A 50,124-nucleotide genomic window follows, 5' to 3' on the forward strand; every position below is an offset into this window, starting at 1 on the left:
GCGACCCGCCCGGCCCGCGGCCGGCGCGGGTCGACCGCCGCGACGGGCGTCGGCACGGCCGCGTCGGTGCCGGGCCGGCGCGGGTGGGTCGCCGTACGATCGTGCGCAACGGCCGGGGGGCGAACCCCACCCGGTTCGCCGCCGCCGGTCTCCGCCGGGTCCGGCCACCTCCGGACCGCACGGAAGGACGTTCCCATGTCCGTCACGCGCACGTTGCCCACCGACGAGTCCCGTGCCCTGCTCGATCTCACCCGGGAGATCACCGCTCGCGAGATCGCCCCCCGGGCCGCCGCCGACGAGGCCGCCGGGCGCTTCCCGCGCGAGTTGTTCGAACTCCTGGGCGCCGCCGGACTGCTGTCGCTGCCCTACGCCGAGGAATACGGCGGCGGCGCGCAGCCGTACGAGGTCTATCTGCAGGTGTTGGAGGAACTGGCCGCCGGGTGGCTGGCGATCGGCCTCGGGGTCTCGGTACACACCCTCGCCTGCCATCCGCTCGCCACGTTCGGCACGGCCGAACAGCGGGCCGAGCACCTGCCCGCGATGTTGTCCGGCGACCTGCTCGGCGCGTACTGCCTGTCCGAGCCGCACTCGGGCTCGGACGCGGCGGCACTGAGCACCAAGGCGGTGGCCGACGCCGACGGGTACACCCTCACCGGCACCAAGGCGTGGATCACCCACGGCGGCGTGGCCGACTTCTACACCGTGCTGGCCCGTACCTCGGCGGAGGGTTCGCGCGGGATCAGCGCGTTCCTGGTCGACGCCGGGACGGCGGGCCTGGCCGCCGCCGCGCCCGAGCACAAGATGGGGATGCGCTCCTCGCCCACCGCGCAGATCCACCTGGACGGCGCCCGGGTGTCGGAGCGCCGCCGGATCGGCGCGGAGGGCCAGGGCTTCCCGATCGCGCTCGCCGCGCTCGACTGCGGCCGGCTGGGCATTGCCGCCTGTGCCACCGGAGTGGCCCAGGCCGCGCTGGAGTTGGCGAGCGACTACGCCAAGAACCGCTCGCAGTTCGGTGGCCCGATCGCCGACAAGCAGGGCATCCGCTTCATGCTCGCGGACATGGCCACCGCGATCGAGGCGGGCCGGGCGCTCTACCTGTCCGCGGCCCGACTGCGCGACGCGGGCCTGCCGTTCGGCCGCCAGGCGGCGATGGCCAAGCTGTTCTGCACCGACGCCGCGATGCGGGTGACCATCGACGCGGTGCAGATCCTCGGCGGCTACGGCTACACCACCGACTTCCCGGCGGAGCGCTACCTGCGCGAGGCCAAATGCCTCCAGATCGTCGAGGGCACCAACCAGATCCAACGCATGGTCATCGCTCGGGACCTGCTCCGCAACGGCTGAGCACGATCAGCGCCGCGCGGCCGCTGAACCGGCCGCGCCGGCCAGGGCCCAGGCGAGGGTGAACGCGGCCAGGCCGATCCGGAACACCCGCAGGCGGCCCGGCCGATCGCCCGGACGCGCGCCGGTGAGCAGGCCCGCCGCGAAGGTGAGCGGGTAGCCGACGATCGCCCATTCGAGCCGGGTGCTCGACGCGGGCAACTCCGCGCGCGGCGCGGGCAGCGCGACGTTGAGCACGCTCGCGTCGACCGGGTCCACGAGGGGCGCGGACAGGGTCGGCGCGAACGCGGCCCAGCGGTGCGGAGAGTACGCGGTCGGCGGGGGAGCGGGGGTGGGCATGGCGGTTTGTGCCTTTCGGGGGCCGGTGGCGGGGTCGGGTACGGTTGCGGGATTCGGGGAGTCGCGCTGCGTACCCGAAGCGCGAACGGGTCGAGGGCGAGGAGGCGGCGGGCATGACGACGGAGCGCGTCGCGGGCGCCGATGCCGAGGACGGGCTGAGCACGGACGAGGCGATCCGGGCGATGTTGTTGCTGATGCCGAGGGTGGCCGCGCGGCTCAAGCGCACCCGGATCCCCGAGCGATTGCGCTCGATGAACCTGGCCCCGCGGCACCTGTCGTTGCTGGCCTATCTGCTCTTCGACGGCCCGCTGTCGGTCAATCAACTGGCCGCGCGGCTGGAGGTGGCGCCGACCACGGTCAGCCTCATGGTCAGCGACCTGGGTCGGCAGGGCGTCCTGGAGCGGCACACCGATCCCGTCGACCGGCGCCGGTCGATCGTGGCGATCACCGAGGATCCGCAGACCCGGACGGCGATCGAGAACTGGCTCGCCAACGGCGCCGACGCCTGGCGCCGAGCCTTCGACCCGCTCTCGCCGGAGCAGCGGGCGATCTTCGTGCGGACGATGGGCGCCTACGAGAACGGGGCCGTGCGCGAGCCGGAGTGACTCGCGCCCGTGGGCGAACCGCCGGCCGCTACCCGCCCAGTGCGGGCAGCAGGTGGGCCTCCTCGTACGCGAAGTGCTCCTCCAGGCCCGCCAGCACCCGTTCGAACTCGGCGCGCAGCCGCCGCGCCGTCGCCCGGGTGCCGGCCTCCGGCGCGGCGGCCCGGTCCAGGATGGCCTCGAAGTCGACCAGGGCGCGTTCGACCAGGGCGTGCTCCGCACGCAGCCGCTCGATCGCCGGGACCAGGTGCGGGAATTCGCGCTCGAAGGCCGAGAACGCGCCGTCCTCGCGGGTGTGGTGCAGGCGCAGCGACCAGCAGAAGGTCAGGCAGTGCCGGCGCAGTTGCTCGGCCGGGTCGGTGTCCGGCCGGTCGGGGTCGGCCGGCTGTGCGGTGCCGGCGAGGACCTGTTCGAGCCGCTCCCGGACCCGCTCGATCTCGGCCCGCAGGTCCGCGTGGTGGCGCACCAGTTGCTCGCCGATCAGCCGGCCGCGCGTCGGGTCGCCGGACAGGTCGAGGGGGTGCAGCGCGACCACCGGGATGGTGCGGGCGGTCGCGGCGGCGTAGCCGCGAAACGCCGGGTCCCGGGTGCACTGGAGGTCCCACAGGTGCGCGCGCTCGTCACCGGTGAGCGGGACGGCTCGGGTGGCGAACGGCTTGACCCGGCCGTCCTCGGTGCCGATCTCCATCGTCACCTGGGGGTTGGCGAGCAGATTGAGGTACCACTGCGGATCCCGGGGCGCGCCCCCGTTCGAGCCGAAGATCACCTGCCGCGCGCCGTCGCGCAGCGCGACCACCGGGTGGGTGTGCGGGCGGCCGGTGCGCCGCCCGGCGGTGGTGATCAGCACCAGGGGCACACCTTCGAACATGCCGCCCACACGACCGTTGTGGGCCCGGAAGTCGGCGATGACCCGGGCGTTCGTGTCGTTCTTCACGGGAGTCGGCCCTTTGCAGTCGAGAACACATATATCTTTGCTTTGAAAGCAAATCTATTTGCAGGCTAGTCATCGCCCCGAAGCACTGTCAACGCCCGTGCGGGATCCCGCCGCACACCGAACACGCCTGCCGGCCGGGCCACTTCAGCGCATGGGCGGACCCCACGCGGCGGCCTCGCGCGCGGAACCGTCCGAGCCCGGCGCACGTCTCGTCAGCCATGACGCCATCCCAGCCGGCCGCCCGCCTGCGCCCCGCGCGGCCCGACGACCTGGACGCGATCGTCGACCTGCACACCCGCGCCCGCGCCGCCTACTACCGGACGGGGGGAGCGGCCGAGCACGAGATCGAGGACCCGACCCACCCGGACCCGCTCGCGAGCCGCCGGGACGCGTGGCGGCGGGCGGTGGACACCGACGCCCGCACGGTGGTGTGCGCGATCGCCGGCGACCGGGTGGTGGGCGTCGCGGCGATGGGCCGGGTAACCGGGCCGGCCGGCGAGCTGTACCAGATCCACGTGTCGCCGCAATGCTGGGGACAGGGCATCGGCACCGCGCTACATGCCGAGTTCGTGCGCTTCCTGGACCGGGAGCGGCTGTCCGAGGGACGCGTGGAGGCGTGGCGGCGCAACGAGCGGGCGATGGCCTTCTACGCCCGCCACGGCTGGTCCCCGAGCGGCGAACACCGGCCGGGGCCCGCCGGGGGCGACTATGTCCGGATGCGGTTGACCGCGACCGGGTGACGGGACGGGCGCACCCGCCGGCTCACCCGGTGTGCGAGAACGGCTGGGCCCGCCAGTCCAGGCCCGCCGGGAGCACCGCGACCACGGGCGGAGGCGACACCGCCGGCGGCGGCGGGACGGCGGCCCGATCGGCCGGGTCCGCGAACACCGCGCCCGACCCCGGACAGGCACGAATCCCGAACGGGTCCCGCGCACTGGGGCACACCGCGTGGTCCGGCACCACCGACGCGTCGTCGGCGCCGACCACGACCAGCACCACGCCGCACTGCGGGCACGCCCGGCGGACGCCGGCGCCGGCGGTCGGGTCCACCTCCAGGCCGAACTCGAACGCGTCGTCGAAGTCCTCGACGAGAACCCGCGGTCGACCGCCCGCGGGCGCGTCTACGGCGATACTCATGGGGCTCCCCCTGTCGCCACAGCGCCGTGATGACGGCGCGCTCCGCCGACGATAGTGCGCCCGACCGGAACGTTGCAGTACCCATCCGAGCCCAATCGACACGATGCGGGAATCGTCCCCAATCCTCCCGCCGTTCGGGGCTTCCGCGCCCTCCCGTCGCGTCGCGTCGGGCCGGGACCGGCGCTACTCCTGCGGCGCGGCGTCCACCGCCCGGCGCAGCTGCTCCAGCCGATAGGGCACCGGCTCCCAACCCGGCCGCCCGGCCATGTCCACGTTCAACTGCACCACCGTGCGCGTGTACGCCCGCGCGAGGCCACGCGGCATCAGCGGCATCCCGGCGGGCCGGCGCCGGGAGTTGCCCTCCCGATCCGGCACCCCGGAGTGGTTGCCCCGGACCGACACCCACACGGCCTCGACCGATCCCTGCACGTGTCGCACCAGTTCCTCGCGAGCGTCCAACCAGCGGCCCAGCGCGGCCCGGGTGGGGCCGGACAGCGGCAGCACCTCGACGATCGCCGGATTGACCGAGCGCGCCTGCGGGCGCCGCACGATCCGCACCGTGCGTTCGTCCGGATCCAGGTCGGTGAGCCGCAGCGCGCACAACTCGCCGACCCGCGCGCCGGTGTCCAGGACCACCCCGATCAGCGCGAACAGCCGGATTCGACCCGGGTCGCCACCGCCGCGCTCGGCGTGCGCGGTCAGCCAGTCCAGCATCAGCGACCGCTGCCGGGCGCCCACCGGCGGCTTGAGCTCGGGCATCGCCGGTCGCTCCGGAAGCACGACCGGCACCGAACCCGCCCGGGCCAGGATCTCCAGGCAGTCCATCCGCACCCGCATGCTCGCGGTGGTGGAGACGCCGGTCCCCGCGGCCGCACGAGTACGCAGTCGACCGCTCTGCGCGAGGTCCAGATAGCGCCGCATCGGATCGGCCGACAACAGCTGCGCGAGCGAGCCGCGGGCCTCGGCCGGGAACCCCTCCTGGACCAGCGCGCGGCGCAACTCGCCTACCACCCAACGCAGTTGCCGAGCCCGCGCGGCCGAAGTGTCGGCCCGCGCGGTGACCCGAAGCAGGGCACGGTCGAGCTGGTCGAGCGCTGGGGCACGGTCCTGGGCGGCCATGGGGGCACTGTAACGACGGCCACCGACGCGGCACCGGGACGCCACACCCCACCCCGATGCCCTAGGTTCATCGTGTGGAGGACCTCGACCGACAGATCGTCAAACTGCTCCTGCAAGACGGGCGGATGAGCTACACCGACCTGGGCAGGGCCACCGGCCTGTCCACCTCGGCCGCACACCAACGGGTGCGCCGACTCGAACAGCGCGGCATCATCCGCGGCTACGCCGCCGTGGTCGACACCGAGGCCATCGGCCTGCCGTTGACCGCGTTCATCTCCGTCAAACCCATCGACCCCAGTGCGCCCGACGACGCGCCGGAGCGATTGGCGGACCTGGAGGAACTGGAGGCGTGTCACAGCGTGGCCGGGGACGAGAGCTACATCCTCAAGGTCCGGGTGCCGACGCCGGGGGACCTGGAGACGTTGTTGGCCCGGATCCGGCTCCAGGCGGGCGTGTCCACCCGCACGACGGTGGTGCTGTCCACCCCGTACGAGGCGCGCGCGCCCCGGTTCTGAACCGCCGACGCCGCGGCACGGGTGCGACGTCGGTCGCACCGTGCCGCCCCGCGCCCGATCCCCGGAGTGGGCGCGGCGCGCGTCACACCCCCGAAGGGGTGACCTCCGGCCGGGGGTTCGCTCGGGGCGGGCCACACTGGAGTCATGACCACGCTCCTCCTGCGCAACGGCGCCGTGCACAGTCCGGCCGATCCCTTCGCGACCGCCATGGTCGTCGAGAACGACACCATCGCCTGGATCGGCGCCGAGGGGGCCGCCGCGGCCCACGTCGACGCGGTCGACGCGGTGCTCGACCTCGCGGGCGCGCTGGTGACGCCCGCGTTCGTGGACGCGCACGTGCACGCCACCGCCACCGGCCTGGCACTGACCGGGCTCGACCTGACCGGCGCGCCGTCGTTGGCCTACGCGCTCGCCGCGCTGGAGGACCACGCCAAACGGCGCGGACTGTACGGCACGGGCCACGTGTTGCTCGGCCACGGCTGGGACGACACAGGCTGGCCGGAGGGACGCCCGCCCACCCCGGCCGAATTGGACCGGGCCACCGGTGGTGCCACCGTCTACCTCTCCCGCACCGACGTGCACTCCGCCGCGTGTTCGCCCGCGTTGCTCGCGCTGGTCCCGGGCGAGCACGGCGACGCGCCGTTGATCGGCGCCGTGCACCACGCGGCGCGGGCCGCCGCCAACGCCGCGCTGACCCCGGCCGACCGGCTCGACGCACAGCGGGTCGCGCGGGCCCGGGCGGCGGCGCTGGGCATCGGCACGGTGCACGAGTGCGGCGGGCCGGAGATCGCCGGCGAGGCCGACTTCCGGGCGCTGCTGGGGCTGGCCCGGGACGAGGCCGGCCCGGATGTGGTCGGCTACTGGGGCGCGCTCGCCGACGACCCCGAGCACGCCCGCGCGCTGCGCGCCGACCTGGGCGCGCACGGCCTCGGCGGCGACCTGTTCGTCGACGGCTCGCTCGGCTCGCACACCGCGTGCCTGCACGCGCCCTACCTCGACGACCCGGGCGCCGGCACCGGCCTGACCCACCTCGTGGTCGAGCAGGTCGCCGCGCACCTGTCCGCGTGCACCCGGGCCGGCGTCCAGGCCGGCTTCCACGCCATCGGCGACGCCGCGATCGGCGCGGTCACCGACGCCGCCCGGGAGCTGATCCAGGGCCCGCACGGCGCGGCCTTCCGAGCGCTGCGGCACCGGGTCGAACACGCCGAACTGCTCGACGCCCAAGCCGTCGCGGCCTTCGCCGAACTGGGCCTGACCGCCTCCGTACAGCCCGCCTTCGACGCCGCGTGGGGCGGCCCGGACGGCATGTACGCCCGCCGCCTGGGCGCCGAACGCGCCGCCTGGATGAACCCGTTGGCCGCGCTCAGCGCCGCCGGCGTACCGCTCGCGTTCGGCTCGGACGCGCCGGTGACCCCGCTCGACCCGTGGGGCACCGTGCGGGCCGCCGCGTTCCACCGCACGCCCGAGCAACGCATCAGCGTGCGCGCCGCGTTCGCCGCGCACACCCGAGGCGGGCACCGGGCGGCCGGCCGGGACGACGTCGGCGTGCTGGTTCCGGGCGCACCCGCCACCTACGCGGTGTGGGACACCACGGAGTTGGTCGTTCAGGCGCCGGACGGTCGGCTGTCCGGGTGGTCCACCGACCCGCGGTCGGGCACTCCCGGACTGCCGGACCTGGGTCCGGATCTGCCGCTGCCGCAGTGTCTGCGGACCGCGGTGCGGGGCACGACGGTGTTTGCCGCGGAGGGGAGCCTCGGGCAGGAGTGAACCGGGGCGGGCCGGGGGCGCCGACGGGCCGGGGTCAGCCGAAGTGGGGCTGCTCCGCCACCGGGGCGGCCCCGCCCGCCCGGCCCGGTTCCCCGGCGGCGACCGGCGAGTGCACCGACCGTTGTTCGGGGACGGTCAGCAGGGGGAGGAAGACCTGGACCAGGGGACCGATGGTCAGGGCGTACAGCACGGTGCCCAGACCCAGTGACCCGCCCAGGAGGAAGCCGACCGCCAGGACGGTCACCTCGATGGCGGTGCGGATCAGGCGGACCGAGCGGCCGGTGATGCGGACCAGGCCGGTCATCAGGCCGTCGCGGGGGCCCGGACCCAGCCGGGCACCGATGTAGGCGCCGCCGGCTATCGCGTTCAGCACCACTCCGGAGACCAGGAAGGCCAATTGCCAAGCCAGGGCGTCCGGGGCGGGCAGCCAGTGCAGGGAGGCGTCCACGGCGAGGCCGATGACGAACACGTTGCTCACCGTGCCCAGGCCCGGGCGTTGTCGCATCGGCCACCACAGGAGCAACACCGCGGCGCCGACCACGATCGTCACCGCGCCGAAGCTCCAGCCGGTGCGCTCCGCGAGGCCCTGGTGGAAGACGTCCCACGGGTCCAGGCCCAACTCGGCCCGGATCATCAACGCCATGCTGAACCCGTACAACGTGAGCCCCGCGTACAACTGGAGCAATCGCCGGACCCACGACCAAGCCACCGTGCACCTCGTTCTTCACCTGACTGCCAATAAAGAGCCAACGGTGAAACAATCGCTCACACCGGATCACGGATCCATAGCCAATTCGACAGGAGTGGACTGATGAGCGCGCCTCACCTGACCGTCAGCAGCACCCGCCTCGCCGACCTCCTGCACCCCTGGACCACCACCACCCAGTCCGCGGCGCGCACCGGCCCGGCGTACCGCACGCTCGCCGAGCGCATCCGCGCGCTGCTCCTGGACGGCCGGATCCCGCTGACCGCCCGCCTGCCCGCCGAACGCGGCCTCGCCGACCGATTGGGCATCAGCCGCACCACGGTCGCCGCCGCCTACGAACTCCTGCGCACCGACGGCTACCTGACCAGCCGCCGCGGCTCCGGCAGTTGGACCACCCTGCCCGGCACGCACACCGAGATCCCCACCCGAGGGCTGAGCCCGAGCACCACCACCGGCGTGATCGACCTCGGCGTCGCGGCCCTGCCCGGCCCCGGCCGAGCCCTGCACCAAGCCGTCGCCGACGCCACCGACTCGCTGCCCACCTACACCACCGGCCACGGCTACCTGCCCGGCGGCCTGCCGGTCCTGCGCGACACACTGGCCCAGCGCTACACCCGCCGCGGCGTGCCCACCACGCCGGACCAGATCCTGGTCACCCCCGGCGCGCTGGCCGCGGTCACCCTGGTGCTGCGCACCCTGGCCGGCCCCGGCGACCGGGTCGCGGTGGAATCGCCCACCTACGCCAACGTGCTCGACGCCATCCGGCAGGCCGGGAACCGGCTGGTCCCGGTGCCGATGACGGACACCGGCTGGGACGTGCAGACCTGGCGCGACACGCTGCGCACGGCCGCGCCCCGGCTGGCCTACCTGATCCCGGACTACCAGAACCCGACCGGCCACCTCGCCGACGCCGGTGTCCGCCGCACCCTGGTGGACCTGGCCCGCAACACCGGGACCACGCTGATCGTCGACGAGACGTGCTTCGACCTGGCCCTGGACATCGACCCGGTGGACCGACCGCTGCCGATGGCCGGCTTCGACCGGACCAACAACGTGGTCACCATCGGGTCCACCTCGAAGACCTTCTGGGGCGGCCTGCGCATCGGCTGGATCCGGGCCACCCCGGACCTGGTCCGGCGGATCGCGGCCACCCGCGCGTCCTTCGACGTCGGCGCGCCCGTGCTGGACCAACTGGTCACCCACCACCTGATCACCGACCACGAGGACGCCATCCTGGAGAGCCGGCTGCCCGCGCTGCGCGCCGCCCGGGGCGCCCTCGCCGACGCGCTCGCCGACCGGTTGCCCGACTGGACGTTCGCGATGCCGGTCGGCGGCCTGTCCCTGTGGGTGCGCACCGACGGCACCTCCAGCCTGACCCTGGCCGAGGCCGCGGCCCGGCACGGCGTACGGATCGCGGCGGGCACCCACTTCGGCACGGACGGCACCTTCGAGCACCACGTGCGGCTGCCCTACGCGCACGACCCGGCGACGCTGACCGAGGCGATCCGCCGATTGGCGGCCGCCGTGGGCGAGACCGAACGCAGTCGGCCGAGCGCCTACACGGGCCTGTCCGGAGCCGCCTGCCTGGCCTGAGTCGGCGGCCGATCCCGGCCGCACTGACCGATGTGGGTGAACGCACCCCGGGTGCTCGCTCGCGCGGTGGGCCCCGAGCCGTGTACAACACCATGGGAGCCCGCAACGCGCGCGACACGCCGACATCGCCGCCGCCCCGCCCCGGGCCCGATCGCCGCGCGAGCGATTCGACCCAGGGGTACGGAAGCCTCGACAAGACCCATTAGGGGAGCGATTGCGCCACCCGGCGGGCGCATACCACCCACACCAGTGCCGCACCACCCTGGCCGCTGACCTGCGCCGATACCGTATCCGTGCAGGTCAGTGCGATGTTGACACCGCGCCCGTATCGACCAGTACGTTCGACCCGGTCCACCGTAGGACGACCGGCAGGAGAACACCCTCCCCGAGCACGCGCACGCCTCCGGGCCACAGGTGGCACAGCCACCGGGCGCCAGGTCCGGAACCGACGTGACACGCGCCCGGGAGGCCGCCCCACGCGGCCACGAACGGCAGAGCGGCACCCGTGCAGCCGCCCCGCCGGACGCGAGCACACCCCGTGCCGGAAGGTGAGACCGCGGCAGAGCCCGGTCGCCCAGTAGACAACGACCACCGCGACCGACAGCCAGCCGGTCCGGGGCCGGCCCGAAGGGCGACCGAGCTCCCGCCGCCACCACCCCACCGCCGAGCACGAGCCGAAACCGAATTCCCACCTCGAACGTTGTAACGTCACTGCATCACCCGACCGGCGCAACTCCGTGCCGCGCGCGGCAGCAGCGATCGCAACGACCCGACGAGGGGGCCCCACGGTGCCGCAGCTCGACAGCACCACAGCGCCCGCGGGCAGCCCGCCCACGGCGCCGGCACCCGCTCGCAAACAGCGGCTGCGCCGCACCCGCGCGACCGCCGTGAGCATCTACCGGCGCCCCGCCCGCCCGGTCACCGCACTCGTCAGCGGCCTGCTGCTCGCCCTCGCGTTCCCGCCGTACGACCTGTGGCCGCTGAGCATCCTGGCGGTGAGCGCGCTCAGCGTCGCGGTGCACGGACAACGCACCCGCACCGGCTTCGGCTACGGCCTGCTGTTCGGCCTGCCGTTCATGTTGTGGCTGCTCAAGTGGCTGCGCGTGGTGGGGCCGGACGCGTGGATCGTGTTGTCCGTGGTGCAGGCGCTGTACATCGGCGCGTTGGCCGCCGCGCTGACCCTGATCGGCCGACTGCGACTGTGGCCGCTGTGGACCGCGTGCCTGTGGGTCGCCGAGGAACTGGTGCGCGACCGCGTCCCGTTCGGCGGCTTCCCGTGGGGCCGGCTGGCGTTCGCCAACACCGCGACGCCGTTCACCCCGATCGCCGCGCTCGCCGGCGCCCCCGGGGTGACCTTCGCCGTCGCCCTCTCCGGCGCGCTGCTCGGCTGGGCCGCGCTGCGCCTGTACGGGCTCTACGCGGGTCGTAGCGACGCCTCGGCCGCCGAGCCCGCGCAGAGCGCCGGTACGCCGCGCAACGCCCTCCCGCTGGCCCTGGGCGCCATCGGCCTGGCGATCGCCGTCCCCGCGAGCGCCTACGCCGTCCCGATACCCACCGGGGGCGACGCCGCCGGCCCCGACAGCGCGACCATCGCGGTCGTCCAGGGCAACGTCCCGCGCACCGGCCTGGACTTCCTCGGCCAACGGCGCGCCGTCCTGGACAACCACGTCCGGCAGACCCACAAGCTGGCCGCCGACGTGCGCGCCGGCAAGGTCAAGAAGCCCGAACTGGTGATCTGGCCGGAGAACTCCTCCGACCTCAACCCGTTCGAGGAACGCGACGCGTACGCGCTCATCGACGGCGCGGTCAAGGACATCGGCGTGCCCGTGCTCACCGGCGTCCTGGTCGCCGGCCCCGACGCCACGCACATCCAGAACCAGGGCATCGTGTGGGACCCGGTCACCGGCCCCGGCGCCTCCTACACCAAGCGCCACCCGGTGCCGTTCGGCGAATACATCCCGATGCGCGAACTGCTCACCAAGTTCATCAGCCGGCTCGAACGCGTCCCGCGAGACTTCTACCCCGGCAAGACCGTCGGCGTCATGCAACTGGGCCCGGCCCGGATCGGCGACGTGATCTGCTTCGAGATCGCCTACGACAACGTCACCCGCGAAGCGGTCACGCACGGCGGCCGAGTCCTGGTCGTGCAGACCAACAACGCCACCTACGGCCGCAGCGGACAGCCCGAGCAACAACTCGCGATGTCCAGGCTGCGCGCGGTCGAGCACGGCCGCGCGGTGCTGATCGCGGCCACCTCCGGGATCAGCGCGATCGTCATGCCGGACGGAAAAGTGGTCGAACGCACCCGCGAATTCACCGCCGACACCCTGGTCATGGACGTTCCGCTGCGCGACGACCGCACCCTGGCCACGCGACTCGGTTCGGCTCCCGAGTGGATCCTGGCTATCGTCGGTCTTCTCGCCTGCGCGTACGGCATTCTCCGCCGTCGGCGCAAGCCCCCGATCACCACCCCCGGCATCCCGCCGACCCCCGCCGACGCCGGCGTCGACAGCCTCGCCGACGCCAACGCCATCAAGGAGATGATGTGACCGACAGCGAGCAGACCAGCTTCGCCGACCTCGGCAAGGTGCTCGTCATCATCCCCACCTACAACGAATCGGAGAACATCGAGCCGATCGTCGCCCGGCTGCGCGCCGCCGTGCCCGACGTCGACGTGCTCATCGCCGACGACAACAGCCCCGACGGCACCGGCGACATCGCCGACACGCTCGCCGAGCACGACCCGCACATCCAGGTGATGCACCGGGCCGGCAAGGAGGGCCTGGGCGCCGCCTACATCGCGGGCTTCCGCTGGGGCATCGACCGCGGCTACGACATCCTGGTGGAGATGGACGCCGACGGCTCGCACCAGCCCGAGCAACTGCCGCGCCTGCTCGAAGCGGTGCGCGACGCGGACCTGGTGCTCGGCTCGCGCTGGGTCCCCGGCGGCGGCGCGGTCAACTGGCCCGGACACCGCAAGCTCATCTCCAAGGGCGGCAGCACCTACTCGCGGCTGATGCTCGGCGTCGACATCCACGACGTCACCGGCGGCTTCCGCGCCTTCCGCCGGGACACCCTGCTCGGCATCGGCCTGGACGAGGTCGCCTCGCAGGGCTACTGCTTCCAGGTGGACCTGGCCTGGCGGGCGATCCGCAAGGGCTACCGCGTCCTGGAGGTGCCGATCACCTTCATCGAGCGCGAGCGCGGCAACAGCAAGATGAGCAACTCGATCGTCGCCGAGGCGCTGTGGCGGGTCACCGCGTGGGGTGTGGGCCGCAAGGTCGGCAAGTACCCGAACGAGAGCACCCCCGAGACCGCCGCCGCCCACCCCGAGGGCGCCGGCGACACCGGGAGCGCCGGCGGCACCGGTACCACCCCGCCGAGGACGTGATCGCGTGAGCACCTCGCTGCGCCGAGCCGCCAAGCTGCTGCCGATCGTCGCGCTGCCACTGGCCGAGATCTACGTGATCAGCCGGGTCGGCGCCGCGATCGGGGCGGGCCGGACCTTCCTGCTGATCCTGGCCGGCGTCGCGCTGGGCTCGTTGGTGATCCGCTACGAGGGCCGCCGGGTGTTGACCCGACTGCGCGCGCTCGGCGAACAGGCGCAGCGCGAGGGCCAGAACGACCCGACCGTGCTCGCGGCGCAGGGCAAGGAGGCGACCAAGGCCGCCGCCGACGCCGGCGTGGTCATCCTGGGCGGCATCCTGCTGATCATCCCCGGGTTCATCACCGACGTGCTGGGCCTGCTGTGTGTGTTGCCGTTCACCCGGCCGCTGATTCGGCGACTGATCGGCACGGTGGTGGCCGCGAAGGTGGCGAACAGCCCACGGTTCTCCGGCGCGGTGCGGGAGGCCCGGATCCATCGCCCGGACGGCAAGATCGTGCCCGGCGAGGTGATCGACCCCAAGGACGTGCGCCGGGACGACGACCCGCCGCAGCCGCCGCGCGAGCTGCCCTGACGGCGCCGTTCGCACACGGCACGACGCCCGGGGCGCCGCGATCGTGAGATCGTCGGCGCCCCGGGCGTCGGTGCCACCTGTCGACGGGATCCGCACGCGCCCCGAGCGGGCTCGTGCGGTGCTCGCTCAGGCGCTCTTGCGGTTGTTGCGCGGATCGTGGTGGAGGTTGATCCCACCCGACCGCAGTACGGCGAGGCGCTCGGCGAGCACCTCTTCCAGCTCTTCCCGGGTACGCCGCTCCATGAGCATGTCCCAGTGTGTGCGCGTAGCCTTGTTCTTCTTTTCCTCCGGCGGCGCGCCGTCCACCAACTGCGCGACGGCACCGCAGCTACGGCACTCCCAGGTGGAGGGGATCTCCGCCTCGACGGAGAACGGCATCTCGAAGCGGTGCCCTCTGGGGCAGTCGTATTCCACGGTGCGACGCGGCGCCAGATCGATACCGCGATCGGTCTCGTAGCTGGTGGCGCCAAGGCGTGTGCCGCGGAGAGCTCGCTCACTCATGAATCGTGCCTCCTGGCTTGTCTACCCACATCGACAGGTCTTGCTGTCTCGTCCGATTGCAGAACGCGTGACGGGCCCCGAAGATTCCCGACCGAGGGGTCGGTGGGCAGGAGACGGGGTCCGTGACGGTGGGTGGCTACCCGAAAACGGATGATTCATCACATCGACGGGAGAAAGTGACATAAAACTCGCCTGATCGGCCCGGGGCGGTGCGGATGATGCCGGTGTTACGGGGTGGTGGGCGATTCCGACGGCCGGGGGCGGGGCGTCAACGGTCACGGATCTCCGCCCAGACGATCTTCCCGGTGTCGGTGGGGCGCACGCCCCAATCGGCGGTCAGACCGGCCACGATGCACAACCCCCGGTGTCGCTCGTCGTGGCCGGGCGAGGCGATCTCCTTGGGCAGTCGGCCGTCGTGGTCGACCACCTCGACGATCAGTCGGCCGGGGTGGTGGCGCAGCCGTAGCTCCATCGGGGTGCGGGCGTGCTCGGCCGCGTTGGAGACGAGTTCGGTGACCACCGAGCAGGTGGTGTCGTTGTGGTCGGTCAACTCCCAGCGACCCAGTGTGGCGCGCACGAAGTCGCGGGCCTCGCGGGCCGAGCGCGGCGTCGGCGGCAGATCCAGGCCCGCGGTGCGCTCGATGCTGTGCCGCGCGCGGACCAGGAGCAGTGCGACGTCGTCGGGTTCCTGGCCGGTGAGCATGGTCTTGGTGACCAGATCGGCGACGTCGGCGACGTTGTAGGCGCCGCCGGTGGTGCTGTCGATCTGCTTGGTGAGTTCCTGGAGTCGGTCGGTGAGCGAGGCGTCGTGCGACTCGACCAGGCCGTCGGTGTACAGGAGGAGTTGGTCGCCGGTGTCGAAGCCGACCACCGCGTCGTCGAAGGTGGTGCCGTCCAGGCCGAGCGGGACCCCGAGGTCGTCCTCCAGGAGTTCGACCTTGCCGTCGGCGCCGATCAGGGCGGGCGGCAGATGGCCGGCGTTGGACCAGTGCACGGTGGCGTCGCCGGGGTCGTAGACCGCGTAGACGCAGGTGATGATCTGGTCCTCGCCGCCGAGCCCGGTGACCAGCCGGTTGAGGTGCCGCATCACCTGCCCCGGCGGCAGGTCCATCACCGCGTACGCCCGTACCGCGGCGCGGAGTTGGCCCATCACGGCGGCGGCCTGCAGACCTCGGCCCATCACGTCGCCGACCACCAGGGCGATCCGGCCGGCGGACAGCGGGATCACGTCGAACCAGTCGCCGCCGACCTGTTGGCCCTTGGCGCCGGGGAGGTAGCGGAAGGCGATGTTGAGTTCGTCCAGGTCGGGCGGGACCTGGGGGAGCAGGCTGCGTTGGAGTTCGACGGCGGTGTCGCGGACGCTGCGGAACAGTCGGGCGTTCTCGATCGCGGTGGCGGCCTGCGCGGCGATGCCCAGGGCCAGTTGTTCGTCGCGTTCGGTGAACACGTCGGCCCGGGTGTGGCAGAAGGAGAACGCGCCCAGGTCCTCGCCGGTGGCGGTGGTCACCGGGATGGTCAGCAGGCTGCGTACCGGCGGTTGCCCGTCGGTGCTGATCCGATAGGGCAGCAGTCGACCGGCGGCGGGGTCCTCGGTGAGATCGCCGCGGCGCACGGTGACCGGTTGCGCGGTGGTGGTCTGCGGTCGGCTGCGCGCGGCCAGGGTGGGCCGCGGCCGGGGCAACCGGTCGATCAGCGTGGGATCGGGGCTGGTGACCGCGTAGCGGGTGTCCGCGACGCCGCCGGTGTCGTAGTCGACGTAGCGGAAGATGCCGTGCTCGGCGGCGATCACCGAGGTGGCGGCGTCGGTGGCGGCCTGGACCAGGCGTTCGAGGTTGAGTTCGCGGGTGAGCTTTTGGCCGACGCTGTACAGGGTCTCGACGATGCGGGTTTCCTGGTCGAGTCGGCGCTGTTTGTGGGCGAGTTGCTCCTGTTGCGAGCGGACCCGGTCGCGGGCGTCCTCGGCGACCAGGGCCTGTTGCGCGGTGGTGCCCTCGTGTGCGGCGAGGAGTTGTTCGAGGGCGTCCAGGCGCGCGGCGGCCACGTGGGTGGTGGGGGTGTGTTGGGAGGGGCCGCCGGCGAACGTCGGCGCGGTGTCGAGCGGGAGCAGGGCCAGCCGGGTGGACACCGCGACGGTGCGGAAGAGTTCGGCGATCCGGGCCGGGACGTGTACGCGGGTGAACATCAGCACGGTGAACAGTTCGCCGTCGGGGAGTTTGCCGGCGTAGCCGATCACCGACTTTATGCCGCTCGCCCGGATGAACTCCTTGTCCGGGACCGCGGCACTGGTCAGCGCGTCCGGGATGTGGTGGATGTCGTGCCGGTCCCATTCGTTGTCGGTGGGCAGCGGGCCGGCCACGATGTCCTCGGGGGTGACTCCGAGTTGGTCGAGCATGGCGCTGATCATCGGGGCCCGGCGGACCGCGTTCGCGTTCGGGAAGGCGACCACCTGGTGCTGGCGCGATCGGGTGCGGTCGCACCACTCGGGCTGATCGCCGATGGTGGCCAACAGGGTGAGGCAGCGCAGGTCGGGATGCGGGACGAGGTCGGGTTGCCGGCGCAGCGCGCGCTGCTCCAGGTCGGGGGTGAGGTTGCGCCAGGCCATGGTCTGGAACAGGCGGACGAGGACGAGTTGGGGCTGCCCGGTGTGCGGGTCGCGGAAGGTGGTGCGCAGGTGCTGCACGATCGCGCGGGCGGCGTCCTCGGTGGTGGCCGAGTCGGCGGTGACCTGGCGCAGTTCGGAGCTGCACACGACCATGTCGCTGACGGTGAAGTTGGCGAGGTCGAACACTGGGCGTCCACGTCCTCCGTGGGGGTGCGGGCCCCCATCATGGCGCGCGAGGGGGGACGGAGTGGTGCGTTTTGGGTATTTGCCGGCGGGTCGGGCGTACGCCGAGGCCCCCCGGGCGGGCTTGCTCGGGGGGCCTTCGTGGGAGGCGTGGTGGGCTTTGCGGGGGCATCACCGGGGTCGTCGCGAGGGGCCGGCCGGGTGCGGGTGCGGGGCCTCGTGGGGGCGGTACCGGGCCTCGCGAGAGGGCGGCGCGCGGGGTGGGTGCCGGGGGTCAGCCGGTGGGCTCGGGCTCGCGTTCGGGTGCCTTGGCGAGCGAGATCGAGGGCAGGTCGACGGGGAGGTCGTCGATGTGTCGCGGGAGCAGCGCGAGCAGGCGTTGGCGGTCGGCCTCCGGGGTGTCCTCCTCCAGCGGGTCGGGGGTGTGCGGGATCTGGATGCGCACCACCGGACCGTTGCCGATCCGGATGTAGCCGCGGCCGGGGGGCATGCCCTCGCCGCCGGAGATGCCGGGGCCGGAGCCCAGCACGGTGAGTGTGGTCTCCGGGTCGAGCGGGCCCAGTACGACCCGGGTGTGCGTGTCGGCGATCAGTGCGGGGCGCAGCCGCTCCAGGTGGGTGGGGCGGGCGCTGGTGATCACGCCGATGTGCGCGGCGCGACCCAGGCGCAGCGGGAGGTCGAGCAGTTCCTGGGGGTCGGTGGTGCCCTGGCCGGCGGCGAGGTCGGAGAGTTCGGTGATCTCGTCGAGGATCACCCACAGGGGGCGGCGGGCGTTGTCCGGGACCGGGGTGCCGTGTTGCTTGGCGTAGGTGACGGCGGCGATGCGGCGTTCGGTCTCGTGCCGCAGCCAGGTCAGGGTCTCCAGGGCGCCGTGGTAACCGGTCTCGATCCGCAGGATGTTCCGCCGGCCGGCCAGGCACGCGTAGTCGCCGGAGCCGCTGCCGTCGATGACCACGATGTCGCCGTCCCGGGCGGCCTGGAGGGCGATGGTGCGCAGCAGGTTGGACTTGCCCGCGCCCGGGGCGGCGACGGCGAGCAGGTGCGGGTCGGTGCTGCGGTTGCCGGTGCGCCAGATGACGGGCGGGAGTTGGCGGGTGGTGTCGCCCACGTGCACGGGGATGCGGCGGTTGGTGCTGCCGGCGTCGGTGATGCCGAGCAGGATCTCGCGCGGCGCGGTGACGAACTGCTGGGCCGGCACGGCCGCGGGCAGCGGGGGCAGCGCGGCCAGGGTGAGGTGGTTGGTCTCGGTGTCCCACTCGTAGAGGTATTCGCGGCCGCGGCCGGTCTTGGCCTGGAGCACTCGTTCGATCCGGGCCCGGGCGGCGGGGTCTTCGTCGGTGAAGTAGGGGCTGTAGGTCAGTTCCAGGCGGACGATCCGGTCGTCGTCGAGTTCCCAGTGCCGAAAGGCGTTCTGGTACGGGCCGCCGGGATGGAACAGTCGGGCGGGGTCGTGGTCGTCGGCGAAGTAGGGCACCAGGCCGTTGTAGACGGCCTGGAGTTTGACGTCGGTGGGGTCGGGGCCGGGCTCGGGGGCGGGGGGTTTGTCCTTGTGGCCGAGCCAGGCGGCGCCGGCCAGGATCAGGAGCAGCGTGATCAGCGGGGCGTAGGGCACGAAGTAGAGGGCGAGCAGGGCCGCGGCGGCGCCGGCGGCGCCGGCCTTGCGCTTGTCCGCCGAGGCGCCCTTCCACCAGTTGCGCGCCCACGCGAATTGCCGGTTCAGACCTCGGCTGAGGGTGAACACGGGCGACAGGGTGTCCCGCGAGAGGTGGGTGAAGCGGTGGGCGCGGGTGCGGGTGTTGCCGATGCCGTCCTTGGCGCGCCGGGCGATGGCGGCGAGGGATTTGGGGCCGGGGGACATGCGGTCTCCGTGAGGGATTGGTGCGGGTAGGCGACAGGCCCCGGTTCGGGGGATGAGCCGGGGCCAGGGCGTGTCTTCGAACGCCCGCCGGGGACGCGGCCGTTCGGCGGGGGATCGAGGACACGCCCTGGCGGCGGTGAAGACGGGGAGCCGATCAGAAGTTGAGGCCGCTGAGCAGGTTGGCGATGCTGTTGCCGCTCGCGGTGATGTGCGGGGCGATCGAGCTGCCGGCGAGGTAGAACCCGAAGAGGGCACAGACGAGTGCGTGCGGGAGTCTCAGCCCGTCCTTGCGGAAGAAGATGTAGGCGATGACGCCGAGCAGCAGGACGCCGGAGATGGACAGAACCATGGGTGCTCCTTCGGGCGGCGCACTCAGTGCGTTGGGTGCGCGGTGAGGATCCCGCTGCGGCCGAGGCCGTACAGGACCAGGAGGGTGGCGCCGAGGCGCCCGGGGGTGGACAACGCCCAGAGGGCGGCATGGAGGGCGATCACCAGCGGGAGCGTGGCGAGCGCGTACACGGTGTGGAAGGTGCGGGACTGGACGGTGCCGGCGCGGGTGGCGGGGGCCAGGGTGCGGCGGACCACCGAGACGAGGGAGGGCGGCGCGGGGGCGGAGGCGGGAGTGAGGGTGGGAGTGGGGGGAGCGGGCGGCGCCTCGGCGAGGGGGAACGGGTCGGGGCCCGGGGCGGTGGGGGACTTGGCGCGGGGATAGGGCAGCAGTCGCATGTGGGTGAGGCGCATGTGGGTGGTTCTCCCCGAGGTGCCGGCCGGTTGGCCTATCAACGTATTACCTAAAGTTCTCTTATCGTCACAAATGGTGCACACGTGGCAAAGCATCAAACGGGTGGAATCGCCATCTCTTTTCCGGCGGTCCACTCGTACGGGTGATCCGGTTGGTCCGTACGCACAAGCGGGAGGCGGGAGTTGCGGCAGCTCGGGCGGAGACTGCGGACTCCGTCGCGGCGGGGCGTATTCGAGGTCGATTTCCCGGCAAACTCACCCATTGGAGTGGCTGCGAGCGGGCGGGGCGTTTCGACTCCGGCCTCGGTTCTGGCAGCGTGAGGCCATGGCCATCCTGCTCGTCGTGCACCACACGCCCTCGCCCACGCTCGCCGAGATGCTGGAGGCAACCCTCGCCGGCGCCCGCGACCCGGAAATCGAGGGCGTCGAGGTCCGCGTCCGGGCGGCACTCACCTGCTCGCCGGTCGAGGTCCTGGAGGCCGACGGCTACCTACTGGGCACACCCGCGAACCTGGGCTACATGTCCGGGGCGTTGAAGCACTTCTTCGACACGGCCTACTACCCGTGCCTGCACGAGACGGTCCGCCGCCCGTACGGCCTGTACGTACACGGCGGCAGCGACACCACCGGCGCGGTCCGCTCGGTCGAATCGGCGACAACCGGCCTGCAATGGCGCCGAGTCCGCCCACCGGTGGAAGTAGCGGGCCCGCCCACCCGGGAAACCCTCGCGTCCTGCACCGAACTGGGCGCAATCGTGGCGGCCGAGCTGATGCCGCAGGACTAGGGCGCGTCTTGGTGGCCCGGCGCGGCGCCGGATGGGGTCGGGCCGGGCTTCGGCGGTGTGCAACGGTCGGTCGACGTCGAGTCGCGGGCGGCAAAGGTCGCCGGGCTGCGTCGAAGGGGCGATGATCACCTGCCGATGGGCGTGGCTACGCCGGCGGTGCGTATGTCGCGGCGAAGTCGGCCGGCGTGAATCGCCGGAACGCGTTCGGCGAGTGGAAGACGATCCAGTCGCCGTGCGCGAAGGCGACCCGCTCGCGGTGGACGGTGAGGGCCGAGAACGCGATGTAGTCCGGCCCGAGGTCGCCGCAGGTGTCGGTCGCCTCGGCTGCGGTGATGGTGCGGATGTCGGCGTCCGACACGGTGATGACACTGCGGATCTCGGCCCAGGTCGCCACGCGGAGCTGGATCGCGTCGACCTGCGGCGGGCGAAGCGTGAAGCGAAGCACGGTGCCTCCCGGGATCGGGTTGCGGATGTCCCTGGGATAGACCACCGGCACGGTTGCGAGGTTGTACGGCGGTACGCGATCCACTTCGTGCCGTCCTCCGGGCAGGCCGATCGATGCCCGTCGGGCGCGCGAGGACGGCACCATCTCGGTCACCTCGCGCACCGCCCGTATGTCCCTGTGCGCTGCACTCGTGGCAACTCGCGGCACTCTTGGTCGAGTTGCCCGCACCTGCCAGGCAACGCGACTACGGCGCATCCCACTCGAACGGACGTCGCGAGCCCGCCGGGCTGCTAGTCGAGAGGGACCGCTCCGTGACCATGTGCGGCAGCCTCGATGCGGCGGGCAAGCTCGATGTCGTGCTCGGCGACGTGGCCGCCGAGGTCGCTGGAACTGATGCTGATGTGGACTGTGCGATACCCCAAAGTCGCGTCGGAGTGGTGGCCCCAATCGTCTTGGATTGCCGCGATGTGTACGACGAACGCGGCACCGGCGACGTGGGCGATCGAGTACGTACGCTCGATCCGGCGCCCGTCGGTGGTCCAGCCCGGCAGGTCGGCGGACAAAATCTTCTCGATCTGCGTATGGGTCAACGCTTCAGCCATCAGGTCTCCAGGGTCAGAGGAGCGAGCAGCGCAGCCAAGTCGCGGCCGATCGAGTGATCGTGCCATGCCTGCATGTCTGCCTTCAGCGATGCCAGTTCACGGACGGTCCGAATACTGCCGGTCCCCAGGGCCGCATCGACCGCCACGTGTGCCAGGTCAAGCGCGGCCTCGGGCTCGCCGAGTGCCGCCTTGGCGCGCGCCCGGCGTGCACTCCACACACCGACATCCCGCCGGGCGGGTCCGGCCGAAGAGGGAATGATGTGTTGCCACAGTTGATCGGCCTCCGCGTGTAGGCCGAGCCGGCCGTAGCACGTCGCGCGCTGTACCTGGAGGTAGTGGGGAGTGCGGAGGCATGCGGTGCCCCATTGTTCGACGTCGACGGTCCGAATGATCCGTTCGGCGTGGTCGAGCAGTCGGTCCGTCTCGGGGCGATTGCCAAGGAGGGAAGCGCCGTGCGCCTGCTGCTGCAATGCGAAGACACGCAGTTCCGGGGGCAATTGCCGCTCGACGCCGAGTACGTTCGCACACAGGTCGACTGCGGCGCCGCCCGCGCCTGCGTCGGTGTGTGCCATGGCCCGATCCACGAGGGAGCAAGCCACGGCTTGCGCGTTGCCGGAGCGGTGCGCCAACTCCGTGGCGACGCCATGCCAGTGCGCTGCGAGCGCGATGTCGCCGGCGTCGAGATACAACCAACCGGCGAACGCGGCGAACGCGCTGCCCGCTGCGGACAGTCGATGTCGGACGCCGGCCTCGGCGTCGTCGATCAGCCGCGTGATCAGGTTCAACTGTGCGGTCACTGTCCCTATCAGCGCGCGGGGGCCGAGCATCATGTCGGCGGTGTAATGCCCGGCAAGCTGACGCTCGAAGTAGTCGATGAGGGCCGGATCCACCCGGGTTCGCTTCGTGCGCATGGTGCTCGGGACGGCGACACCGGAGATGGCGAGCGCGGTACCGCTGACGAACTGCCTTCGATCCACGGGTTCAACGGTAGGCATCGGCGGCGGGTACGTCACCGGCTGCGAGGGAGGATTCGGTCCAATGCCAAGTTCCGCCTCGGTCATTCCCGTGAGCGCGACGAGGATGCGCCGGTAGATGGCGCGCGGGCGGCGAGTGTCGCCGTCTTCCCACCGAGCAACCAGGCGCGCGTCGACCGAGACCTGGCGCTCACCCAGTCGAGCGGCTGTGGCTTGGAGGTCGTTTGCGAACTCGCTGCGTGACTGTTGCCTCCGCGCTTCTCGAACAGCGCGCAGTCGAGTGTTTGGCGTGCGGTCGATGGCCATGGTTCCAACCTCGCGTGCCGACGGTGTCATCACCGTAGCGACGACGTGGTCTCGAATATGGCGAAACAGGTGCGGAATGCCATCGCTTCGCCATCGACAACGCCATCGGAGTGCTCCGCGCACCTCGTGATCATCGTCATGAGGGCGGGTCCGGTAGGGGAGTCGGTCATCCTCCGGATCCTGTGCCGTGCCGTGCGGCAGTCGGGCTCGGCCTCACCGAGCGACCTCTTCCGGCGCAGTTGTTCGCACACCATGGAGCGCACGTGAGCGATATCGAGGCAACCGGCGAAACCGTCACGTTGCCCGCCTGGAGCATCCATCTCGTGCCCGTCAATCCGCCGCGACCGTGGAGACTGGCCGTCGTCTCCGCCGGGTTGCACGCTTCGGCGATGCAACTCGACCGCGCTGCGGTTCACTTGGCCGATGACGAGGTGGCATCGTTGGCCGAGACGCTGCTTCGGCCCCGGTGCTCGGATGAGGCACGGCCAGGGCGGGCGCGCCTTGTTCGCGACGGGTACGGGCTGTTGTTGCGCATCCTGGTCGAGGCGGCCGACGGCGAGCCGGGCCTGGTCGTGCATGTCGAGGAGCACCATCGTGTGGTCCTCCTGGACGACATCGGCCGGCATCGGCCGGACCTGATCCCCACCGCTCTGGCGCCCGAGCCGAGGTTGTGCCTCGATCCGACGCCGGTGACCGGGCTGAGCATCGATCAGGTCGCCGAGTTGCACCGGCGCCTCGGGTGGTGGCTCGACAGCGAGGGCATCCGCGCGGCGATCGCCGATCGCACCATCGCCCGGCGCGTGGCGGCCGGTGAGGGAGCGGACCGTGGGCGGCTCGACCGGCGACCCCGGCGACTCCGGCGCCGACGCGTTGCGGGTCGATGCCCTCGACCGCCTGGCCCAGGCCCTGTGCATGCGCCGGGCCTACCGGCACGTGCAGCAGCAGTTCGATCCGCGATCGCCCGTGCACGCCATCGCAGGCGAGCTGCACGACCGTGCCGACGCCCGCGTGGATCGGGCGGTGCGCGACGCGTCCGACGCGGGTGCGAGCACGGCCGACCTTGCCCGGGTGGTCGGGGTGAGCGGCTGGGCCGTCCGGGGGACGAATCCGTGAACTGATCGGCGGGGACGACGGCTTGGCGGCTACGGTCCCTCGGGTACACACCTCTGGGGGGAACATGCGCACCATCACAGCCATCGCCGGTGCGACGGCCGTGCTCGCACTCGTCGCGGGCTGCAGCGACAGCAGCAGCGACGACGGAAAGAAGGCCACCGCCGCACCCGTGGCCGGTACCGCCGCCGGTCCGGCCGGCACAGCGGAGCAGACCGACCGGCAGGCACTCGACGCGGCCGTCCGCAAGTACACCGTCGCGTTGTTCTCCGGGGACGGCGGCACCGGCTACGCGATCCTGTCCGGGCGCTGCCGAGAGAAGATCAGCCGCGCGGAGTTCGACACGCTCAGCAAGCAGGCCGCACACGACTACGGTCCGCAGGCCATCAAGACGCTGACGATCGACCAACTGGCGGGTGACCTCGCTCGTGTGTCGTACGGCATCGGCGTCCCGCAGTTCGAGCGCAAGGCTCAGCCGTGGGCCCGCGAGGCCGGCACGTGGCGATGGGACGCGTGCTGAGTCCGAGTACGGCCGGCGCGGCGGCCGAGTCCCACGCGGGACCGTGAAGGAGTAGTCGACCGGAACCATCGCGGCTTGCATCCAACGGCGTTCGGTCGCCGCCACCGAACCGATGCCGGACGAAAGCGCGGCTCGGCCCCCACGGGAGGCCGAGCCGCACCCGCCCGCCACCCTGCGGCGGGCCCGGCCGGTCGCAGCAACGACGGCCACGCACAGCATGCCGGGCCGGACCGACACGGAAAAGCCCCATGCGCGATTCGCGACCCGAGCACGCGGCCGCATGGCGTGCCCGGTCGATCGATACCGCGCCGGGTACCGGGGCAACGGCCGTGATTCGGCGGGCGAGTTCGATGCCGGGCTCGGCCGCCGCCCCTTCTCGGCCGCGTCTCCATGGGCGGAACATTCCTACCTGCATGGGGACTTCGCCCCGTACGGCGCCGGCCCGGTCCGCGTGACCGGTTCACCCCACCCACGTGGGGACTTCGGGCCGCGGATTCATCGACCGGATCAACCCGTGCGAAGTTTGGTGCCCCCGTCGCCGATCAGTTTTCCGTCCCGTCCGTAGGCCAGGAGCAGGGCGTGGTCGGTGTTGGTGGCGGCTATGGAGAAACCTCGGGCGCCGGGGAGGCGACGGTCCTCGATCGGTCCGGACACGATCGTGCCGGGGGGTACCTGTTCGGGAGGGCGCACGGGGCCGCTGTCGGGACCTTCGGGCCGGAGAGGGACGTCGAGAGCCCTGGTGCCCTCGACGGGGATGAAGACCAGGCGTGCCACCTCCGGGCCGACCTGACCATGAATCGTCACCATCCCGGACGGACCGCCCCATCCGCCACCGAAGTTGAGTTGCCGTCCGCCCACCGGATCCACCATGCTCTGGCACACGAAGGCGGCCGTGCCGTCCGCCCGCGGCACCGACCCGTACCCCGAGCATCCGTCCGTCGGTGGCCCCCACAACGCCTCGTCACGATGGTCGGGCGTCTCGAACCGCACGGTGATGGGCGATTCCCGGACCAGGAGCACCACCGCGCCGGCGGCCACCGCGACGACCCCCGCGTAGGCCATGGCCGTGCGCGGGCGGACCACCAACCGCACGCCCGGCAGGAGCCCCACCGTCGCCGGGGCCCGGTCCCGCAGCGGCGCGAGCCCCCACGTGCACACCGCGAGCGCCGCGAGCAGTCGCACGTTCTCGCGCGCGAAGCCGCCCGGAAGCCACCCGCCCACGCTGACCGTCATGGTCACGAGCAGCACGACGCCCCATGCCACCCGCGCCTTGCGCGGGCCCGCGATCAACAGGAGGCCCGCCAGGACCAGCCACACCTGGTGGTGGGTCCACGACACGGGCGAGGCCACCACCGTCGCGCAGCCCACGACGACCACACCCCGCGCGGGGTGGCCCTCGCGGTGGCATTGGCGCGCACCGACCAGCGCCACCGCGCACACCAGGGCGGACAGGGCCAGCCATGCCGCGGCGCGTTCGGGCGGGACCACCCCGACCCGGATCAGCGCGCCGTTGAGGGACTGGTTGCCGGCCGCGGCCAGGTTCCCGATGCGCGAGGTGCTGAAGATCGCGTCGGTCCAGAACGTCGTCGAGGCGGCCGGCCACAACGCGTGGGCCAGACCCGTACACGCCACGAACGACGCGCCCGCGCGCATCGCGTCGCGGCGCCGACCGGTGACCCACAGGTAGGGCACGAACAGCAGCGGGGTCAGCTTGATCGCGGACGCCACCCCGATCAGCACCCCGCGCACCGGACGCGGCATCAGATCGAGCGCGTCGACGAAGGCCAACACCACCAGGAACACGCTGACCTGACCGAACCGCAGATTGCTCTGGATCGGCGCCGACACCAGCAGGACCGCGGCCGCCACGAGCGTCAACGCGACCTGGCGACGTCGCCCCGCGATCCCCCGCCGCGCGGTGAGCGCGGCCGCGATCGAGACCACCGCGACCAGGGTGGCGGCCAGCCACACCACCCGCGCGACCGGCTCGGACACCCACCCCAGCGGTTGGAAAGCCACGAGTGCGAACGGCGGATACGTGAAGGGATCACCGTTCTCCGCCACGTACTGGTACAGCGGCACCCCGTTCCCCACCGCGCGCACCGCACCGATGTACACATGCAGGTCCATCTGCCGATCCCACGACGGCAGATGCCATGCCGACCACAACGACCACACCGCCGCGAGCACGAAGCACAACGCGGCCCCGGATAACGCGAGAACCCGCGTCGACCACGACCCGCGCGCATCCACGACACTCGGTGAATCCACCCTGTCACCATTCATGACACCGGATTGTGTCGTCTCCGCAGCCCACCGCCCACGCGGGGTGACGGGTAGTCAGGTCCGGTGCCCACAGGGGCGGGCAAACGACGTGCACCCGTCGAGTCCACCCGCGGAAGCACCCTCGACGGTCGTCCCCGTTCTCGGCGCCGGGACTGCGACGGGTGGTGCACGTGATGTCCCCTGTTGCATTGCCGGCCACGCAGGGTGGTCGACGGGCGGCCCGGGGTGACACGATCGGCGGTCATGGACTATCGGGAGTGCGCCGAGGTGGTCGGCGAATTGCAGCGGGCGCGGGCGGATGGCCGGTATCTGCCGGAGTTGTTGACCGCGCTGGGGGAGCCGGCGCGGGGGCTGCGCGGGATGCAGGTGGTGGGTACCAACGGCAAGGGGTCCACGTGCGCGTTCGCGGTCGCGGCGCTGACCGGGATGGGGCTGCGGGTGGGCAGCCTGCCGAGTCCGCACCTGCAGGAGCCGCGTGAGCGGATCCGGGTCGGCGGCGTGCCGGTCTCGGAGGCCGAGTACGTCGCGGTCCTGGAGGAGGTGCTTGCCGCCATGCGGGCGACCGGGCGCACGTTCAACGCCTCGTCCCTGCACGCCGCCGCCGCCGCGCTGCACTTCCGGCGGGCGGATGTGCGGTTCGTCGCGGCGGAGGCCAACATCGGCGGGCGGACCACCGCGGTGGGGTCGTTCGGCCTGGACGTCAAGGTCGTCACCGGCGTCGGCTTGGACCACACCGACCGGTTGGGCGCGACCGAGGCGGAGATCGCCCGGGTCAAGGTCGGGGTGGCCCGGGACGGCGACCACGTACTGCTCGGCCGATTGTCGGCGCAGGCGCGCGAGGCGGCCGACGAGGTGCTGGCCGGCCATACGGGGCTGACCGTGTGGCGGCTGGGCCACGAGATCCGGGTCGAGGCGCGTACGGCCGCCGACGGCGGCACGTTGCTGGAGGTCCGGACACCACAAGGGGTGCACCGCGACCTGGTGTGCACGCTGCCCGGCGCGCACCAGTACGACAACCTGGCGCTCGCGGTGGCCGGGGTGGACGCGCTCGTGGCGCGGGGCCACGTCGCCGCCGACCGGGGCGGGCGGTTGCGGGCCGGGCTGGCGCGGACCCGCTGGCCCGGGAGGCTGGAACTGGTCCCCGGTGCCCGGGTGCGGGGGTGGTCGGGGCGGGTGCTGCTGGACGGGGCGACCAACGAACAGGGGGTGGCCACGGTCGCGCCCGAGATCGCCCGGCACGTGCGCGCGTCGGATCGGGTGCCCGCGGCGGTCGTGTTCGGCGTCATGCGCGGCAAGCCCGCCGCGCGGATGTTGGCGGCGCTGCCGTCGGGTTGGCCGGTGGTGCTCACGAGGACCTCGTCCTCGGACGCGGCGGATCCGGACGTGCTGGCCGCTTTGCCGCGCGAGCACGGGGACGACCGACCCACCTGTGTCGAGCCGGACGTGCGGACGGCACTCGGTCGAGCCGGGGAACTGGTGGGCCCGGGCGGGCTGGTGGTCGTACTGGGCTCACACAAACTGGTGGGCGAGGCCCGGACGGCCCTCGGCCTGCCACCGGCCTGAAGAGCCCTCCGACGCCCGTGCGGCCCGCCTCCCGCCGCCCTGGGTCACTGTGGCGGGGCCCAATGCGGGGGGTGGGTTCGGGCGGATTGCAGGGCGGCGGGGGTGGGGCGTTCCACCGTGTCGGGGACGGCTTCCAGGGGGATGGCCAGGGCTCTGGCCCAGGTGCGACGCCAGCCGAGGCGGCGTTGGGCACGGGCGGTTTCGCGGCGGGCACGGGCGGCGGCGCGGCGGGTGATCTCGGCGCGGGCGAGCGTTTGGCTGCGCAGCCACAGGGGGCGGGTGTGCAGGAGTTCCTCGACGTACGCGGTGGTCCACTTGTTGCTGCGCGGGCGCAGGTCCGGGATCAGTTCCATCGGCAGTCCGAAGAGTTCGGCCACGGCCTCGTCGGTCAGGTGGTCGATGACCGCCTCGGCCGCGCGGCACACCGCCTCGGCGCGCCGCTGCTGCGCATGCCATTCGCGATCGAGCCAGCGGGTGACCGCGGCGGTGGCGTGTTCGAGTTCGCGGTCGGCGTGCAGTTCCAGCAGCCAGCGCGGCGGGTCGGTGGCCAACCGGTGCAGCAGGTCGGTGCTGATGTGGTGGTCGATCGACGGGATGCGGTGGGCGATGTCCTCGGCGGGCACGCCCAGCGTCGCCCACACCCGGTGCGGTCGGGCCAGCGAGCGCAGCGCGGTGATCGCGCGCGGGCCGGCGGCGGCGAGCAGTTCGGCGATCTCGGTCGGCTTGTAGCGACACTGCTCGGCGATCTCGGCGATGTCGCGGACCCGCGGGTCGCCCATGAACCGGCGCAGCCGCGCGGGCGCGGTGCCGTGCAGGCGGGCCAGGGCGCACGCGAAGGCGATCACGTCGGCCGGATCGGTCTGCCGCTCCGGGGCCAGCGTCGCGAGGTAGCGGCGCGCGTTCCGGGCCCGCTCGCGGTTGTGCGCGCGGGTGGCGGCGGCCTTGGTCGCGGCCAGCGACCGGGCCACCCGGCGGGCGGCCTCGCGCAGCTCGCGATCCGCGGTGATGTGCGGATGCAGCGTGTCCACGTCGGCGGTGCGGTAGTAGCGCACCTCCAGGTCCCGGCCGTACCGGGAGACCGTCACCCGATCCACGACCGGCAGCCCGGCGGCCTGGGCCACCCGCCGAAAGCGCTCGCGGCCGATGCCAAGGCGGTGCGCGGCCTCGGTGGCGGTGAGCGGTTCTTCGCGGCTCAGTGCGGTGAGGAAGGGGCCGGGGTCGGCGGCGGCGCGGGCGACCGCGTCGGCGTCGAAGGTGCCGTCCTGGTGTTGTGCGAGCAGTCCTGTTCGGGCGGCGAGGCGGACTTGGCGGGGGACGAGCCCCAGCGCTTTGCCGACGCGCGCCGCACCGATGCCTCCTCGGGTCACGACCGGCCCCTTCCGTACGGGTGACACCGAACGGGGTGACGATAGAACGCCTGCGGGGCGCGAGGGAGTGCAAAGGGCGAAATCCGCCCGATCGTGCGGGGAAGCGATAGGGCAGGTTACGGCAAATGGGGGATGGTGGGCGGGTTGTTCGATGCGCCGGATGGGCGTGTCCCGGTTGGCCCGAATGCTTCGCTCGTGCCTGCGCCGGGTGTGCTCAGCCGATGGGGTTGCCGTGAGTGGTGGGGTCGGTGGGGTCGATGGGATGGGTGGGGTTGATGGGGCCGGTGGGCAGGGCGAGTTCGAAGCAGGCCAGGGGGAGGGGGCCGTGGTCTTCGCGGTAGGGCGCGATGTCCCGGTAGCCGAGGGTTCGGTACAGGTTGATGGCTCCGGTGCGTTGCGGCAGGCAGTCCAGTACGACCCGCCGCGCGCCCACCCGGTGCGCGTGCGCGTGCAGGCGGGCCATCAGCGCCTGGGCGATCCCGTGGCCCCGGGCGTGCGGGAGCACGTACAGGCGCTTCACCTCGGCGGTGTCGGCATCGAGGAGATGCACACCGACACCGCCCGCGGGCCGGCCGTCCAGGAGCGCGGTGAAGTAGGCGCCGGGATGGGCGTAGAAGTCGGCCGGATCGTCGTGGTCGACACGGCACCAGGGCGGCAGTTGCTCGGGCCTCTCCCAGCCCGGGTGACCGGTCTCGTCGGCGGTCGCGTTGTAGTACGAGAAGAGCAGGTCGCGGGTGTGGGCGAGGTCCGTGCTGATGGTCGGATCCCGATCCGAGGCGATCGTCATGGCACCGCACTGTAGGCGCGGCCGGGTGGACGGCCGTCGGTGGCCGGGTGGCCGGGTGGCCGGCGTCCCCGGCGGCGGTGTCCGTCGACAGCAGCCGAACAGTGGAACCTGATCGTGTCGCGGAGCCACGCCGGCCGATGTCCAGGTTCGTGACCTTACGGTCGGATACATGCGTATTGTCATTGCGGGTGGACACGGAAAGATCGCACTTCGGCTGGAGCGGTTGCTCGCCGATCGCGGGCACACGGTGGTCGGGTTCATTCGCAACCCCGACCACGCGAACGACCTCGTCGCGGCCGGCGCCGAGCCGGTCCTGTGCGACCTGGAGCGGGCGTCGGTCGAGGAGGTCGTGGAGCACCTGGCCGGTGCCGACGCGGTGGTGTTCGCGGCGGGCGCGGGCCCGGACAGTACCCGCGAGCGGACCATGACGGTCGACTACGGCGGCGCGGTGCTGCTGGCCGACGCGGCCGAGGACGCGGGGGTGCGGCGCTACGTGATCGTGTCCTCGATGGGCGCCTCGACCGACCCGCCCGCCGACACCGACCCGGACTTCGCGCTCTACCTCAAGGCCAAGGGCGAGGCCGACGAGGACCTGCGGTCGCGCGGCGCGCTCGACCTGACCATCCTGCGCCCGGGACGGCTTACCGACGATCCCGGCACCGGCCTGATCGCACTGTCCGAGCGTGAGGGGCGCGGCGCGATCCGCCGCGACGACGTGGCGGCGATCCTGGCCGAGTTGGTCACCGAGCCCGGCACGATCGGCCGCACCCTGGAGGTGGTCGGCGGCGACGTGCCGGTCGGCGAGGCGGTCAAGTACGCGGCGGAGAAGCCTCGTTCGTGAGGTCCAGAGCCATCAGCACGTCGTCGACGTAGCGTCCGCCCAGCAGGAACTCGCCCGCCAGCACGCCCTCGATCCGGTAGCCGGCGGCCAGGTACAGGGCCCGGGCGGCGGTATTGCCACCGAGGACCCGCAGGGTGATCCGGCGCCCCCCACGCCTGCGCGCCTCGGCCTCGGCCGCCCCGAGCAACGCCCGGCCGATCCGACGGCCCTGGTGGTCGGGGTGCACCGCCAGCCCGTTGACGATCTGCACGTGCCCCGAGGCCGGACACAACGTCGAGCGCTCCAACTGCACGTAGCCGAGCACGAGATCGTCCTCGTGTGCGACGAGCGTGTCGCGCACGTGGTCGGCGCCGCGGAAGAACACCTTGTCCGCGGCCCAGCGCGGAGCCGGGGTGACGTCGGGCGACCAGGTGAGGTGGTCGATCTCGGCAAGCCTCGTACCGTCGGCCTCGGTCGCGGGCCGGACCTGGACGCGGGTTTCCTCCGATGTGCGCGACATCCGATCATCGTCCCACCCGGGGCCGTGCGCCGGGCAGGTCGGGTTGCGAACGATCTTGACGATCGCTTCGTGTGCGCCGTGTTCGCGCCGTATGCGCGCTCTAGACTCGCGCGCATGACTTCGCCTCGGGGCCCCGCGGACCTGGACCGGCTCGCGGCCGGCAAGTACGTCCTGTTGACCACGTTCCGGCGGGACGGGCGTGCGGTGGGCACGCCCGTGTGGGTGTTCCGCGACGGCGACGCACTCGGTGTGTGGACCGCGCGGGACTCCGGCAAGGTGAAACGGATCCGCAACGGCGGCAGGGTCACGGTCACCGCGTGCGATGCGCGCGGGAGGACCGGCGGAGGGGCGGTGCCCGGCCACGCGTCGTTGTTGGACGCCGCCGGGACGGAGCACTACCGGGACCTGATCCGGCGCAAGTTCGGGCTCGTCGGGCGGATGACCCTGCTCGGCAGCCGACTGCGGCGCGGGACGGCGGGGACGGTCGGCGTCCGGGTCGAGCTGGGCGAGCGGCCGTAGGACCGGATCCCGCCGCGAGCCCCACCCGGCTGCGGCTCGGCGAACCGGGCGGGGCCTCGGGGCGGGCGTGCGTTCGAGCGCCGGCCGGCCGGCGATTCGAAGGGCGGCCCGAGGCCCACACGAGGGCTTGAGCCTCGGAAAGCTCCTCGAACGCCGCAAGGCAGCTCGAATCCCAAAAATCTACTCGAACCCCACAAACCGCCTTCAAGCTCACAAGGTGAGCTTGAAGCCCACGTGGGAGTCGGTGAAGCCGAGGTTGCGGTAGAAGCGGTGGGCGTTCTCCCGAGTGCTGTTGGAGGTGAGCTGCACCAGCGTCGCGCCGCGCTCGCGGGCACGTTCGATGGTCCAGTGCATCAGGATCGTGCCCAGGCCGCCGCCGCGCTCGGCGCTGTCGATGCGCACCGCCTCCACCAGGGCACGGGTCGTGCCGCGCTGGGACAGGCCCGGGATGATGGTCAACTGGAGGGTGCCGATCACCTTCCGTCCGCCGCTCGCCGCGTCCGGCCCGGTCATCACGACCAGTTCCTGGTTCGGATCGGCCACCAGGCGCTCGAAGGCCGCCAGGTACGGGGTCAGGTCCTCCTGCGAGTCCCGGCCCGAACCGAGCGTGTCGTCCACCAGAAGCCCTACGATCGCGGCGATGTCGTCCCGGCCCGCCGGCCGGATTTCGAAGTCGTTCATGGCGCCCAACGTAGAGGGCGTCGCCGGCGTCCGTTTCGTTGGTCCCGGGCGCGCGGGTGTGGGCAACCGGGACGGATGACTGGCGTCACCTTTGTACGGCCAGGGGAGTAGACGGGAATTCGGCCGCGCGCAGGATCCGTTGACAGGATTGAAGGCGGATGCTTGTCAAGCCACATGGCAAGCGGCCTAACGGGGAGGTTCCACGTGGATGCCGTGCACGAGTGGGTGGAGCGGCTGGGAGATCTACCGCCGCTGTACGCCTATGTCGTGATCGCTCTGGTCGCCGTGATCGAGACCGGGCTGCTCCTGGGCGTGTTCGCGCCCGCCGAACCGGTGCTCCTGCTGGGCGGACTGCTCACCTCCACGGGCCACCTGGCCCTGGTCCCGGTGTTGATCATCGCCACCTCCGCCGCGCTGGTCGGGGACACCCTGGGCTACCTCTCGGGCAGACACCGCAGCGAACGGATACGGACCGGGCGGCTGGGGCGCCGAGTGGGCGAGCCCCGGTGGGAACGGGCCGAGGAGATGTTCACCCGCGGGCGCGGCGCGGGCGGCGTGACCGTGATGCTGGGTCGCTGGGTCGCCTTCGCCCGGACCCTGCTGCCCCGTCTGGCCGGCGCGGCGGGCATGCCCTACCGACGCTTCGCGCCGTGGAACGCGGTCGGGATCCTGGTGTGGGTGCCGGGCTCGATCATGCTGGGCCGCCTCGCGGGCAGCGCGTACCCGTCGGCGGCGAGCGTCCCCGGTTGGATAGGCGCCGCGATCGTCGCGATCGGCATCGTCGCGGGCGTGGTCACCTACGTGCGGCGGCGTCGACGTCGCAAGGCCGAGGAGAACCGTTCCTCGGCGTTCGGGGACCCCGCGGCGGATGCGGCCGCGGGTTCTCGGCGTGATTTCGCGGGCGCCACGGCGGCGGTCCGGGAGGACAGCGCCGCCTGAGCGATCACCGTCGCGTGCCCCTGCGGCCGTGCGGCACGGCCCGCCCGAAGCGCGGGACGCGCCGCGACGGGGTGGGGCCGGCGAGTCCGGCCGCCTCGTCGCCGGCGTCCCACACGGCGTCGGCCGTCGTCGATTCGGGCCGGTTCAGCCGCGCAGTGCCGCGTCGCCGTGCTTGGCCACGTGTTCGTCCAGAGCGGCGAGCGCCCGGGTGACCTCCTCGTGCGAGCCGCCGCTGCGCTGCTCCTTCCAGTAGGCGGTGCCCAACTGCTTGAGCAGGGTGCCCGCCTCCCGGCCCACCTGGACCTCCTCGACCTTGTGCTTGCCGGTGTTCATGGTGTCTTCGGCCATCTTCTTGGCCTTGTCGAGGAAGCCGCTCATCGCGCCGTTCTCCGTTCCCATTCCGGACGGACATCGCTGCCGTACCGGGATCCACTGCCGTATCGAGACCTCGGCCGCGAGGTCGGGCCCTGCCGACCCGCCTCGCGCCGCCGAAATCCTTCGATGGTCGATCAACGAATGACACGGATACGAAGATCCCGAACGGAAGTGCACCGGTTCGCCGACGCATTTCACTCGTTCGGCGCTGCCAACGCCCGTTCGACCGCCGCCATCACGCCCTGCCAGTGGGTGCGCTGCCGGGCCCGCTCCCCGGCGTCGGACAACCACTCCTGGTGGAACCGCAGGACCGTCCGTCCCGGCCCGCTCGCGCTCATCGCGACCTGCACGGTCGTGTCGTGATCCCAGTCCGGCACCCGGCTCGTCACCCGGATCCGGTCCGTCTCGCGCCACCCGCGCACCTCGCCGGTGCTGCCGTCGGCGGTGCGGTACGGCGCGCCCCGGGTCGGGGTCAGGTCCACGTCCTCGCCCAGCCACAGGGCCAGGCCGGCGGCGGAGGTGATCAACTCCCACACCTGCTCGACGGGATACGGGAGTGTCTTGGACACGCCGATTTGATAGCCCGCGTCCTGCGTTCGGCCGGTGGTGTCGCTCATGGTCCAAGCCTTTCCGGTGACGTGCCCGCGTCGCTCGGTCTCTGCCGATACCTGTCAACAACGGTCAGGTATGCGCAACACTGGTGATCATGCGCGCGAGCCGACTGCTGACCATCCTGATGACGTTGCAAACCAGGGGGCTGGTCACCGCGACCGAACTGGCCGAGCAGTTGGAGGTGTCGGTCCGCACCGTCTACCGCGATGTGGAGGCGCTCGGCGCGGCGGGTGTGCCGGTGTACGCCGAGCGTGGGTCGGCCGGCGGATATCGGTTGCTGGAGGGTTTTCGCACGCGGATCAACGGCCTCACCCACGACGAGGCGGACGCGCTCTTCCTGGCCGGCCTGCCGGGGCCCGCGGCCGAGTTGGGGCTGGGCGCGGTGGTGGCGTCCGCGCAGCTCAAGCTGCAGGCGGGGCTGCCCGCGGAGCTTCGCGGGCGAGTGAACCGAGCGCAACTGCGCTTCCATCTGGACACGCCGGGTTGGTATCGCGAGGCGGACCGCTCGCCCGATCTGGCCCGGATCGCCGCCGCGGTGTGGACCGACCGACGGATCCGGGTGCACTACCGGCGCTGGCGGGGCGAGGTGACCCGCGAACTGGAGCCGTACGGGCTCGTGCTCAAGGCGGGCGCGTGGTACCTGGTGGCCCGCACGGTGCAGGCGGGCGAGCATCGCGATCGTACGTACCGGGTGGTGCGGATCGAGGAACTGGAGGTGCTCGACGAAGTGTTCGAGCGTGACCCGGACTTCGACCTGCCCACCTATTGGCAGGACTGGTCTCGGGACTTCGTCGAACAACTGCGGGCGATCCGCGCGGACGTGCTGATCAACCCGGATGTGTACGCGTGGGTACGCGACCTGTTCGGGGCGTACGTGGCGGACACCGTGGAGGCGAGCGCGGGGGAGCCGCTGCCGGACGGCCGGGTCCGGGCCGACCTGCCGATCGAGTCGATCGAGGTGGCGGTGGCGGAACTGCTGCAACTCGGTCCGAACGTCGAGGTCCTGGGCCCGCCCGAACTGCGCGCGGCACTGGCCGACGCCGCGCGGGCGACGGCGGCGCGATACGCCTGAGCGCCCGCGCGGCCGTCGCCCCGAAACGGTCGGCCGACTACGCGCCGGCGCGGCGGAACACGCGTACGCCCAGCACCAGCGACACCGCGGCCAATCCGAGCGCGGTCAGCACGCCCATGCCCACCGTGCCGCCGTAGTCGCCCACGAACGCGGAGCGCACCGCCTGCACCTGGTAGCGCAGCGGGTTGGCCCGGGAGATGCCGTCCAGCCAGCCCGGGGCCAGCGACATCGGCAGCAGGATGCCGGACAGCAACATCACCGGCAGGTTCACCGAGTTCACCACCGGGGCGAACTCCTGCGGGCTGTCCACCCGCATCGCCAGCGCGTAGGACAGCGACGCGAGCGAGGCGGTCATCAACGCGACGAAACCGAACGCGATCAACACGCCGAGCAGCGGCGCGCGCAGCCCGAACGCCACGCCGACCACGACCAGCACCACCGACTGGACGAGCATCTGGACGATGTCCTTGAGCACGCGCCCCAGCAGCAGCGCGAGTCGGCTCACGGGCGTGACCCGCATGCGCTCGACCACGCCGTACTGCTTCTCGATCAGGATCCCGAAGCCCGCGAACGCCGCGCTGAACAGCCCGAGCTGGACCAGCAGGCCGGGCACCAGGGTCTGCCAGGAGTCGCCCTCGCCGCCGAGCGGGACGTCGCGCAGGAGCGGGCCGAACAGGATCAGGAACAGCAGCGGCTGGACGATCCCGAAGATCAGGCCGATCCTGGCCGACACGGTCTGGCGCAGGTAGCGGCCGAAGATCAGCAGCGTGTCCGACACGAAGGCCGCGGCCGCGGCCGGCTCCGGTCGCCCCGGTGTTGTGGTCGCGGCGTCGCGGGCCGCCGGCGGCGACGCCGCGGCCGGGGTCGGCGGTGGGGTGGGCGTCGACGGTGTGGATGGCATGGACATGGCTACCTCTGCCGGGTCAGACGGCGATCGGAGTCTCGTTCGGCTCGGGGGTGCGCCGACCGGTGATGGCGATGAACGCGTCCTGGAGCGAGGAGTCGGGGGAACCCGTGTACTCGGTCTTGAGCGCGTGCGCCGTGCCCTGGGCGACGACGAGGCCGCGGTCGACCACCACGAGCCGGTCCGCGAGCGCGTCGGCCTCGTCCAGGTAATGCGTGGTCAGGAACACCGTGGTGCCCCATTCGTCGCGGATCCGACGGACCAGATCCCACAGGTCGACGCGGCTGCCCGGATCCAGGCCCGTGGTGGGCTCGTCCAGGAAGAGCACGTCGGGGTGGTGCACCAGGCCCATCGCGATGTCGAGTCGGCGGCGTTGTCCGCCGGAGAGTGCGGCGCACGGGCGGTCGAGCAGGTCGGACAGATCCAGGTCGGCGGCCAACTCGGTGGTGCGGGCCCGGGCCTGCGCCTGGTCCAGCCGGTACAGCCGGGCCTGGGTGGTCAGTTCCTCGCGTACCGACACGGCGGGGTCGACGCCGCCGGACTGGGCGACGTAGCCGATCCGCCTGCGTACGCCCGCCGGGTCGCGCAGCAGGTCGTGGCCGGCCACGGTGGCGCTGCCGCCGGTGGGGGCCAGCAGGGTGGTGAGCATGCGCAGGGTGGTGGTCTTGCCGGCGCCGTTGGGACCCAGGAAGCCCAGGATCTCGCCTGCCGGGACGGTCAGGTCGATGCCGCGGACGGCCTCGACGGTGCCGCGCTTGGTCGTGAAGGTCCGGGCGAGCCCGGTGGTGTGGATGACCGGTGTCATGCGACTACCGAAACATAGTCATTTAAATTTTGCAACGACCCCAAAATTAAAATGACCCCATGAAGGCTAGGATGGATGCATGACGGACTCGGAACCCGCCGAAGGGCTGCGCGAGCGCAAGAAGCGGCGCACCCGCACGCACATCTCGGACGTCGCGACCGGTCTGTTCCTGGAACGCGGGTTCGACGCGGTGACCGTCGCCCAGATCGCCGACGCGGCCGAGGTGTCCGTGAACACCGTCTACAACTACTTCCCGGCCAAGGAAGACCTGTTCTTCGACCGCGAGTCCGAGGTCGTCGACCGGGCGGCCCGGATCGTGCGCGAGCGGGCGGTGGGCCAGTCCGCGGCCCGCGCGGTGCTGGACGCGCTGCGCCGGGACGTCGAGGATCGCTCGCCGTACGTGGGCCTGGTCGAGGGCTACGAGCGCTTCATGAACGTCATGCAGGGGTCGCCGGCGCTGATGGCCCGGCTGTGGCGGATGCAGCAACTGGGCGCGGACGTGCTCGGCGCCACGCTCGCCGAAGAGGCGGGCGCGGAACCGGGGGACCCGGTGCCGACCCTGATCGCCGGGCAACTCGCCGGCATCCAGCAGGCCGTCTTCCGCGGCATCGGCAGGCAAATCGCGGCCGGCGTCGGGGTGGACGCGACGGCCGCGCACGCGCTCGCGCAACTCGACGCGGTCGAATCGTTGTTGAGCGCCGAGGTGTGGGACTACGCGGTCCGCACCCGGCGGTGACCCGGACCCGCGGCGGGGTGTGCCGGCGACGGGGTCGGGGAGGAGCATGACATCGGCGGCGACGAGGCGATCGATCCGCGATGATCTGCGTGGTCGGCTCCGCCGGCTCGACGGATGCATGCTCGGCCGTCGGATCGTGACTCGATCGACGGTCGGTTGCCACAGCCGCCCCAGGCCAGACAACAGGAGAACCGTGTGACCTCACCAAATGCTTCCGACCGACGCGGACCGCTCGTGTACGTGGGTGCGTACACCCCCGACATGGAGGGGCACGGCAGCGGCATCACGGTGTGCCGACAGGACCCGGCGACCGGGCTGCTCGGCACGCCCTCCGCGGTGATCCCGGCGATCTCGCCCTCGTACGTGGCCCGGCACCCCTCGGGTCGTTTCCTCTACGCGGTCAGCGAGCGGGGCGGCGAGGGCGCGGTCGGCGCCTACTCGGTGCAGGACGAACGGCTGGTGCCGTTGGGCGAGGTGTCCACGCTCGGCGCGGGACCGTGTCACCTCGCGGCCGAACCCACCGGGCGATTCGTGGTGGTGGCCAATTACGGCGGCGGCAGCGTCACCGTGCACCCGATCGCCGACGACGGCACGCTCGGCGAGGCGGCGACGCACGTGCGGTTGACCGGGTCCGGCCCGGTGAAGGACCGCCAGGCGTCCTCGCACGCCCACCAGGTGACGTTCGCGGCCGGCGGCGAGTGGCTCGTGGTGTGCGACCTGGGCTCGGACACCGTGTACCACCTGCGCTTCGACGCCGAGGCGGGCACGATCGCGGAGGGGCCGAAGGTGACACTGCCGCCGGGGACCGGGCCCCGACACATCGCCTACGGGCCGAACGATCTCGCCTGGCTCGCCGGGGAGTTGAACACGACGGTCACGCCGCTGCGCAGCGATCCGCGCACGGGGGCGCTCACGGTGGCGGGCAAGCCGTTCGTGCTCTCGGGCGGCGAGGGCGCGCCGTCGGGGATCGTCGCGGCGGCGGACGGGCGGTTCGTGTACGTGGCGAACCGGGGGCCGGACACGATCTCGGTGCTCGCGGTGGACGGCGCGGAGTTGGCGCTCGTCGAGGAGGTGCCGGGCGGCGGGGCCTGGCCTCGGGATCTGGCGTTGGTGGGCGACGTGTTGTACGTGGCGAATCAGCGCGGGGACACGGTCACCGGGTTCCGCTGCGATCCGGAGTCGGGGCGGCTGACGGCGTTGGGGGTCGCGCTTTCGACCGGGAGCCCGACGAGCATTCTGGTGTAGGGGGACGGGGTCCTCGGCGCCGGACGGGCGGGACGGCTCGTCCGGCGCTCGCCGGTGCGGCTGCGGGTGGCACGCAGCCGGGGCTTCGGGTGTTCTCGAACGGCGGCCGAGCTGGGGCCGATCGGGCCTGCGTCCACCCGCTTGCGCGTCGTGGCGGTGCGTACGCCCGGTGTGCGGAACGCGCTCAGCGGGCAGAGCGGGCAGGGTGACTCGGGCGCTGCGGGCCGATCGGTCGAGCAGCCCGATCGGCTGCCCGGCCGACGCCGGGTCATCCCGCCCGACCCCTGCGACGAAGGACGATCCCAACCATGAGCCCGACCCCCGTACCCGACATCACCCTGAACAACGGCACCACCATCCCGCAACTCGGCTTCGGGGTCTTCCAGGTCGAGAACGACAAGGCGACCACCGCCGTGGAGACCGCGCTGGAGGTGGGCTACCGCAGCATCGACACCGCCGCCGCCTACGGCAACGAGACGGGCGTCGGTCGCGCGCTGGCCGCCTCCGACGTGCCGCGGGCGGACCTGTTCGTGACGACCAAGTTGTGGAACAACGCCCAGGGCTACGACTCGACCCTGACCGCGTTCGACGAGAGCGTGGCCAAACTCGGCCTGGACTACGTGGACATGTACCTGATCCACTGGCCGACCCCGAACCGGGACCGCTACCTGGACACCTGGCGGGCGTTCGAGAAGCTGCTCGCGGACGGCCGGGTACGCACGATCGGCGTATCCAACTTCCAGCCCGACCACCTGACCCGACTGCTCGAACACACCGCCGTGGTGCCCGCGGTCAACCAGGTCGAACTGCACCCCTACCTCCAGCAGACCAAGGTGCGCGGGTACGACCGCGCGCACGCGATCGCGACCGAGGCGTGGAGCCCGCTGGGTCAGGGCGGCGACCTGCTGGCCGACCCGGTGATCGCCGAGGTGGCCCGCGCGCACGGCCGGACCGCCGCCCAGGTCGTACTGCGCTGGCACCTTCAGCTCGGCAACATCGTGATCCCCAAGTCGGTCACCCCGTCCCGAATCCGGGAGAACTTCGAGGTGTTCGACTTCGAACTGAGCTCCGCCGACCTGGACGCGATCCAGGCCCTGGACCGCGGCGGCCGGATGGGCCCGGACCCGGACACGCTCAACTAGGCCCGGTCCGGCGCGGGATCAGGGTCGGCGGCGGTCCGGCTCGATCAGGGCCGGGTGGGCGGGGTGGTCGTAGCGCACCAGCAGGTCGGCCTCGGTCGCGGGCGCGACCTCGTCCGCGTAGCGGGTCAGCGCCTCCAGCGTCCAGGCGTCCTCGGCCGGCGTACGCCTGCGCAGCGCGCCCGGGGACAACCACAGGTGCACGGTCAGTTCCAACGGCAGCCCCTTGCCGAGCAGGAGCGGCCCGTCCAGGAGCAGGACCCCGCCCTCGGGCAGGGTGGTGTACGCGGCGCGGGTGGCCCGATCCCGGGCGGCGTCCCACAGGCTGGGCAACACCCGGCCGGTGCCGTCCGGGCCGAGCGGTTCGAGCACCTCCCGGCGCAATCCGGCGTCGTCCAGCCAGCCCCACAGATACGACTCCGCGTCGGTGTGCCCGTACTCCAGGCGCACCGACGCGGGGCGCAGGAAGTCGCGCGCCGCCACCCGCAACACCGGATGTCCCAGCAGGCGCAGCGGCGCGACCAGCGTGTCGGCGACGGCGCCGGGTTCGGCCGCGTCCGCGCCGTCCACGGCGACCCGGGTCCATCGGCGGTCGCCCGCGCGGTCGGTGATCGCCGCGACGAGTTCGTCCACCAGGGCGGCCGGGGTGAGCGGTCGGGCGTTCACCATCGGCGCGCCGGGCGGGGGGCGTCGGGTTCGATCATGGCTACATTCTGGGCCGACCCGGGTGCGCGCGTTCAGTCGCCCCGCGGATCGCGCTCCAGGGTCGCGTCCACGGTGATCCAGTCCGGCGGCATGTACGGCGGCGTCTTCCAGAAGATGTCCAGTCGCACGATCAGGCCCTCGTCGTTCAGTTCGAGGTAGTTCGCGAAGCGCATCACCAGGAGGTCGTCCGTCGGCGTCGGCCGGATCGACTCGACCGCCTCGTTGAACGCGTATCGGCCGTCCTCGCTGAGGAAGGTGAACCGCGAGCGCAGTTCGTGCTGCGCCATCCGACCGGTGACGGTGGAAACGAAGCGCAGGTACGCCTCCTTGCCCTCGCAGGTGTCCTCGGCGTTGTCCCGCATGCCGACGCGCACGAAGTCGTCGGCGAGGGTGGACGCCACCAGGTCCCAGTCGTGGGTGTCCACGCCCCGCCAGAAGTTCTCGACGGTACGCCTGCGTTCCTCGAGGTCCGTGGATGTCCCGGCCGGGTCCTTCGATGTCTGGGTCATGGGCGGACGGTAGTGCGGTCGGCGGCCGAGATCCAGAGGTATCTGACGGTGCGTCAGGGAAACTCGGCGGCCGACGCGGGGTGGCGGATCGCCCTAGAAGTCGGGCAGCGGCGGCATCTGCGGTGCCGTCACGTGCGGCGGCGGGACCTCGACGAAGCCGCCGGAGACGCCCTGGTGGATGCCCAGCACGGCAGGCCGCAGTTCCTTGATCACGTCGTCCTCGTTGATCTGCCCGACCTGGCGGGTTTCGCTGGTCAGGGTGTCCGCGCGGCCGTCGGCGAGCGCGGGCCCGGTGGCGGCCAGGGCGAGCAGGGCGCCGCCGGCCGCGGCGGCGAGCAGGGTGGTGATGCGCATCGGAACTCCGTTCGTCGGTCCCGTACGGGGTGTCCGTGCGGGCGGTCCGTAGGGGACCAGCGAACGGAATCCGCTGCGCCGAGTGGGGGAATCTCACTCGGACGAGGGCGTGTCGCGCGACGCGCCCCGCTCGATCACTCCCGCAGCGGCCGCACCAGGCCCGCCGCGAGCACCCCGGCGGACAACGCCCGCGCGTCGTCGGAGCGCGCGTGCACATCCGCCGCGGTGTCCGCCAGCTTGATCACGTGCTCGTCGCCGTGCGCGCACGCGCTCTCCATCGCGGCCGCGGCATCGGCCGCCGGAGCGGGCGGCTCCGGCCCGTCCTCGGGCGCCATGTACACCGCGAAGACCGCGCTGCTCGTGGCCCACGCGGCCGTGTACGAGGGGATCCACAACTCGGTCGGCAGCGCGGGCAACACCCGCAGCACCGCGTTGGGGGCGGTCACGCCGTGCACGTTCATCACGGCGTTGCCGTGTCCGCGACGCAGATAGCGCAGGGTGGCCGCGTGCACCGTGTCCGCCAGCAGCGATTGCGCCTCCTCGGGGGTGTCGGCCCGTGCGCACCGACAGGGTCGCGGTGAGCCAGCGGTCCCAGCCGGCCAGGGAGTCGAGCCGCCGGTTGATGTGGCCCTTCTCGCCGGCGGGCAGCGGCGGCACCGCGTCCAGGGCGTCGAACGGCGTGCGGCCCCCCGCGAGCCGAGGCAGTTCGGGCAGGGCCTGGTTGCTGGAGGCGAAGTACGCCATCGCGTGTGCGAACTCGGCGAGCCGGACCGGGCTCTCGCCCGCCTCCAGCAGCGCGCGGACCGCGTGTCCGACCCGGATCACGCCGTGCGTGGCGCCGCCGGGCAGGCCCGGGAGCAGGCGCGGCCACCACAACGCGAGCACCTCGCGCCACGGTTGTTCGGCGATCTCGTCGGTGAACAGCGCGATCCAGTCCCCGTCGCGGGCGCGGTCGCCCAGCGCCTCGCGCCACCCGTCCCGGGCGATGCGCTCGGTCGGGCGGGCCACCGGTTCGAGCCGGGTGGTGTAAACGTCCAACCAAGCGGGCACGGCTTCCCACTGGCCCGAGTGCACGAGCGCCTCGACGGCCATCGGTCCGTGATTGGACAACTTGTCGTCGAACTCGGAACCGGTGCGATGTAGACGTTCGAACGCTTCGTCCAAGGTTTCGGCGGCTTGCTGATGCACCGTCAACTCCTTTGTCTGCTTCGAGTGGACCGGGGGACTCCGGTTAGGACAGTTAAGTCTTGCCTAACTTGCCCGGTCTCCGGTGAGAAGCATAGGGTCGAGCACGTCACCGCAACCACTGCGCAGGAGGAACTCCCGTGGCCGACACGGTCTACACGCTCCCCGACCTCACCTACGACTACGCCGCCCTGGAGCCGCACATCAGCGGCGCGATCATGGAGCTGCACCACGACAAGCACCACGCGGCGTATGTGACCGGTGCCAACACCGCCCTGGAGCAGATCGCGGACGCCCGCGACAAGGAGGCCTACGGCACCATCTCCAAGCTGGAGAAGGACCTGGCCTTCCACGTCTCGGGTCACGTGCTGCACAGCCTGTTCTGGACCAACCTCGGCCCGACCGGCAACGGCGAGCCCACCGGTGACCTCGCCGAGCAGATCGGCGTCGACTTCGGCGGCTTCGAGCAGTTCCGCGCGCACATGACGCAGACCGCGATGACCGTGCAGGGCTCGGGCTGGTCCGTCGCCGCGTGGGAGCCGCTCTCGCAGCGCATCGTGGTCACCCAGGTCTACGACCACCAGGGCAACATCCCGCAGGGCACCGTGCCGCTGCTGGCGATCGACGCGTGGGAGCACGCCTTCTACCTCCAGTACAAGAACGTCAAGGCGGACTTCTTCAAGGCCGTGTGGAACGTCTTCAACTGGGACGACGTCGCCGCCCGCCTCTCGGCCGCCAAGGGCGCCTGAGGAACGGCGTTCGGTCCGGGGCCGCGCGGGATGCCTCCCGTGCGGCCCTGTCCGACGTCGGCGGGCCCGCGGCGTCGGCGCACGCGCACCGGCGCGCACGCACACGCACTCGGGAGACTCGGGGTGGACGAGAGGAGCGAGCGGTGACCGAGCAGGACGCGTTCGCACTGTTGCCCGAGACCCGGCGCGAGATATTGCGGCACCTCAAGGGCGCGGGCGAACTGCGGGCGGAAGAGTTGGCCGACGCGGTCGGGATGACCGCGAGCGGCATGCGGCAACAATTGGCCGGACTGGTCGCCGAGGGCTATGTGACCCATCGGCAGGCCCGACTCGGGCCGGGCCGGCCCAAGCACGTGTATCGGCTGACCGCGGCCGGGGAGAACCTCTTCCCCCGGCGCTACGGCGACCTGGTCGGCGACCTGCTGGAGACCGCGCAGGCCGAGGAACCCGGTTTCGTGGACCGGTTGTTCGACCGTCGGCGCGAGCGGCGGCTGGAACGGGCCCGGGCCCGGACCACCGCGCCGGAGCTGGCCGATCGGGTGGCCGCGATAGCCGCGATCCTGGACGAGGACGGCTACCTGGCCGCCGCGCAACCGTTGGCCGACGGCGGCGGGTGGTTGATCGTCGAGCAGAACTGCGCGATCTTCGACGTGGCGATCCGGTGCGGGACCGCGTGCTCCTCGGAACTGGCCTTCCTGCGGGAGGCGTTGCCGGATACCGAGGTGCGGCGGGTCAGCCATATGGTGGCGGGGGCGCCGCATTGCGCTTATGAGATTCGGCCGGTGGTTGGCGGTTCCGGTGAGTCCGGTGAGTCCGGTGCTTCCGGTGCTTCCGGTGGTTCCCGTGGTCTCGCCGAGTCCGGTAAGTCCGCCGAGTCCGCCGAGTCCGCCGAGTCCGCCGAGTCCGGTGGGTCCGCTGAACCCGGTGAGTCGGGTGCGCCGGGTGAGGCCGGTGGTTAGGCGTGTTCCGCGAGATGGTTGGGCGTGTTCCGCGAGGATGGCTGGGCTTCCGCGAGTTGTTCGCGTAGGGCGGGTTTGCTGACCTTGCCGGTGCCGGTGACCGGGAGGGCGTCGGTGAACACGACGCGGCGCGGGACCTTGAAGCCGGCCAGGTGCGCGCGGCACAGGGTGACGAGGGCGTCCGGGTCGACGGGGCGATCCGGGGTCGGGACGACCACCGCGACCACCCGTTCGCCCCACCGGGTGTCCGGTTCGCCGACCACCGCGACGTCGCGGACGTCCGGATGGGTGCGCAAGACCGCCTCCACCTCGCGGGCGCTGACGTTCTCGCCGCCGGTGATGATCACGTCCTTCTTGCGATCGAGGACGTACAGGTAGCCGTCGGCATCGAACCGGCCCAGATCGCCGGTGCGGAACCAGCCGGACGCGAACTCGCCGGTGTCCACCTGCCAGTAGCCGTCCGCGACCTGCTCGGAGCGCACCGAGATCTCGCCGGTGGCGCCGGTCGGCAGCGGCCGGCCCGCGTCGTCGACGATGCGGATCTCGACGCCCGGCCCGGGCCGACCGGCCGCCGCGTACAACTCGGGGCGGTGGTCGGCGGCGCTCAGGAACACCGCGTTGCCGGAGAGTTCGGTCATGCCGTAGCCCTGGCCCAGGGCGCAGCCGAGCATCCGGTCGACTCGGCGGATCAGCTCGGGCGTGATCGGCGAGGCGCCGTAGCTGATCGAGCGGATTCGCTCGCGCAACCCGTCGCCCTCGTGCACGTGATCGAGCAGCGCATCGATCATGGTCGGCGCGAGGGAGAGGTTGGTGACGTCGAACTCGCGGATCACCTGCGCCAGTTCGGCCGGTTCGTAGCGATGCAGTACGACCACCGGGCGGCGCATCAGATGGTGGGCCGGCACCTGGTAGCCGGCCACGTGCGCGAGCGGGAACGGGGTCAGTACGACGGCGTCCGGGTCGACCGGGCGGCAGGCGAGCGAGGTGCGCATCGAGGCGGTCAGGCTGCGATGGGTGAGCCGGACGCCCTTGGGCCGGCCGGTGGTGCCCGACGTGAACAGCAGCCAGGTCAGCGCGGTTTCGTCGGTGGCCGGGGTGAACTCGGGCTCGCCATGGGCGGATTCGGTGACGGCCTCGCCCAACTCCAGGCTCGGGCCCCCGGTCCAGCCGAGCCGGGCCATCGGTTCGGCGTCGCCGAGCAGCAGTTCGGCGCCCGAGCGGGCCAACTGATCGGCCCACTCGCGCGGGTGCAACCTGGGATTGAGCGGGACCAGCACCCGGCCGGCCCAGGGGACGCCGTAGTAGGCAGCGACGTACTCGGCCCGGTTGTGCGCGAGGATCCCCACCCGGGCTCCGGGGGAGGTCCGGCGCGCGACGGTGGCGGCGAGCGCGCGGGAGTGGGCGGCCAGCTCGGCGAAGGTCCAGACGGTGTGTTGGGCCGCCGGCTGCGGGGCGGCGGGGTGCCGGGTCGCAGGGTGCCGGGCTGCGGTGTGCTCCGTGTGCTCGGTGTGCCCCGTGTGCGTGCGTGGGGTGTGGGTGGGGACGATCAGGGCGGTGCGGTCGGGTACCTCCCGAGCCGCGTCGACCAGGATCTCGTGCAGCAGCATCGGGCAGGCCTCCCTCGTTCTCGCGGGACGTTATCGCAGGTGCCCGGACGGGGCTCGAAGGGGTGACGTTGTCGTGCGTTCGCCCGGGAGGACGCCGGGGTGGGCCTCGGCTGTTTGCTTGGGGGGTGCTTGGGCGGCTTCTGGTTGTGTGGTCGGGGGTGCTTGGGCGGGCTCTGGCTGTGTGGTCGGGGGGGTGTTTAGGCGGGCTCTGGCTGTTTGTTCCAGGGGTGCCCGGGTGGGCCTGGTGGTTTGCTCGGGAGGCATTCGGGCGGGCTTGGTTGCTTGCTCGGGAGGCATTCGGGCGGGCTTGGTTGCTTGCTCGGGGGGGGCTTGGGCCGGCCTGGTTTGCCGTCGGGTGGGTGGAAAGGCGGATGCCGGGGTGGGCGGGGGTGGGGGAGGATCGGCAGGGTTCGGCCGCGTTCGGCGCGGTCGCCGTCGATCCGGAGGGCACGCTCGATGAGCAGTACGAACCAGGCCGCCAATGCCGATCGCTTCGCGGAGTTTTGTGCCCTGCATCGGGCCGGGGCGCCACTGGTGTTGCCCAACGCGTGGGACCACGCCTCGGCGGCGGCGCTGGTCGAGCGCGGATTCGCGGCGATCGGGACGACGAGCCTGGGGGTCGCGATCGCGGCGGGCAAGCCGGACGGAGTCGGCGGGACGCGCGAGGAGACGGTACGGCTCGGGATCGGCATCGCGCGGCTGCCGGTTCCGGTCAGCGTCGACATCGAGGGCGGCTTCGCCGAGCGCCCGGAGGAGGTTGCGGCGTTGGGCGCCGAGTTGGTGCGGGCGGGGGTGGCCGGCGTCAACCTGGAGGACGGGCGGGCCGACGGGACGCTGACCGACGCGGGGCGCCAGGTCGCGGTGATCGCCGCGCTCAAGGAGGCGGCGCCGACGTTGTTCGTCAACGCGCGCACGGACACCTACTGGGTGGGCGGCCCGAGTGCCTCGCTCGACGAGACGGTGCGGCGGATTCGGGCCTACCGGGCGGCGGGCGCGGACGGCGTGTTCGTGCCGGGCGTCGGGGACGAGGCCGCGATCGAGACCTTGGTGGGCGCCACCGACGCGCCGCTGAACATCCTGTACAGCCCCACCGGCCCGCCCCGGACCCGGCTCGCGGAGTTGGGCGTGCGGCGGATCAGTACGGGGTCGTTGTTGTTCCGGGTCGCGGTGCGGAGTGCGGTGGACCTTGCGTGGGCGATCGCGTGCGACGAGGAGGCGGGAGCGGCCGGGGCGCCGACGTATGCGCAGGCGCAGGCGATGTCGGAGGCTTATCGGGCCGACTGAGGGGCGGGCGGGGAGGGGTTGCTCGGCGCCCGGGTCGGTGGGGTCATACTGCTGGTCGGCGGGTCGGGAACGGTCTCGCCCGACTCCGGCAGGCCCGCCCGATCGTGAAAGACCTGATCTCGATGACGCTGCACGTTCCGCCGACCACCACCCCGGATTTCCAGGAATTCTGGCAGGAACGGCACCTGTGTCTGCTGGTCACCCACCGGCCCGACGGCACGCCGCACCTGGTGCCCGTCGGCGCCACATACGACCACGTGACGGGGATCGCCCGGGTCATCTCGCACGGTGCCAGCAAGAAGGTCCGGAACGTGCTGGCGGCCGGTACGGGGGCCCGCGTCGCGGTCTCCCAGGTGGCCGGGAGGCGCTGGTCCACGCTGGAAGGCATCGCGACGATCAACGGCGACCCGGCGGCCGTCGCCGACGCGGTTCGGCGCTATACCGAGCGCTATCGGGAGCCGAGGGTGAACCCGGAGCGGGTGGTGATCGAGATCGCGGTGACGCGGCGACTGGGGACGGTCTAGGGGGCGACGAGGTCGGGGCGGTCAGGCGTCGGGGCGTAGCCTGCCGGGAAGTGTCGGCACACCGATCCGAACGGGGATGCACAGATGACCCAGGTCGCCGTGGTTACCTTCGACGGCTTCAACGAACTCGACAGCTTCGTGGCGGCGGCCATCGTCAACCGCTGCCGCAAGGACGGCCTGACCGCGTACATCACGACGCCTGCCCCGACCGTCACGTCGATGAACGGCGTCGAGGTCACCGGGCAACGCGGCTTCGACTTCATCCCGGAAGCCGACGTCGTGCTGATCGGCAGCGGCATCAGGACCCGCGACGTCGTCGCCGACGACGGACTCCTCGCGGCGCTGCCCCTCGACCCCACGCGCCAACTCATCGGCTCACAATGCTCGGGCGCATTGGTCCTGGCCCGACTCGGCCTGCTGACCGGCCTGCCGGCCTGCACCGACGAGAACTCCCGCCCGTGGGTCGAGGCGGCCGGAGTCGAGGTCCTGGACGCCCCGTTCCACGCGTCCGGCAACATCGCCACAGCCGGCGGCTGCCTGGCCTCCCAATACCTGGCCGCCTGGACCATCACCCGCACCCTCGGCGAAGCAAAGGCCCGCGCCGCGATCGACTACGTGGCACCGGTCGGCGAAAAAGCCGCCACGGTCGACCATGTCTTCACCGTCCTTCACACGGCGACTCTGCTCCCTATGGCCTGAGCCCGGCTCCCTGGTCTCCGCTTCCCGCTTCCCGATGCCCGTTTCCGATTCCGTTTCCGATCCCCCGCGCGCCCGGCGCCGACCAGACGACCGAACACCGCTTCCTGGGCCGTGACCGAGGGCGCCCGGTTCGAAGCGTGGACTGCGTTGATTTCCCGGCTGGGCATCGCCGTTGCACCTGTGCCCGCCCTGGCCGTCCCGCGCGCGGGACGGCGCGCGGCGTCGGTCGCGCGGGCACTGCGCTTTGGCCGCCTGCCGGCCTGCCGGTCGCGCCGCCAGGCTGCGGTTTGGGGCTGGGACGCCTTTGGTGCCGTGCCGTGCCGTGCCGTGCCTTGCCTTGCCTTGCCTTGCCCTGCCGTGCGGTGGAGCGGGAGGGCGGTGTGGTCGGGTCCGTTGGGGGCTTTCCCGGGTGGGTCGGGTGCTCGCCGCCTGCGGTGCATCTTGGTTGGGTTGGGCGCGGGTGGCTCAGTGCTAAACGGTCGGCGTGGGCTGGTGGAGGTGGGCCCGGTCCCACGGTCACCGGCGGTCAGGAGCCCTGGGT

General features: G+C 72.2%; 53 protein-coding genes and 1 pseudogene. 25 read left to right on the forward strand and 29 right to left on the reverse strand.

The annotated features are described in order from the left end of the window. Nucleotides 1-195: 195 nt before the first annotated feature. Nucleotides 196-1,344 (forward strand): acyl-CoA dehydrogenase family protein, encoded by a 1,149-nt coding sequence (locus ACFXMF_RS24335; RefSeq protein ID WP_360318540.1) that lies wholly within the window; start codon nt 196-198, stop codon nt 1,342-1,344. Nucleotides 1,345-1,350: 6 nt separating this feature from the next. Here ACFXMF_RS24335 and ACFXMF_RS24340 read toward each other — a convergent pair whose 3' ends face one another. Next, nucleotides 1,351-1,680, reverse strand: a complete 330-nt coding sequence (locus ACFXMF_RS24340; RefSeq protein WP_379991484.1) for a hypothetical protein — start codon at nt 1,678-1,680, stop codon at nt 1,351-1,353. 113 nt (nt 1,681-1,793) lie between these two features. Here ACFXMF_RS24340 and ACFXMF_RS24345 point away from each other — a divergent pair, with 113 nt between their 5' ends. Continuing rightward, a complete protein-coding gene (locus tag ACFXMF_RS24345; protein WP_360318544.1) occupies nt 1,794-2,285 on the forward strand; it encodes a MarR family winged helix-turn-helix transcriptional regulator in 492 nt (163 codons plus the stop codon). Between the two features lie 28 nt (nt 2,286-2,313). Here the strand turns inward: ACFXMF_RS24345 and ACFXMF_RS24350 are convergent, their stop codons facing one another. Further along, nucleotides 2,314-3,216 (reverse strand): nitroreductase/quinone reductase family protein, encoded by a 903-nt coding sequence (locus ACFXMF_RS24350; protein ID WP_379991485.1) that lies wholly within the window; start codon nt 3,214-3,216, stop codon nt 2,314-2,316. Nucleotides 3,217-3,434: 218 nt separating this feature from the next. On the opposite strand from ACFXMF_RS24350, the gene ACFXMF_RS24355 reads away from it, so the two are divergent. After that, nucleotides 3,435-3,956: a GNAT family N-acetyltransferase gene (locus ACFXMF_RS24355; RefSeq protein WP_379991486.1), complete on the forward strand. Its 522-nt coding sequence runs from the start codon at nt 3,435-3,437 to the stop codon at nt 3,954-3,956. A 22-nt stretch (nt 3,957-3,978) separates the two neighbouring features. Here ACFXMF_RS24355 and ACFXMF_RS24360 read toward each other — a convergent pair whose 3' ends face one another. Both ACFXMF_RS24360 and ACFXMF_RS24365 read right to left on the reverse strand, forming a co-directional pair. Next, nucleotides 3,979-4,353 (reverse strand): hypothetical protein, encoded by a 375-nt coding sequence (locus ACFXMF_RS24360; RefSeq protein ID WP_379991487.1) that lies wholly within the window; start codon nt 4,351-4,353, stop codon nt 3,979-3,981. Nucleotides 4,354-4,536: 183 nt separating this feature from the next. Next, nucleotides 4,537-5,472, reverse strand: a complete 936-nt coding sequence (locus ACFXMF_RS24365) for a tyrosine-type recombinase/integrase (RefSeq protein ID WP_379991488.1) — start codon at nt 5,470-5,472, stop codon at nt 4,537-4,539. Nucleotides 5,473-5,546: 74 nt separating this feature from the next. Between ACFXMF_RS24365 and ACFXMF_RS24370 the strand changes: the two genes are divergently transcribed. Both ACFXMF_RS24370 and ACFXMF_RS24375 read left to right on the forward strand, forming a co-directional pair. Further along, nucleotides 5,547-5,987 (forward strand): Lrp/AsnC family transcriptional regulator, encoded by a 441-nt coding sequence (locus ACFXMF_RS24370; protein ID WP_360318556.1) that lies wholly within the window; start codon nt 5,547-5,549, stop codon nt 5,985-5,987. A gap of 144 nt (nt 5,988-6,131) precedes the next feature. Then, a complete protein-coding gene (locus tag ACFXMF_RS24375; RefSeq protein ID WP_379991489.1) occupies nt 6,132-7,754 on the forward strand; it encodes an amidohydrolase in 1,623 nt (540 codons plus the stop codon). Between the two features lie 34 nt (nt 7,755-7,788). On the opposite strand, the gene ACFXMF_RS24380 is transcribed toward ACFXMF_RS24375, so the two are convergent. After that, on the reverse strand, nt 7,789-8,397 hold the full coding sequence (locus ACFXMF_RS24380) for a hypothetical protein (RefSeq protein WP_360318677.1): 609 nt from the start codon (nt 8,395-8,397) through the stop codon (nt 7,789-7,791). A 168-nt stretch (nt 8,398-8,565) separates the two neighbouring features. On the opposite strand from ACFXMF_RS24380, the gene ACFXMF_RS24385 reads away from it, so the two are divergent. The 4 genes from ACFXMF_RS24385 to ACFXMF_RS24400 all read left to right on the forward strand — a co-directional run bounded on the left by ACFXMF_RS24385 (nt 8,566) and on the right by ACFXMF_RS24400 (nt 14,012). After that, a complete protein-coding gene (locus tag ACFXMF_RS24385; RefSeq protein ID WP_360318561.1) occupies nt 8,566-10,053 on the forward strand; it encodes a PLP-dependent aminotransferase family protein in 1,488 nt (495 codons plus the stop codon). 788 nt (nt 10,054-10,841) lie between these two features. After that, nucleotides 10,842-12,602 carry an apolipoprotein N-acyltransferase gene (lnt, locus tag ACFXMF_RS24390; protein WP_379991490.1) on the forward strand — a complete coding sequence of 587 codons (1,761 nt, stop codon included), beginning with the start codon at nt 10,842-10,844 and terminating at the stop codon, nt 12,600-12,602. Then, a complete protein-coding gene (locus ACFXMF_RS24395; protein WP_360318566.1) occupies nt 12,599-13,444 on the forward strand; it encodes a polyprenol monophosphomannose synthase in 846 nt (281 codons plus the stop codon). Before lnt ends, ACFXMF_RS24395 begins: the two co-directional genes overlap by 4 nt. A 4-nt stretch (nt 13,445-13,448) precedes the next feature. Beyond that, nucleotides 13,449-14,012: an FxsA family protein gene (locus ACFXMF_RS24400; RefSeq protein ID WP_360318569.1), complete on the forward strand. Its 564-nt coding sequence runs from the start codon at nt 13,449-13,451 to the stop codon at nt 14,010-14,012. 126 nt (nt 14,013-14,138) lie between these two features. Here the strand turns inward: ACFXMF_RS24400 and ACFXMF_RS24405 are convergent, their stop codons facing one another. From ACFXMF_RS24405 to ACFXMF_RS24425, 5 genes are all read right to left on the reverse strand, one after another. Continuing rightward, nucleotides 14,139-14,513: an RNA polymerase-binding protein RbpA gene (locus tag ACFXMF_RS24405; RefSeq protein WP_360318572.1), complete on the reverse strand. Its 375-nt coding sequence runs from the start codon at nt 14,511-14,513 to the stop codon at nt 14,139-14,141. 268 nt (nt 14,514-14,781) lie between these two features. After that, nucleotides 14,782-17,301 carry a SpoIIE family protein phosphatase gene (locus ACFXMF_RS24410; RefSeq protein WP_360318574.1) on the reverse strand — a complete coding sequence of 840 codons (2,520 nt, stop codon included), beginning with the start codon at nt 17,299-17,301 and terminating at the stop codon, nt 14,782-14,784. A gap of 271 nt (nt 17,302-17,572) precedes the next feature. Next, complete coding sequence (locus ACFXMF_RS24415) at nt 17,573-19,156, reverse strand: ATP-binding protein (RefSeq protein WP_379988879.1); 1,584 nt, start codon at nt 19,154-19,156, stop codon at nt 17,573-17,575. 154 nt (nt 19,157-19,310) lie between these two features. Further along, nucleotides 19,311-19,505: a DUF2304 domain-containing protein gene (locus ACFXMF_RS24420; protein ID WP_360318579.1), complete on the reverse strand. Its 195-nt coding sequence runs from the start codon at nt 19,503-19,505 to the stop codon at nt 19,311-19,313. Between the two features lie 23 nt (nt 19,506-19,528). Beyond that, nucleotides 19,529-19,897, reverse strand: coding sequence for a hypothetical protein (locus tag ACFXMF_RS24425; RefSeq protein ID WP_379988878.1), 369 nt, complete (start codon nt 19,895-19,897; stop codon nt 19,529-19,531). A gap of 325 nt (nt 19,898-20,222) precedes the next feature. Between ACFXMF_RS24425 and ACFXMF_RS24430 the strand changes: the two genes are divergently transcribed. After that, nucleotides 20,223-20,681 carry a flavodoxin family protein gene (locus tag ACFXMF_RS24430; RefSeq protein ID WP_360318585.1) on the forward strand — a complete coding sequence of 153 codons (459 nt, stop codon included), beginning with the start codon at nt 20,223-20,225 and terminating at the stop codon, nt 20,679-20,681. 145 nt (nt 20,682-20,826) lie between these two features. On the opposite strand, the gene ACFXMF_RS24435 is transcribed toward ACFXMF_RS24430, so the two are convergent. From ACFXMF_RS24435 to ACFXMF_RS24450, 4 genes are all read right to left on the reverse strand, one after another. Beyond that, a complete protein-coding gene (locus ACFXMF_RS24435) occupies nt 20,827-21,288 on the reverse strand; it encodes a hypothetical protein (RefSeq protein ID WP_360318588.1) in 462 nt (153 codons plus the stop codon). 128 nt (nt 21,289-21,416) lie between these two features. Further along, nucleotides 21,417-21,728: a 4a-hydroxytetrahydrobiopterin dehydratase gene (locus ACFXMF_RS24440; protein WP_379988877.1), complete on the reverse strand. Its 312-nt coding sequence runs from the start codon at nt 21,726-21,728 to the stop codon at nt 21,417-21,419. Beyond that, entirely contained in the window at nt 21,728-23,008 is a 1,281-nt protein-coding gene (locus ACFXMF_RS24445; protein WP_379988875.1) for a Twin-arginine translocation pathway signal, read from the reverse strand. The genes ACFXMF_RS24440 and ACFXMF_RS24445 overlap by 1 nt, the downstream gene beginning before the upstream one ends. Nucleotides 23,009-23,037: 29 nt before the next feature. Beyond that, nucleotides 23,038-23,736, reverse strand: coding sequence for a hypothetical protein (locus tag ACFXMF_RS24450; RefSeq protein ID WP_379988874.1), 699 nt, complete (start codon nt 23,734-23,736; stop codon nt 23,038-23,040). A 97-nt stretch (nt 23,737-23,833) separates the two neighbouring features. Here ACFXMF_RS24450 and ACFXMF_RS24455 point away from each other — a divergent pair, with 97 nt between their 5' ends. Together ACFXMF_RS24455 and ACFXMF_RS24460 are read left to right on the forward strand one after the other, a co-directional pair. Beyond that, entirely contained in the window at nt 23,834-24,121 is a 288-nt protein-coding gene (locus ACFXMF_RS24455; RefSeq protein WP_379988873.1) for a hypothetical protein, read from the forward strand. Nucleotides 24,122-24,185: 64 nt separating this feature from the next. Continuing rightward, entirely contained in the window at nt 24,186-24,638 is a 453-nt protein-coding gene (locus tag ACFXMF_RS24460; RefSeq protein WP_379988872.1) for a hypothetical protein, read from the forward strand. Nucleotides 24,639-25,145: 507 nt separating this feature from the next. Here ACFXMF_RS24460 and ACFXMF_RS24465 read toward each other — a convergent pair. Continuing rightward, entirely contained in the window at nt 25,146-26,924 is a 1,779-nt protein-coding gene (locus tag ACFXMF_RS24465) for a glycosyltransferase 87 family protein (RefSeq protein WP_379988870.1), read from the reverse strand. A 243-nt stretch (nt 26,925-27,167) separates the two neighbouring features. Here ACFXMF_RS24465 and ACFXMF_RS24470 point away from each other — a divergent pair, with 243 nt between their 5' ends. Then, entirely contained in the window at nt 27,168-28,487 is a 1,320-nt protein-coding gene (locus tag ACFXMF_RS24470) for a glutamate ligase domain-containing protein (protein ID WP_360318603.1), read from the forward strand. Between the two features lie 44 nt (nt 28,488-28,531). On the opposite strand, the gene ACFXMF_RS24475 is transcribed toward ACFXMF_RS24470, so the two are convergent. Then, nucleotides 28,532-29,854, reverse strand: coding sequence for a hypothetical protein (locus ACFXMF_RS24475; RefSeq protein WP_379988869.1), 1,323 nt, complete (start codon nt 29,852-29,854; stop codon nt 28,532-28,534). 214 nt (nt 29,855-30,068) lie between these two features. Further along, nucleotides 30,069-30,641 (reverse strand): GNAT family N-acetyltransferase, encoded by a 573-nt coding sequence (locus ACFXMF_RS24480; protein WP_379988867.1) that lies wholly within the window; start codon nt 30,639-30,641, stop codon nt 30,069-30,071. A gap of 169 nt (nt 30,642-30,810) precedes the next feature. On the opposite strand from ACFXMF_RS24480, the gene ACFXMF_RS24485 reads away from it, so the two are divergent. Further along, nucleotides 30,811-31,482, forward strand: coding sequence for an SDR family oxidoreductase (locus tag ACFXMF_RS24485; protein ID WP_360318610.1), 672 nt, complete (start codon nt 30,811-30,813; stop codon nt 31,480-31,482). Here the strand turns inward: ACFXMF_RS24485 and ACFXMF_RS24490 are convergent. Continuing rightward, complete coding sequence (locus tag ACFXMF_RS24490) at nt 31,451-31,981, reverse strand: GNAT family N-acetyltransferase (protein ID WP_379988865.1); 531 nt, start codon at nt 31,979-31,981, stop codon at nt 31,451-31,453. The genes ACFXMF_RS24485 and ACFXMF_RS24490 overlap by 32 nt on opposite strands. A gap of 114 nt (nt 31,982-32,095) precedes the next feature. On the opposite strand from ACFXMF_RS24490, the gene ACFXMF_RS24495 reads away from it, so the two are divergent. Beyond that, nucleotides 32,096-32,500 carry a PPOX class F420-dependent oxidoreductase gene (locus ACFXMF_RS24495; protein ID WP_379988863.1) on the forward strand — a complete coding sequence of 135 codons (405 nt, stop codon included), beginning with the start codon at nt 32,096-32,098 and terminating at the stop codon, nt 32,498-32,500. 210 nt (nt 32,501-32,710) lie between these two features. On the opposite strand, the gene ACFXMF_RS24500 is transcribed toward ACFXMF_RS24495, so the two are convergent. After that, a complete protein-coding gene (locus ACFXMF_RS24500) occupies nt 32,711-33,181 on the reverse strand; it encodes a GNAT family N-acetyltransferase (protein ID WP_360318619.1) in 471 nt (156 codons plus the stop codon). Nucleotides 33,182-33,385: 204 nt separating this feature from the next. Between ACFXMF_RS24500 and ACFXMF_RS24505 the strand changes: the two genes are divergently transcribed. Further along, nucleotides 33,386-34,120: a DedA family protein gene (locus ACFXMF_RS24505; protein WP_360318621.1), complete on the forward strand. Its 735-nt coding sequence runs from the start codon at nt 33,386-33,388 to the stop codon at nt 34,118-34,120. Nucleotides 34,121-34,264: 144 nt separating this feature from the next. Here the strand turns inward: ACFXMF_RS24505 and ACFXMF_RS24510 are convergent, their stop codons facing one another. Continuing rightward, entirely contained in the window at nt 34,265-34,498 is a 234-nt protein-coding gene (locus ACFXMF_RS24510) for a hypothetical protein (RefSeq protein ID WP_379988862.1), read from the reverse strand. 191 nt (nt 34,499-34,689) lie between these two features. After that, a complete protein-coding gene (locus tag ACFXMF_RS24515; protein ID WP_360318627.1) occupies nt 34,690-35,112 on the reverse strand; it encodes an SRPBCC domain-containing protein in 423 nt (140 codons plus the stop codon). A gap of 89 nt (nt 35,113-35,201) precedes the next feature. Here ACFXMF_RS24515 and ACFXMF_RS24520 point away from each other — a divergent pair, with 89 nt between their 5' ends. Beyond that, a complete protein-coding gene (locus tag ACFXMF_RS24520; protein WP_379988861.1) occupies nt 35,202-36,179 on the forward strand; it encodes a helix-turn-helix transcriptional regulator in 978 nt (325 codons plus the stop codon). Between the two features lie 37 nt (nt 36,180-36,216). Here the strand turns inward: ACFXMF_RS24520 and ACFXMF_RS24525 are convergent, their stop codons facing one another. Together ACFXMF_RS24525 and ACFXMF_RS24530 are read right to left on the reverse strand one after the other, a co-directional pair. Beyond that, nucleotides 36,217-37,080, reverse strand: a complete 864-nt coding sequence (locus tag ACFXMF_RS24525; protein ID WP_360318633.1) for an ABC transporter permease — start codon at nt 37,078-37,080, stop codon at nt 36,217-36,219. 22 nt (nt 37,081-37,102) lie between these two features. After that, nucleotides 37,103-37,888, reverse strand: a complete 786-nt coding sequence (locus ACFXMF_RS24530) for an ABC transporter ATP-binding protein (RefSeq protein ID WP_379988860.1) — start codon at nt 37,886-37,888, stop codon at nt 37,103-37,105. Between the two features lie 79 nt (nt 37,889-37,967). On the opposite strand from ACFXMF_RS24530, the gene ACFXMF_RS24535 reads away from it, so the two are divergent. From ACFXMF_RS24535 to ACFXMF_RS24545, 3 genes are all read left to right on the forward strand, one after another. Then, nucleotides 37,968-38,624 carry a TetR/AcrR family transcriptional regulator gene (locus ACFXMF_RS24535; protein WP_379988859.1) on the forward strand — a complete coding sequence of 219 codons (657 nt, stop codon included), beginning with the start codon at nt 37,968-37,970 and terminating at the stop codon, nt 38,622-38,624. 195 nt (nt 38,625-38,819) lie between these two features. Next, nucleotides 38,820-39,869, forward strand: coding sequence for a lactonase family protein (locus ACFXMF_RS24540; protein ID WP_360318641.1), 1,050 nt, complete (start codon nt 38,820-38,822; stop codon nt 39,867-39,869). Between the two features lie 308 nt (nt 39,870-40,177). Further along, nucleotides 40,178-41,011, forward strand: a complete 834-nt coding sequence (locus tag ACFXMF_RS24545; RefSeq protein ID WP_379988858.1) for an aldo/keto reductase — start codon at nt 40,178-40,180, stop codon at nt 41,009-41,011. Nucleotides 41,012-41,029: 18 nt separating this feature from the next. On the opposite strand, the gene ACFXMF_RS24550 is transcribed toward ACFXMF_RS24545, so the two are convergent. The 5 genes and pseudogenes from ACFXMF_RS24550 to ACFXMF_RS24570 all read right to left on the reverse strand — a co-directional run. Further along, nucleotides 41,030-41,674 (reverse strand): uridine kinase, encoded by a 645-nt coding sequence (locus ACFXMF_RS24550; RefSeq protein WP_379988880.1) that lies wholly within the window; start codon nt 41,672-41,674, stop codon nt 41,030-41,032. 71 nt (nt 41,675-41,745) lie between these two features. Continuing rightward, a complete protein-coding gene (locus ACFXMF_RS24555) occupies nt 41,746-42,222 on the reverse strand; it encodes a nuclear transport factor 2 family protein (protein ID WP_360318650.1) in 477 nt (158 codons plus the stop codon). A gap of 93 nt (nt 42,223-42,315) precedes the next feature. After that, nucleotides 42,316-42,576 carry a hypothetical protein gene (locus tag ACFXMF_RS24560; RefSeq protein WP_360318653.1) on the reverse strand — a complete coding sequence of 87 codons (261 nt, stop codon included), beginning with the start codon at nt 42,574-42,576 and terminating at the stop codon, nt 42,316-42,318. Nucleotides 42,577-42,710: 134 nt separating this feature from the next. Continuing rightward, a complete protein-coding gene (locus tag ACFXMF_RS24565) occupies nt 42,711-43,088 on the reverse strand; it encodes a hypothetical protein (RefSeq protein WP_379988882.1) in 378 nt (125 codons plus the stop codon). A gap of 349 nt (nt 43,089-43,437) precedes the next feature. Further along, a pseudogene (locus ACFXMF_RS24570) lies at nt 43,438-43,668 on the reverse strand (hypothetical protein); the annotation flags it as partial. Between the two features lie 233 nt (nt 43,669-43,901). On the opposite strand from ACFXMF_RS24570, the gene ACFXMF_RS24575 reads away from it, so the two are divergent. After that, nucleotides 43,902-44,510 carry a superoxide dismutase gene (locus ACFXMF_RS24575; protein WP_360318657.1) on the forward strand — a complete coding sequence of 203 codons (609 nt, stop codon included), beginning with the start codon at nt 43,902-43,904 and terminating at the stop codon, nt 44,508-44,510. 143 nt (nt 44,511-44,653) lie between these two features. Further along, nucleotides 44,654-45,469 (forward strand): helix-turn-helix transcriptional regulator, encoded by an 816-nt coding sequence (locus ACFXMF_RS24580; protein WP_379988857.1) that lies wholly within the window; start codon nt 44,654-44,656, stop codon nt 45,467-45,469. Here the strand turns inward: ACFXMF_RS24580 and ACFXMF_RS24585 are convergent. After that, complete coding sequence (locus tag ACFXMF_RS24585; RefSeq protein ID WP_379988856.1) at nt 45,466-47,076, reverse strand: class I adenylate-forming enzyme family protein; 1,611 nt, start codon at nt 47,074-47,076, stop codon at nt 45,466-45,468. The two genes, ACFXMF_RS24580 and ACFXMF_RS24585, sit on opposite strands and share 4 nt — an antisense overlap. 456 nt (nt 47,077-47,532) lie before the next feature. On the opposite strand from ACFXMF_RS24585, the gene ACFXMF_RS24590 reads away from it, so the two are divergent. The 3 genes from ACFXMF_RS24590 to ACFXMF_RS24600 all read left to right on the forward strand — a co-directional run bounded on the left by ACFXMF_RS24590 (nt 47,533) and on the right by ACFXMF_RS24600 (nt 49,583). Further along, a complete protein-coding gene (locus ACFXMF_RS24590; protein WP_379988855.1) occupies nt 47,533-48,360 on the forward strand; it encodes an isocitrate lyase/phosphoenolpyruvate mutase family protein in 828 nt (275 codons plus the stop codon). A gap of 122 nt (nt 48,361-48,482) precedes the next feature. Next, nucleotides 48,483-48,884 carry a TIGR03618 family F420-dependent PPOX class oxidoreductase gene (locus ACFXMF_RS24595; protein WP_360318681.1) on the forward strand — a complete coding sequence of 134 codons (402 nt, stop codon included), beginning with the start codon at nt 48,483-48,485 and terminating at the stop codon, nt 48,882-48,884. Nucleotides 48,885-48,968: 84 nt separating this feature from the next. After that, nucleotides 48,969-49,583: a DJ-1/PfpI family protein gene (locus tag ACFXMF_RS24600; RefSeq protein ID WP_379988854.1), complete on the forward strand. Its 615-nt coding sequence runs from the start codon at nt 48,969-48,971 to the stop codon at nt 49,581-49,583. Nucleotides 49,584-50,124: the final 541 nt, after the last annotated feature.

Origin of the sequence: Embleya sp. NPDC059213 (genome assembly GCF_042754445.1) — a bacterium.
In the GTDB taxonomy this organism is placed as follows: Bacteria; Actinomycetota; Actinomycetes; order Streptomycetales; family Streptomycetaceae; genus Embleya.

Excerpts from the sequence above, each read along its gene's own strand:
- ACFXMF_RS24335 (WP_360318540.1), top strand. The coding sequence starts at position 196 with ATGTCCGTCACGCGCACGTTGCCCACCGACGAGTCCCGTGCCCTGCTC.
- ACFXMF_RS24340 (WP_379991484.1), bottom strand. The coding sequence starts at position 1,680 with ATGCCCACCCCCGCTCCCCCGCCGACCGCGTACTCTCCGCACCGCTGG.
- ACFXMF_RS24345 (WP_360318544.1), top strand. The coding sequence starts at position 1,794 with ATGACGACGGAGCGCGTCGCGGGCGCCGATGCCGAGGACGGGCTGAGC.
- ACFXMF_RS24355 (WP_379991486.1), top strand. The coding sequence starts at position 3,435 with ATGACGCCATCCCAGCCGGCCGCCCGCCTGCGCCCCGCGCGGCCCGAC.
- ACFXMF_RS24360 (WP_379991487.1), bottom strand. The coding sequence starts at position 4,353 with ATGAGTATCGCCGTAGACGCGCCCGCGGGCGGTCGACCGCGGGTTCTC.
- ACFXMF_RS24365 (WP_379991488.1), bottom strand. The coding sequence starts at position 5,472 with ATGGCCGCCCAGGACCGTGCCCCAGCGCTCGACCAGCTCGACCGTGCC.
- ACFXMF_RS24375 (WP_379991489.1), top strand. The coding sequence starts at position 6,132 with ATGACCACGCTCCTCCTGCGCAACGGCGCCGTGCACAGTCCGGCCGAT.
- ACFXMF_RS24380 (WP_360318677.1), bottom strand. The coding sequence starts at position 8,397 with ATGGCGTTGATGATCCGGGCCGAGTTGGGCCTGGACCCGTGGGACGTC.
- ACFXMF_RS24385 (WP_360318561.1), top strand. The coding sequence starts at position 8,566 with ATGAGCGCGCCTCACCTGACCGTCAGCAGCACCCGCCTCGCCGACCTC.
- ACFXMF_RS24405 (WP_360318572.1), bottom strand. The coding sequence starts at position 14,513 with ATGAGTGAGCGAGCTCTCCGCGGCACACGCCTTGGCGCCACCAGCTAC.
- ACFXMF_RS24415 (WP_379988879.1), bottom strand. The coding sequence starts at position 19,156 with ATGTCCCCCGGCCCCAAATCCCTCGCCGCCATCGCCCGGCGCGCCAAG.
- ACFXMF_RS24420 (WP_360318579.1), bottom strand. The coding sequence starts at position 19,505 with ATGGTTCTGTCCATCTCCGGCGTCCTGCTGCTCGGCGTCATCGCCTAC.
- ACFXMF_RS24425 (WP_379988878.1), bottom strand. The coding sequence starts at position 19,897 with ATGCGCCTCACCCACATGCGACTGCTGCCCTATCCCCGCGCCAAGTCC.
- ACFXMF_RS24430 (WP_360318585.1), top strand. The coding sequence starts at position 20,223 with ATGGCCATCCTGCTCGTCGTGCACCACACGCCCTCGCCCACGCTCGCC.
- ACFXMF_RS24440 (WP_379988877.1), bottom strand. The coding sequence starts at position 21,728 with ATGGCTGAAGCGTTGACCCATACGCAGATCGAGAAGATTTTGTCCGCC.
- ACFXMF_RS24445 (WP_379988875.1), bottom strand. The coding sequence starts at position 23,008 with ATGGCCATCGACCGCACGCCAAACACTCGACTGCGCGCTGTTCGAGAA.
- ACFXMF_RS24460 (WP_379988872.1), top strand. The coding sequence starts at position 24,186 with ATGCGCACCATCACAGCCATCGCCGGTGCGACGGCCGTGCTCGCACTC.
- ACFXMF_RS24465 (WP_379988870.1), bottom strand. The coding sequence starts at position 26,924 with ATGAATGGTGACAGGGTGGATTCACCGAGTGTCGTGGATGCGCGCGGG.
- ACFXMF_RS24470 (WP_360318603.1), top strand. The coding sequence starts at position 27,168 with ATGGACTATCGGGAGTGCGCCGAGGTGGTCGGCGAATTGCAGCGGGCG.
- ACFXMF_RS24480 (WP_379988867.1), bottom strand. The coding sequence starts at position 30,641 with ATGACGATCGCCTCGGATCGGGATCCGACCATCAGCACGGACCTCGCC.
- ACFXMF_RS24485 (WP_360318610.1), top strand. The coding sequence starts at position 30,811 with ATGCGTATTGTCATTGCGGGTGGACACGGAAAGATCGCACTTCGGCTG.
- ACFXMF_RS24490 (WP_379988865.1), bottom strand. The coding sequence starts at position 31,981 with ATGTCGCGCACATCGGAGGAAACCCGCGTCCAGGTCCGGCCCGCGACC.
- ACFXMF_RS24495 (WP_379988863.1), top strand. The coding sequence starts at position 32,096 with ATGACTTCGCCTCGGGGCCCCGCGGACCTGGACCGGCTCGCGGCCGGC.
- ACFXMF_RS24500 (WP_360318619.1), bottom strand. The coding sequence starts at position 33,181 with ATGAACGACTTCGAAATCCGGCCGGCGGGCCGGGACGACATCGCCGCG.
- ACFXMF_RS24510 (WP_379988862.1), bottom strand. The coding sequence starts at position 34,498 with ATGAGCGGCTTCCTCGACAAGGCCAAGAAGATGGCCGAAGACACCATG.
- ACFXMF_RS24515 (WP_360318627.1), bottom strand. The coding sequence starts at position 35,112 with ATGAGCGACACCACCGGCCGAACGCAGGACGCGGGCTATCAAATCGGC.
- ACFXMF_RS24520 (WP_379988861.1), top strand. The coding sequence starts at position 35,202 with ATGCGCGCGAGCCGACTGCTGACCATCCTGATGACGTTGCAAACCAGG.
- ACFXMF_RS24525 (WP_360318633.1), bottom strand. The coding sequence starts at position 37,080 with ATGCCATCCACACCGTCGACGCCCACCCCACCGCCGACCCCGGCCGCG.
- ACFXMF_RS24530 (WP_379988860.1), bottom strand. The coding sequence starts at position 37,888 with ATGACACCGGTCATCCACACCACCGGGCTCGCCCGGACCTTCACGACC.
- ACFXMF_RS24535 (WP_379988859.1), top strand. The coding sequence starts at position 37,968 with ATGACGGACTCGGAACCCGCCGAAGGGCTGCGCGAGCGCAAGAAGCGG.
- ACFXMF_RS24545 (WP_379988858.1), top strand. The coding sequence starts at position 40,178 with ATGAGCCCGACCCCCGTACCCGACATCACCCTGAACAACGGCACCACC.
- ACFXMF_RS24555 (WP_360318650.1), bottom strand. The coding sequence starts at position 42,222 with ATGACCCAGACATCGAAGGACCCGGCCGGGACATCCACGGACCTCGAG.
- ACFXMF_RS24560 (WP_360318653.1), bottom strand. The coding sequence starts at position 42,576 with ATGCGCATCACCACCCTGCTCGCCGCCGCGGCCGGCGGCGCCCTGCTC.
- ACFXMF_RS24585 (WP_379988856.1), bottom strand. The coding sequence starts at position 47,076 with ATGCTGCTGCACGAGATCCTGGTCGACGCGGCTCGGGAGGTACCCGAC.
- ACFXMF_RS24590 (WP_379988855.1), top strand. The coding sequence starts at position 47,533 with ATGAGCAGTACGAACCAGGCCGCCAATGCCGATCGCTTCGCGGAGTTT.
- ACFXMF_RS24595 (WP_360318681.1), top strand. The coding sequence starts at position 48,483 with ATGACGCTGCACGTTCCGCCGACCACCACCCCGGATTTCCAGGAATTC.
- ACFXMF_RS24600 (WP_379988854.1), top strand. The coding sequence starts at position 48,969 with ATGACCCAGGTCGCCGTGGTTACCTTCGACGGCTTCAACGAACTCGAC.